The sequence below is a fragment of the Nocardioides sp. Z43_10 genome (assembly GCF_059766615.1).
In genome coordinates this window covers 224,190-276,235 of record NZ_JCBAJY010000008.1, presented here as the reverse complement: position 1 = coordinate 276,235, position 52,046 = coordinate 224,190, and the positions used below count along the sequence as shown (strand labels likewise).

Here is a 52,046-nt window from a genome sequence, read left to right as displayed (position 1 = left end):
GATCACTCCCTCACTGTGTCGGAGGGGGGTCAACATTCATCCGGCACCAGGGGGTCAGTCTTCACGCGGCACTGACACAGGTGACCTGCCACGCCGACCTCGGGCCGCCTCCTCATTACAGCCATCGCTGTCGCCATGCCGCCGAGGCGAGTGGATCGCGCGCCGCTTCGGCGCGCCCGCACAACGCGGCACCCCTTGCGAACACCACGTACGACGACCCCACGCAGCTCGTCCTGGTCGCCGGCGGCGGTCCCACGACCGGGAGGCTGGGTCAGGTCGATAGGGAGAACCTTCCCTCGCGCGGTCGATCGCAGGTTGCCGCAAAGGGCGGAGGTGCTCTTGTCGATGCCGGCAAGTACGACTACCTCTTCGGCCGAGTGGCGTCGGACGGCCACCGAAGTTGATCGGCCGGTGGCAGTGATGCTGGAGGTCGATGCCCTCGCCGGCAGCGTCAGTGGCGAGAAGGATCCGCACGGGCGTCTTGACGGGATCCTCGTTGAATCGGGCACGGATCAGTTCGCGGGTCTCGGCATCAGTGCCGCCCTCGATGATCTCGACGCGTTCGTCCTTATAACCCTGCTGGCGCAGAATGTCGCGGAGCCACCGAAGGGTGTCGACGTACTCGGTGAAGACGACAAGGCGCTCGTTGTTCCAATCGCCGTGCGAACGGAGCGTGCCCTCGATGTACGCGAGAAGTGCTTCCAGCCGCGAGTCGGGTCGGCCCTCGAAGCGGTGGCCCCATTCGCTGAGCCAGTCGAGATCCTCCAGATCCTCATCGGTGAGGGGTGGCAGGGAGCTCTTGGCCTCACGGAGGGCCTCAAGCTCGGGCTGGTCGACCTTGCCTTCCTCAAGCTCGTCGGCACCGGGTCCGAAGATCTCGTCGTAGTCGAGGTCGAAATCGACATCTAGACCACGCGAGCGGGTGCCTCGGTAGACGTCGACCTTCTGGGCGAACGCGACCGGCGACGAGAAGAATCGCTTCGTTCAGCTCAACGGGCAAAGGCGACGCCTCGGGTTGAGTGCCGTGGCGCCTACCAGCGACTCGTTCGACTACCGCTCTTACATCACCGAGCGTTGGGATCAGCGGCTCGCGTTCAATGTTCTTCCTTGGCCAACAGTGACCCACCAGAAGCTCGTCGAGCGGGCGGTGGACCATCTCCCGCCCTTCAACTCCAAGGGGACTGGGTACCGGGACGCCCTGATCTGGTCGGATGTCGTGACGCTGGCTGCCGAGGGATGCGATGTGGCGTTCGTGTCTGCAGATGGCGTCTTCGGTGATACGGCGGGGAACCTCGCTGAACTCCTTCAGGAGGACGTTGAACGGGTCGGCGGCAAGGTCGAGCTGGTCCGTGACTTCGGCGCGTGGCTACTGGAACAGCTTCCATGGCAGGTTGAAAACCTGCCAAAGGCTCTCAAGATCAGTCGAGATGCCGAGTTCTACGGCTTCTACCTGAAGTCCGACTTTCAATCCGAACTGGCCCCCGAGCTCTCCGACCTCGGGCTGGATCAAGCTCCCTATGCCCTGGAAATCGACGAGGTTGAATGGGACGGCCACTTTGAATCCGTGAGCGAAGCTGCTGTCCCGCCGGATCTCACATTGGTTGAATACGACATCGGCCAGACGGTGCGATTCACCGCGGTCTTCGATCGTGAGGTCCAGCCAGAAGGTGACTGGGAGGTGTCGCGCCTCGGAGTCGGCGGAGGGTGGCAGGTCGCTGGATCTGTCGCGATGGTTGTGCAATCGGCAGTCCTCTTCGGCGGTGAGTTTGGCTTCAGTATCGACGAGGTCGCCTGGCGCAGAGCTGACGGCCGCGGACCTGGCGCCACCATCTATCGTCCGGAGTTCGACCCAGCCCAGCTATCGCTCGACATCCGATGACCAAGTCCGGTCGTAAGAACTCACACTGGGCGTGAGAGCCCGGTCCCAGGCCGCCGCGTGTGCACCGCACACAGAGTTCGAAGTGCAGTAGCGAGGGCTACGCCGCCACATTTGATTGCGTCCCATGCCAAGACGAGCACGACGAGGTTGAGCCACCCCGGTGCACCGTTCGCGATGATCCCGGCCAGCATGTGCATCGCCACAAGCAGAGCCGCCGCGAGCGCACTGAGCGCGGCAGCAGTACGCCAATGAGGCTCCTGCGCACGCACGCGGCGAGCCAGCAGGTTCGTGGGCGCGTAGAACTGGAGGTAGCGGTGCATGCCGCGACGGCGACGATGACGGTCAGCGCGAGCAGGATCAGCATGGGTCCTTCCCGGTGGTTGGACTTCCTCGATACGCCGGTGGCTGACGGGACCCGAACTGCACCGGACACCCCTGTGGAAGTCGACGCCGCGCGCCCACCTATGGAGCCGAGATGGCCCGGGGTTCCATCGAGGGTGACGGCGTCGGCCGCTCGCTCAAGTCCGCCGATCCGGCCACGCGCAGGGCGGCGAGTGCACGCTGACGCTCCCAGCGCTGGGCGTCGTTCTTCGCTCCACCACCAACCGGCAGGTCGGAAGTGATCTTGTAGTGATCGCGGTATGCCGCGACCGTCGCCGCTTCGTCGAGCCAGACGTCGCATCCAGTCACGCCGACGGGGCGGGGTCCGAGTCGCCGAGTCCATGGCTCGTGGCTCTCGACTGCGTCCTGCGCCAGTGCCCAGGCGCGCGCCTCGATCAGTTCCTTGCGCTCGTCGATCGCTTGGCGGTCCTCAGCGGGCATCGCACCGAGCGGCTCGGGGATCAGACCGGCGATCAGGCGTGGGCGGAGGTCACAACCGCGCGGCGGAGCCGCGGCCAACTTGTCGACGCGGTAGCGGAGAACGGCGGCGATATCGTCGGCGTCGTCCAGACCGTGACGGCCGACGGCTCGCGGAACCAGTCGCTCCAGATCGTGGTGGTAGGACTCCGCGCGACGAAGCGCCGCAGTAAGCGGGCCGAAGGCCGTCGACTCCACGACCGCGGCGTGCTCCTCTGCGGTCAGCCCCGATCGGCTCAGCAGGTCAGCGAAGCGATCGTGCTGAGCCTCGGCCGCGATCGTCTCGAGTTCAGCGGCGAGGCGGTCGATGCCACCGTGGAGCTCATACTCGGCCTCGATCGTCTGCGTGGCCGAGAGGTCTGCGCCGCTGTGCTGGAGGACGCCGTACAGCACGGTTCTCGCAGTAACGTCGTCCGCCTCGGGCGTGGAATGGCTGTCGTCGGGCTGGTCGAGGGCGACGTACGCGATGTTGGAGTCGCGGCCGCGGGTCATGGACACGTAGAGGTTTTCCCGCGTCGTCGACGCGGTCACGACAACGTGCGCCGTGTCGACGGTGATGCCCTGGGCACGATGCGCGGTTACGGCGTATCCGAGGTCGACGTGGTCCGCTACGTACTCCGCCGGGAGCACGGTGCGCCCACCACGGCCCGGTCCCAAGCGCTTGACCACAACGGCTCCGTCGCGCCGGATGTCGGTGACCCGCCAGCGGTCGCCGTTCTTGACCCACCCACCGCGCAGTGTGCGGATGCGTCGGTCGTTCTGGCGCGTGATGACATTGTCTCCGACCGAGGCTCGGCCGCCGTCGACCAGGTCGATCTCGTGCTGGTCGACGGCGCCGTCCAGGAGCAGCCGTTCGGCCCGTGCGCGCTCGTTCAGAGCGCGAACGTCCCGAGCCGACTCGGTCACGAGGATGCTGGCACGGCCCGCGGCACAGTCCGCTCGCCAGGCGACGTACGCGGCATCGACCATCTCGTCCGTGACGCCCTCGCGGATGCGCTTGTGGCGGGCGTACGCCGAGATGACCTGCACGTCGCCCCGGCTGAGCGCGAGCGAAGCCTGCTTCTCCCAATTATTGGTGAAGCGATGGATCTCGACCAGTTCCGGTGCGTCCGTACGTCGCTCGACAACGAGTGCGAAGGCGCCACCGGCGTCGACCGACTGGAGCTGGTGGGGGTCGCCGACGAGCAGCACCTTGGCACCCGCACCTGCGGCGATCCCGGTAAGCCGGTCGAGTGTCACGGTGTCAGCCAAGGTCGCCTCGTCGATGATCACCAACTGACCGCGCCGGAGTTCGGTCCGGCCGTGGTCATGCTCGTGAAGCCACTTCGCCGTGTTCTCGCACGCGACGCCAAGGTCATCGGCCAACGCCTGGGACGCCGCGGCGGACGGCGCGAGACCGACCACGCCCCCCCGCCCGCGCTCCGCCGTCCAAGCTGCTCGCAGCGCTCGCATCGTGGTGGTCTTGCCTGCCCCGGCCGGCCCTACGAGTACGTCCACCTGGCGGCCCGACTGGCAGATGCTCTCCACCGCACGGCTCTGTTGTGCGCTCAACTGGACCTTTCCGGTCGCAGCCGCCCGCCTCGCAACGCTCGCGGCCGTCGGTGCAGTCACCTTCTCGGCACGACCCAACAGCCGCGCCTCGGCATCGAGTACCGCGGCCGAGGAGTACTTCTCACCGTGCCGCGGTCGGAATCGGCTCGTGCCGTCCTCGTGCTGGAACCGGGCGGGGCTGAGCGCGAGTTCCGGCGGCGTCAACATCACGGAGCGCGACTGCGCCGCATCGACGATGAGACCGACGACGGCCTCGCGGTCCTCGGTCGTCGCGAACCTCAGTGCCATGGTCTGCTTCGACGCCTCGGCCATCAGGTTCCAGTGCGTCCACACGGCCCGTTTCACTGCCACGGCGGCGACCACGTCGGCGCTGATCGCCGCGATCGCAGACAACGACACGTCCTCCGCAGTCACGGCCTTGCCCTGTCCGCCGGTCAGCGCCTGTGCCCACGCCATCGGCTCGGTCCCCATCCGCTCGGCGGCACGCTGCCGCCACTCGGCCGTCAGGTCTGCAAGCGATCGGAGCTCCTTCGGCGGGCGAGTGGCAAGCGTCGCCTGGGCTCGGAGTACGACGATGGTCTTCGCTGAGGGCGTGCGTCCGTGGCGGGCGGCGTACTCAGCGATGAGCTCGTCCTTCTTGAGCTCGATCTCGCGGGTGCGACTGGAGAACTCGGTGATCAGGTCGTCGCTCACGCCAGCGATCTCCCATCGAGCGTTCCGGTCGGGTCCCCGCTGCCGTAACTCCCACTCGATGCCGAGGTCACGCGACAGGCGATCCGCGACCAGGGCGTCGTAGTGCGCCGACAGGCCGGTTCGGGAGGCGAATGCCGGGCGTCCGTCGAGGCTGCGCCAGCGGCCGTCCATGACGGTGAGGACCTTGTTGGCGATGACGACGTGCGTGTGGAGCTGCGGATCGCCGGCCCGCGAATCGAAGTGGTCGTAGGCAACGGCCGCAACGCCTGCCACGTCGACCTGGGCCACGGCGCCGTCTCTGTCGGAGATGCCTGCCCGGGTGGCAGCCACCCCTCGCTCAAACAGGTCGATCACGTCGGCGACCGCCCCGTGGTGGGCGGCGACGATCCGCTCCTGGGTGGCGGCGTCGGCCACACCCCAGAGCACGGAGACCGACTTCGGGACGCTGAAGGTGAGGTCGAATCCGGCGACCGCTCGTCGCATCCCGGCCGCGGTCTCCTCGGCCTCGGTCCGGGTGATCTCGGCCGCGAAGTCACCCTGGGTCATCTCCGGGTCGAGCGCGGCGACGCGCTCCTCGATCCGGTCAGCGAGCCGCTTGTACGACGGATACGCCCGGCCGAGTTGTTCAGCTGTGATGGGGTCGCGGCCCATGCCAACAAGCAGGGCGAGCTGGTCCTCGGTCACCTGCATGCCCGACCGGATCTGGCCGGAACCGAAGGCTCCGACGCCGGACCCGAGCCAGCGGCCCGGCGGCGTACCGATCTCAGAGTAGTAGCGGGTCAGGGGCGTCGACATCGCGCGCAGGCCATCACCGGCCGCGACGCTGCGCAGCAGGTACTGGTATCCGCTACCTGCGGACATCCGGCGCATCGAGACCGTCACGGCCGCCTCCGTTCCACAGGCGTCAGGTGCGCGTGTTCCTCCACAGCCCCCTCGATCTGCACACCGTGTGAGAACAAAAGAGGAGTAGGACCGGGTGGAGGGAGGCGCGTACCTGATGTAGGCGAATCGAGGAACTAGAAGGGTGGCGAACGCGGTGAAGTCTTGCGCAGTCCAAGGACTTGGTGCCGTAATGGAAATCGGACGACGTCTTGGTTCGTCAACGAGGCGACGTTCTGACCCATCGCTTGAGCCGACCAGGCTCAGGACAGAACAGGTCTCGGGCATGACGAACCCACGAGCATTCATCGCGATAGCCGCGGTAGCCACGCTGCTGGCGGCACTGGCCGGCTGTGCTGGGAACACACAGGAATCGGTGGCCAGGCCCTCGCCCTCGAGCGCTTCTCCCCCGAGCCCTCGCTCTTCGGCCTCGCCGTCTGACACCAAGGCGTCGACAGGCTCGCAGCGCGCCGGCGAGGCGGCCCGCAGTTTGGTCAGGGACTACTTCACCGTCGTGGATCGCCTTCGCCAGCAACCCGCTGCCTCGATGAGTGCACTCAACAGGGTCACGACGAGCTCACAGTTTGTCGCTCAGCGAAGGTTGATCAGCAGCGAGCGCGCCAAGGGGCTCCGGCAGGTGGGTTCCACTCGCATCGCCGAACTTCGAGTCGAGTCTGTCAACCTCGACAACTCCGACCCATCCGCCGGCAAGGTCCCCACAGTGGCGATCGATGTTTGCTGGGATGTGCGCGAAGCCGACCTCGTAGACCGGCGCGGCAGGTCAGTCGTGAGCGCCTCGCGCCCGACCAGGGGCTGGACCCGGTACACCGTCGCCAACTACCAGTACTCCAAGAGCCCCACAGAAGGCTGGCGAGTCGCGACTAGTGAAAACCTTGATCAGGCGCCATGTACCGCCACGTGACCTCGTCTATCGCGACAATCCTGGTGGCCGCAGCCGTGACACTGGGAGCTCAAGTTGCGGCCCACGCCGAGCCCGCCTGCCAAGTCACCGATCCGCTAACCGGGCATTGCACGGTCTGGGTCGAGGTGCCGAGCCAATCGGGAACGCCCCGGACGCCGCCTGATGATGGCCCGCGGGACACCGGGTCGGGTGCATCGTGCTACTGGAACCCCGAGGCACCCGGGCTCGGTGGCCCCGCGGGTCCGGTGCCCTGCCAGTCGGAGTACGGCTACTGGTCCAACGCACAGAACTGCTATCTCATGGCGTTGGATCCTCAGCCGCTTGCGGGCGATTCTTCCTGGCAGGGCCACGAGCCGGGTGATGGGGCGGTGTACACCTGCTATCAGCCTCAGACCGACATTGGCGTCTGGGTCTGGTTCCCAGACCCACCACCCGGCTCTGGGACGGGACCAACTCCTCGAGAGGTCGCCCAGATCGCGATCGACTCGATGCGGTTGCGCGCCATCGACATCGGGATCGTGCCCGAGCCCGGGCCGGACCGCGTCGGCCTCGTGGGCATGCCGGTGTGGATGTGGGCGCGGAACCCTGATGAGGAGACGTTCGGCCCGGCGACCGCTACGGCCAGCGCCGGCGGTATCACCATTACCGCGACAGCGCGGACCCACCGTGTCACCTGGGACATGGGGGACGGGACCACGGTGGTCTGCCGTTCGGCCGGGACCCCGTACCAGCCGCGCTTCGGGGAGCAGCAGTCACCTGATTGCGGACACGTCTACGAACGCTCGAGCGCCGGCGAGCCGAACCAGGAGTACACCGTCACAGCGACCTCGGACTGGGTCATCACCTGGTCGGGAGCAGGGCAGAGCGGGACCATCCGGTTGACCGGCCTAACCCGCTCGGTCGCCATCACCGTCGGAGAAGCACAAGTGCTCGTCCAGTAGCAGTGGCGTTGACGAGGGGAGCAGGGCATGACCGAGACAGTCACCCGAGATGGGACGACGACCCGTCGCGGATCGCCGTCAGCCACTTCCCTTGCGCCGCCTCCCAAGCTGCGGCGCAGACCGGCGCTGGTGGCCGGCGCGGTCGCGGCGATATGTGTGGGGGCTCTCCTGGGCGGATGGGCCTGGACCTCGACCACCAACACCCAAGAGGTGCTGGCGGCACGCGACACCATCGCGCGCGGCACGATCATCTCCGCGGAGGACCTTGAGCGAGTACGGATCAGTGCGGACCCGGCCCTGGCACCGCTACCTGGTTCGGTCTACGACGACATCGTCGGTCAGCGTGCGGCACTCGACATCGCCGGGGGCACCCTGCTGACCCAGGACTCGACTGCCTCGCAGGCGCTTCCGGCTGGGGACATGTCCGTGGTCGGTGTCGCGCTCACTCCTGCGCAGGCCCCTGGAGTCGCCCTGCAGAGCGGAGACCTCGTCAGGGTCGTGGTCACGCCAGGTGAAGGGGGCGAGCAACCCTCGGGGTCCCCGGCCGTCAACGAGGCGGAGGTCGTCGGCAGCCACCTCGACGAGGCGACCGGCCAGCTCATCATCGACCTGCTCGTCCCCCATGCCGACGCCGCCACGATCGCGGCGCGCGTGGCCACCGGCAACGTCGCCCTCGTCCTGGACTCCCGGGAGCGGTGATGGCTGTCATCGCCTTGTGTTCGGCATCCGGCTCCCCCGGCGTGACCACAACAGCGGTAGGGCTGGCCATGCTCTGGCCGCGACCGGTTCTCCTCATCGAGGCTGATCCCACCGGGGGTTCCGGCCTACTGGCCGGCTACTTCCGCGGTGCGAGGGCGTATGAGGCCGGGCTGATCGAGCTGGCGCTCTCAGCGGTCGAGGTGTCCCAGGCTCTGCCCCAGGTGGCTCAGCCGGTTGCGGGCTCGAGCGTCTCGTTCGTGGCCGGCACTCGTTCCCATGCGCAGGCGGCCGGGCTGCGTGACCTGTGGGGTCCCCTCGCAGACGTGCTCTGTGATCTGGATGAGCAGGGCCAGGACGTGATCGTCGATGCCGGCCGGCTCGGGCTGGTCGGCTCCCCGGAGACCCTCCTGGCCACCGCTGACGTGACCGCGTTGCTCACTCGCTCGACGCTGCCGGCGTTGGCCGCGACACGATCGCGCGCGGAGGCTGTCTCCCGAGACCACCTGTGGCAGAACCCGGCGGTGATCCTGGTCGGCCAGGGCCAGCCCTACCGCTCCCGTGAGGTCACGAAGGTTCTCGGGCTCCCCGTGCTTGCTGATGTGGATGACGATCCCGAGGCGGCCGCCGTGTTCTCCCGTGGCACGGCGCCGGGCAGGAACTTCCACACTGGGGCGCTGACCCGCAGTCTGCGCGCCACGATCGCCGCCCTGCAGGCGCAGATCACCCGTGGGCGCACCCCCCTGTTGACCGAGGCATCCAGATGATGCCCCAGCGACACAGCGAAGCCCCCGACTTCACCGCGCTTCCGCTGTTTAACGATGCGTCAGGGATCGCAGAGGTTGCCACGCTCCCCCGCTCTGATGTCGCGAACGGGTCGATGCGGGTCGCCTCGACGCCCGACCCGAGCAGCCCTGTGGATCTTGACTGGGGCATGGTGGCGGACCTGCGGGCGCAGGCGTCGGAGCAGCTCAGTCAGGCTGTTGCCGCCGATCGGGGGCGCCTCGACAAGTCGGCGCAGGAGGAGTTGGGACGCTCCATCGTGCTGGACCTGGTCGAGTCCTCGATGGCCGAGAGGGTCAACTCCGGCGCAGGCGCGTGGACGCTCTTGCAGCAGGAGTCGCTCGCCCGGGCGGTGTTCGACTCGCTGTTCCGGCTGGGCCGGCTGCAACCGCTCGTGGATGACGACCGGATCGAGAACATCATCATCGCCGGCTACGACAAGGTTCGCCTCGAACTAATTGACGGGTCGCTGATTGCGGGGCCGCCGGTAGCGGACTCCGATGAGGAACTGATCGACTTCCTCGTCTTTCTGGCCTCGCGCAGTGAGGTCAACGCGCGTGGGTTCTCCGCGGCTCAGCCGCGCCTGCACATGCGCCTCGATGGTGGGGCGCGCCTGGCGGCAGCCGCGTGGGTAACTCCGCGACCGTCGGTGGTGATCCGCCGCCACCGGCTGATGGAGGTCACCCTCGACGACCTCGTCGGGCGCGACATGCTCACCCCGGTCGCCGCTTCGTTCTTGCGGGCCGCGGTCCGTGCACGCAAATCGATTGTGGTCTCCGGTAGCCAGGGAGCAGGCAAGACGACCCTCGTGCGTGCGCTCTGCGCCGAGATCGATCCTGGCGAGGCGATCGGCACCTTCGAGACCGAGTACGAGCTGCACCTGCACCAGCTCGAACGTCATGACATCGTCCACGCCTGGGAGGCACGCCCCGGCTCCGGGGAGCGTGGTCCCGACGGCCGGCAGGCCGGCGAGTTCACCCTCGATGAGGCCTTGGTCGACTCGTTCCGGTTCAACCTCTCCCGTCAGATCGTCGGCGAGGTCCGTGGCCGCGAGATCTGGGCGATGATCAAGGCGATGGAGTCAGGAACCGGCTCCATCTCCACCACCCACGCCTCCGACGCGGTGGCTGCGGTCCGCAAGCTGGTCACCTGCGCCATGGAGGCCGGCCCGCACGTCACCCAGGGGCTGGCCACCAGCAAGCTCGCTGCCACCGTCGACCTCATCGTGCACCTGCACATGAGCACGACGGGCAGCGGCCATACGTCGCAGCGACGTCGCCGGGTCGCGGAGATCATCGCGGTCACCCCGGGTGAGCGGGAGACCGGCTACGCGACGACGCTGGTCTTCGGAGCCGAAGGGAGCGGGGCGGCGCTCCCGACGATCCTGCCGGATGAGTACCGCGCGCTGACGGCCGAGGGGTTCGACCTCTCCGGGTACCTGGCCGCGCAGGGGGTGGCGTCGTGACGCCGCTGATTCCGGCACTGGCCGGTGCACTGGTCGTCGCCGGCGTCCTCGCACTGATCGCCGGCCTCCGCCCAGTCCCGGTGGGTGAGCCTGCACGTCCACCCTCCGGCTCCTTCTCCCGCCTGCGTACGACGTCACGTCGTACGCGTCTGCTGTTGTTGGGCGGGCTCGGCATCGGGGTGGTCGCTTGGTTGGCCACGGGATGGGCGCTGGCGGTGCCCCTTGGCCCGATCGCCGCGGTGGGGTTGCCGATGCTGCTGGGGGCCCCTCCCGCGGCTGCTCAGATCGAGCGGCTGGAGGCGATGGAGGAATGGACCCGTGCGCTGGCGGGTGTGTTGACCGTCGGTGTCGGTCTGGAGCAGGCGCTCGCGGCGACCCTGCGGTCCACCCCGGCGTCGATTGCCCCGGAGGTGGGCCGGCTGGTGGCGCGCCTGCGGGCCCGTTGGGCGACCGAGGACGCGCTGCGGGCCTTCGCCGACGACCTCGACGATGCGACCGGCGACCTGGTCGCGGCGAATCTTCTGCTGGCCGCTCGTCGGCGGGGCGCCGGGTTGGCCAGCGTCCTCGAGGGGTTGGCGGAGTCGGTCTCGGCGGACGTGCGTGCGCGTCGGCAGGTCGAAGCGGACCGGGCAAAGCCGCGGGCGACGGCACGGTGGGTCACGCTCATCAGCGCCTCCGTGCTGATGCTGCTCGCCGTGTCGGGCTCCTACGTGGAGCCGTACCGCTCACCGGTGGGGCAGCTGATCCTGGCCGGGCTGCTGGCGGCCTACATCGCCACGCTGGTGTGGATGCGGCAGATGGCGATCGGTCAATCGCTCCCCCGCTTCCTCCAGCCGCGGGAGGCCACTCGATGACGACCGGCCTGCAGATGATGCTCACCGCGGGAGGGCTGGTGGGCCTCGGCGTGGCGTTGCTCGTCGCCCGGTTCGTCCCTGCGCAGCCCGATCTCGCCGAGGCGCTGACGCGGCTCACCCCGTCGCGCCCGACCTCGGTCGACCGGACGTCAGCGGGAGTGAGCGGCAAAGAGAAGCTCGGGGTCTGGGCGATGCGGATGCTGCCTCCTGGCCTGTGGGTGCGCACCCCGCACCGGGAGCTGGCTCTGCTTGGGATACCGGTGGCGCGCTTCTACGGCGAGAAGCTCACCTTCGCCGCCCTGGGCCTGCTCATCGCTCCGGTGCTGGCCTGGTTCTTCAACCTCCTGGGATTCGCGACGCCGATCGGCGTCCCGGCCGTGGCGTCGCTCGGGCTGGCGGCGGTGATGTTCTTCGTGCCGAACTACAACGCCCTCGACGATGCCCGCAAGGCGCGCCAGGAGTTCGTTCGCGCGCTCGGTGCCTACATCGACCTGGTCGCGCTGGAGCGGAACAACGGCTCCGGGGTCCGGCAGTCCATGGAGGCGGCCGCCCAGGTCGGCGACTCGTGGGTCTTCAAGCGGCTGAGTGAGGAGCTGACCAGGTCCCGCTGGTCGGGCCTGCCGCCGTGGGACGCCCTGCACACCCTCGCCGAGGAGCTCGGGCTCCCCGAGCTCGACGACTTCGCCGACATCATGCGGCTCTCCGGGGAGGAGGGCGCGGGTGTCTACGCCACCCTGCGGGCGAGATCGGCCGGCATGCGCAACGCGATGTTGAACGACGCGATCGCCGAGGCCAACGCGGTCGGTGAACGAATGACGATCCCCGGGTCGCTGCTCGGCGTGATCTTCATGGCGCTGCTGGTGGCGCCCTCGCTGCTCCGGATGCTCACCAACACCTGATCCCGAACGACGGGACCGGGCCTGAAGGGAAGGGAAGGACCCATGGACCGAATGCTCAGCACTCTGCTGGCGGTTCAGCTGACGTGGCACAGTGTTCGACTGCGAAGCGAACGAGGCTCGGTCACCACCGAGCACGTGCTGTGGGCGGTCGCCGTCATCGCGATCGTCGGCATCGTGGTTGCGGCGGTGAGGGCCTATGTCACGACCCAGGCCGGCAACATCAACTAGCCGGGGCAACGAGTCAGGCTCGGCTTCGGTCGAGCTCGTGATCTTGTTGCCGGCGCTCTTCGCGGTGATGTTTCTCGGGATGCAGGCCGCGCTATACCACCACGCCCGCACGGTCGCGATCGCCGCCGCACAGGAGGGCGCCCGGGCCGCAGGCGCGGAATCCGCCCGCGAAGCCGACGGTTCCCGCGCCGCCGAGACGTTCATCGTCCAGGCCGGCGGCGATGACGTCCTTCGCGACGCTGAGACCACCGCGACCCGCACGGCGACCATAGCCACCGTGACGGTGCGAGGCGCCAGCCTGAGCGTCATCCCCGGGTGGAGGCTGACCGTGCGGCAAAGCGCCACGATGCCCGTGGAACGGCTGACCCCACCATGACGGGCCTCGCCCTGCTTGGCCTTGCCATGAGAGGTTCGCGGCCCGAACGGGGCTCGGCCTCGGTCGAGGCCGTGATCGGGGTGCCCGCGTTCATGCTGTTCGTCGGTCTCATCGTCCTGGGCGGGCGGACCGCGACCGCGCACCAGGCTCTGGAGTCCGCCGCGGCCGACGGTGCACGCTCGGCATCCCTGGAACGATCCGCAGGTGAGGCCGCCCGCGCCGCCGAGGCCGCCGCCCGTTCGAGCCTGACCAACCAGCAGATCACCTGCCTCGACATGAGGGTCGCCGTCGACGCCGCCGGGTTCGCCACGGCCGTCGGCCAAGACGCCGGAGTGGCGGTCACGGTCTCCTGCCGCCTCGACCTGGGGGACCTGTCGGTTCCAGGGGTCCCGGGGAGCCGCACCTTGCGAGCGACGATGTCGAGCCCGATCGATACATGGCGGGAGCGACCGTGAGCAGACGTCGTGACGAGGGTGGATCGGTGACGGTGTGGCTGGCCCTGGGCAGCTTCGTGATGATGGCGCTGGTGGGCCTGGCCGTGGATCTGGGAGGTCAGGTCCACGCGCAGCAGCGCGCCCATGACCTAGCGGCCCAAGCAGCGCGGGCCGGCGGGGAGCAGGTACAGACGACTGCCGCCGTGGAGGGCCGCTATGCCCACATCGACGCAGCAGCAGCCCGCACGGCCGCACAGGACTACCTCGCCGCGGCGGGTGTCCGGGGCACCGTGTCGGTCGTGGGCGGGCAGCGGATCGACGTCACCGTCTCCGATGCCTACGACCCCAAGTTCCTGTCCTTGTGGGGCATCAAGCGACTTCCGGTCACTGGAAGCGCTTCGGCACGCCTCGCCCGAACGGTCGGGGGAGCAGAGCAATGACCTCGCTGAAGGACCGCCTGGCCGGTCTGGCCGCTTGCCTGACCCTGATGCTGCTGGTCCTCGGTACACCCGCTGCGCTGATCACGATCGGCGCGCTCCCCGACTGGGGCGACTTCGCGTGGGACCGCTTGAGCAGCCCCGACGACGGCACCCTGGCTCTTGCGGTGATCGGCGTGGTGGCGTGGCTGGCCTGGCTCGTGTTCACCACGTCGGTGGCCGTGGAGCTCGTCGCCCTCATCGGCGGGATCCGTGCCCCGCGACTGCCCGGGCTGCGGCTTCCCCAGGTGAGCGCGAATCGGCTCGTCGCGATCGCCACGCTCCTGTTCGTCGCCGTACCGCCCGTCTCGCAGACGCTCGCCCCACCCCATGGCTTCGCCGCGGCCGCTGGCCCAGTGGCTCAGATGGTGACGCCGGCCAGCTCGCTCACCACCAATCCGCCCTCTACGCCCCCTGCGGCTTCGTCAGTGCCTCGAGCGCGGGAGGACGTCGAGGAGACGGTGCCCTACACGGTGCGGCGCGGCGACAGCCTCTGGAAGATCGCCGAACAGCAGCTCGGCGATGGCCGGCGATTCCACGAGATCGTGTTGCTCAACGAGTCCGTTCTCCATGGCCGGCCCGACTTCATCACCCCGGGCACCGTCCTGCGGATCCCGGCTGTCGCCGCAGCTCCCGAAGGCGAGACCTATGTGGTGCGCCCGGGCGACACCCTGTCCGGAATCGCCCAGGCTCGGCTGGGTGATGCCACGGCCTTCCCGCGGATCATCCAGGCCTCACGACACATCGCGCAGCCCGACGGCGCCCGCCTCACCGACCCCGACGTGATCCGGCCGGGGTGGCGCCTGATGATGCCGACCGGCACCGAGCAGCCGCCCAACCCGGCGGACCGAGCCCCCGCGGACCCACCGCCCAGACCGCCCACCGATGCTCCGCCCGATCCCCCGGCTGATCCCCCGTGGACGGCCCCCGTCGCGCCAATACTCCCCGACTCCGCCGCCGGCAACGACGCCCCCACAGAGCGGTCGAGCAACGCCACCGAGGACGACACCGTCGTGCCCGGCTGGGTCCTGCCCGGGCTCATGGGTGCCGGGGCCCTCCTCGCGGGTTCGCTGCTGCTCGTCCTACGCCGGCAGCGACACACCCAACGACGCTACCGGCGTCCCGGCCGGACGATCGTGCCTCCGCCACTCGAACTACGGGCGGTCGAGAAGTCCGCGCACCTGTCCGGGTCGATCACGGCACCGAGGATCGAGGTCCTCCACCAGGCCCTTCTCCATCTGGCCGCCACGTGCGCGGAGCCTCCCCGTATGGAGAGCATCGAGCTGGCCACGGACCGCATCCGCCTTCACCTGGCCGCTCCCGCCGACCTCGGGGCTCCCTGGCGCGGCGACGCGAGGACCTGGTCGGCCTACCTGGACGACGACTTCGCCAGCGACTCCGGCGACAGTGCGCCGTACCCGCTGCTGGTCAGCCTCGGCCACGGCGAGAACGGCGCCCTCACGCTGGTCAACCTCGAGGAGCTCGGCTCCCTGGCCCTGACCGGGCACGTCGAGGTGGCGATGGCCCTGGGGCGGCACATCGCCACTGAACTGTCGCTGAACCCCTGGTCGGTCCTCGTTGAGATCGACCTCCTCGGCCTCGGCGCCGAACTGGCCACGATGGATCCGATGCGACTGCACCATCACGGCGACACCACCACGGGTTTCTTGGAAGGCATCGCCCGAGAAATCGAAGAGCAGGTCGCGACCACGGAACCCGACCGCTTCCGGGCACTGGTGGCCACGACCGACAGCGACCCGCACACCATCGAGCGGATCGCGAAGATCGTCACCACCTGCGTCGGCCGGCCCGGCGTCGCCGTGGTCACGATCGGCGCTCACCCAGCTGAGGACACCGTCGAGGCCCGCCTGAGCCAGCAGGGCCGACTGAGAATCGATGCCCTGAACCTCCACCTCACCGCAGCCGGGCTCACACCCCAGGAGGCGGCCGCGTGTGCGGCGATCGTCGACCTCACCCGCGACGCCACCGATGAACCCGTACCCGTCGCAACAAGCGATACCGATCCCGAGGAGGCGCTCGTCGACCAGGCGGGAGCCCTACGCCCTGAGGTCACCACAGTGCGCCCGGACGGGCCGGCGGGGTCCTCATCGCTGCTTCCCCTGGAGACAAGGGTCTACGAGGCCACCGCAGCTACCACCGCCGACGACATCGATCGGACCGCCCCGCTGGTCTCGGACCCGGCGAGGAAGGCACTCGATGCGGATCCCGGACTCGACGACGATCTCCGGTTGTGGCGCGCCCCCAGCTCCCCCGTCCCCCGGCTGACCCTGTTGGGCCCGGTCAGCGCGCGGACCAACGGTGAGGCGACAGCGGTCACCCGCCGCAAACCGTTCTACGTCGAGATGCTCAGCTACCTCGTCCTGCATCCCACCGGGGTCACCACTGCCGAGGTCTGTGATGCGTTCGGACTTCGGCCGGACCGGGCCAGGACGGATCTCGGCGTGGTCCGACGCTGGCTCGGCACCGACCCCCGGACCGGCGAAGCTCACCTGCCCAGCGCACGCTCCCGCAACAGCGACCAGGGCCGCGGCACGTCGCTCTACCGTGTCCAGGGCGTCCTGAGCGACCTGGACCTGTTCCGCCGCCTGCGCACCCGCGGACAGAGCCGCGGCGAGGAGGGCATTGCTGACCTCGTGCAGGCGCTCACGCTCGTCACGGGCGAGCCCTTTATCGGGCTACGCCCAGCGGGATGGCACTGGCTCCTGGACGGTGACCGGCTCGACCACATCATGAGCTGTGCCATCGTCGACGTCGCGCACATCGTCACCACGCGCGCCTTGACGACCGAGGACTTCGAGCTCGCCAGGGTGGCAGCCGAGACCGCCTTCCGGGCCGCTCCCGACGACGAGACAGCTCGTCTGGACATGGTCGCTGTCGCCGTCGCCACCGGCCACGCCGATCTCGCCGCTCGACACCTGATCGAGGGGATCTTCGAGCGCAGCGACGACCACCTGGGACCCATCGACCTGCCGGAACGGACAGTAAGGATCGTGCGGCAACGCGGCTGGGATCGCACGCCGCCAGACCCGCATCGTTGACCCACCAACCGCGGTGGACGGGCACCGGAGCACCCGTGGCGAGGCCTCCGGCGACCTTTCGGGAGGAGGCACCTGACCTGCGCAAACGCAACCTACCCCCACCGTTTCGGTGGGCCAGGGGGTAGGAAGTCGGTGATGTGGGCGAGTCACCGTCGAGGGCATGAACAACCCGTCCCCGTCGAGGCCGCGCTGGTCGACCTCCACGATGCTGCAGGTCTCGGCAGACGCCGATCTTCGGACCGCGGCCTTGGGCTATGCCAGCCTCGGCATCCCGGTCTTTCCGTGTGTCGCGGGCGGCAAGCAACCACTGACGCAGAACGGCTTCCGTGACGCCAGCACGTCGGCGCGAGCCGTCGATGCGTGGTGGGCCCGCAACCCGGCCGCGAACATCGGGCTGCCGACCGGTGCGGTCTCCGACGTGCTTGTCGTCGACGTCGACGTCCATCGCGGCGGCAACGGATTCGCGACCTTTGAACGAGCCTGCGCGGCTCACCTCGCCGACGGCTGGGGCTGGCTGGTGCGGACCCCCTCCGGTGGACTGCACGCCTACTACGCGCCCTCGGGAGAGGCGGGACAGCGGTCCTGGCAAGCGCCCAGCGCGCACATCGACTTCCGCGGGGACGGCGGGTACGTCATCGTCCCGCCATCGCGGCTCCAAGCCGCCGGCCGTCCCGTGTCCTACCGCGTGATCGCGGTCGCGCAGCACCAACCGCGACCCATCGACGCCCAGAGCCTTCGTCAGCTCCTCGAGCCGCCGCGCCCGACCCCGCCGCCAAGATCGCTTCCCTGTCTGGGCACTCGACCCGACAAGCTGGCCGATTGGGTCGCCAGCCGCCCCGAAGGGGCCAGAAACCACGGCCTGTTCTGGGCTGCCTGCCGGATGGCCGAGGGCGGACACCGCTACGACACGACGCTGACGCTGCTGGGCGAAGCCGCCCGCTGCGCCGGATTGCACGACCGAGAGACCGAAACGACGATCCGCTCGGCCTATCGGATCGCCTCGCGCCTCTCCCCCGCAAACCACCCGAGCCCGACCACAGTTGAGGCGGTAACCCCGTGAACACCAACGCCTACTACCAGCACCAACCCGCTCCACCCCCCGACCCGCAGCCGGCGACCACCCCTGCGACCGAGGCCGAACTGGCCCCGCTGGCGCGACACGGCGACCCCTCACTGCCCCACCCCGCGGCTGCTGCGAGCCTGCAGCCGGGCGGCGGACGGTCCATCGCCTGGGTGCGACCCAGCGAGCTCGCCACGACGGTGACGAGCCCGCTGCTCAGCCGCGGCGCCGACCTCCAAACCGAAATGGCCCGCCGGGTACGACGGGCCCCGGCCTCGGCAGCACGCGCCGGCGGACGGGTCACGAGATCCGCCATCGCCCGGCCGGCACCGGCGAGTCCCACACCGGAAGGACTCGGGCTGTGAGCGTCGGCTTTCAGACCTCCGAAGGGTTCCGCCGCCTGCTCGTCCGACTGGACGAAGCAGGCTCCGACGCCTGGCGCGACGATGAGGAGGCTGCGGCCCTGATGCGCTTCGCGATGACGAAGTACGGCGCGCTGGCCCGCAAACACGGCCTCGAACCCGACGACGCCGCGGTCGCCGCGTTCGAGGTGATGCGGACCCGGGCGGCACGCACGGCCACCGACCCGTGGGCCGTGGTCACCAGGGCCGTCCAGGTCACGCTGATCGCGGAGGAGCGAGCCAATGGACTGCTCTGCTCGACCGGGCGGGCACGTCGCCTGGCCAACACCGACGACCACGACGCCGAGCGGTTCTGCGACCGCGAGTCCCCGCTGGTGGACTACCACCCTGCGTTCCGGGTCGAGCCCGAGCAGGACCACCTCGACCAGGCCTGCGCCACAGGCGGGCACGGCGAGCAGACGACGGCCTACCAGGCGGTGGATACGGCCGTGGAGCTCTTCGTCGCCCTGGGCTGGCCGCGTGACACCGCGCGGACGGCACTGGACTACGTGTGCGCGCGGCTGATCGAGGCCGGGTCGCGCACCTATGCCCATGAGGTGCTTCGACGAGATCACCACGCTCGGGCCCTGCTCGACCTCGATCGGCGCGCGTGGGCGGCCCTGCTCCGGGTGGTGCTGGGAAGCCCGAACAAGGACCTCACCCATACCGCGGCCGGCCGGGGCCTGCTGCTGAGGCTCCTGATCGACGAGAGACCAGATGAGCTGCTCGCCGATGAGAGGCTCGTCGCGGCCATCCACTCCAGTGCGAGACGCGCGGCGAGGAGGGCCCATGTCTGAGGGCGGCCACATCGAACTGGAGCGCAGCGTCGAATCGATCGCCGTGGGCGTGCGCCACCGCAGCGACCTGGGTGACCTGGCCCCGCTGATCGCGTCGATCGAGAGGCTCGGGCTGCTCCAGCCGATCACCATCGCACCCGACGGCACGCTGCTGTGTGGGCGACGTCGCCTGGAAGCGATCCGGCAACTCAAGTGGCAAACAGTCAAGGTCTGGGTCCGCTCAGGTCTCTCCGACGAGCTCAACAGCCTGCTGGCGCAGCAGGACGAGAACCTGCTCCACAAGCCGTTCTCGGTCATCGAGGCCGCCGCCCTGTACCGCGAACTCAAGACCGTGCTCGCCGAGGACGCGGCCCGCCGGCAGCAGGCAACCCGCTTCGGCGCCGCCCCTGCGGGGGCCTCGGACGGTGGTGCCGAATCGGCACCACCGTCGCGACCTGGGAAGACGCGCAATCGGGCCGCGGAACTCGTCACCGGCTCAGCCGCCTACAACCGCCTGGAGCAGGTCAGCGAGATCGAGGACATCGTGGCCGACGAGGATCAGCCCGAACCCATCCGCGACCTGGCCCAGAACGCGCTGGGCAACATCGCCAGCGGCGCCGCGGTGAACCCCTGGTTCAAGGAGATCTCCACCATCAAGCACAGCGCGGCCTCACAAAGCGGCGAAGTGGACGAGCTCCATCGGCTTGCGAGCGAAGCGCTCGAGCGCGTCAGCCAGCCCGCCAAACACCGGCCGAAGCCGCCGCCGCTGCGTCGCAAGCGCTCGACTCGCTCGTTCGTGCACACCTGGACCGACATGGACGGCTGGTCCTCGCGCTACGACCCGGCGGAGATCGGTGCAGCACTCACCGCGGACGAGTGGGCGCTGTTCGAGCGGGTGCTCGCGGAGACGGCCACCTTCCACCACCAGGCGCGCACCGCCCGTAGCGGCCGTGGTGCTGGCGTCGCGGTCTAAAAAGGTCATCAGGATGTTCCGCTCGCTGGCCCCGCAACCGCCTCGTCGACGTCGCATCCTGATCATTGCGCTCGGGGTGGCCGTCGTGGCTGCGGCGCTGGGGGCTTGGCTCGCCCTCACCCACCCCGACACGACGGCTTCTCCGCCTCCCCCGGCCGCGAGCGAGGCCGATGGACGAACCCATGCTGCGGCCACCACCCCGGAGACCAGGCTCGCGGTGCTCGAGGCAATCCCTGCGACCGCCGACCCAGTGGTCTTCGCCGAGTCCGTGGCCCAGGGGCTGTTCGAGTGGGACACCACCGCTGCGTTCGCACTGAGCGACTACACCGGGCGGATGCTCACCGTCGCCGACCCGACCGGGCAGGAATCGCCCGGTCTGGTCAGCGACATTGCGGGCTACCTCCCCACCGCCCAGGCGTGGGCGTTCCTGACGCCGTACTACACGCGGCAGTGGCTCGAGATCTCCTCGGTCGAGGTGCCGGATCTGTGGGAGCAAGCCCTAGCTGAAGCCGGCCAACTGTTGTCGCCGGGGACAACGGCGTACACGATCCGCGGCGCCCGCCATCGCTCCGGGATCTGGGAGGGCGAGCCCGTCGCCTCCGAGCACGCGGTGGCTTTCACCGTCTTCATCGTCTGCGAGCCGTCGTACCCGACCTGCCATCTGCTGAGGCTCTCACGCCTCGATGAGCCGCTGGATTGAGCGATGCTCAAGTCCGCGGTCGGCCTCGGCCTGGGTATTTTGTTCTTCGGACCGGCGGCATTCCTCGTGGGCGTGGGTGTCCTGCTCAACCCGTCGGCGCAGGCGTCGTGCCTCCCCAAGGCAGGCGTCGCCGTCGCTCAGCTGCCCCATCGCCTCGTCGCCACCACAGCTGACGGCACGGCCGTCACCCTCAGTCGCTCGCAGCTCGTGCACGCAGCGACGGTGATTACCATCGGTGGCCGTACCCCCGGCGTCGACCGGACGGGGATCAAGGTGGCGCTGATGGCGGCGCTCACCGAGTCGTCCCTGAAGATGCTGGGCAACTCCACCGCCTATCCGGAGTCGGCGTCCCTCCCCCACGACGGCGATGGCTCGGACCACGACTCGCTCGGCATGTTCCAGATGCGGCCGAGCACCGGCTGGGGCACCGTGCAGCAGCTGATGGACCCCGACTATCAGGCACGAGCCTTCTTCGGCGGACCCCACGGTCCCAACCACGGCTCACCCCGCGGCCTCCTCGACATACCCGGCTGGCAGCAGCTGGCGCCGGGCGTGGCGGCCCAGTCAGTTGAGGCCTCGGCCTTCCCGGACCGCTACGCAAATTTCGAGCCCGTCGCCGAGTCGATCCTGCGCACCCTTTCCAGCCCCGACCACAGCGGCGCTGACGGTGGTCCGGTGCCGGTCGCGGAGTCGACCCGGATGGTGTTCCCGCTGCCCGCCGGGACGTGGATTCGCACTGACACCTTCGGGCCTCGCACCGACCCCGTCACCGGAGAGCCCAGCGTGCACACTGGTGTCGACTACGCGGCCGCGGCAGGGACTCCGATCCTGGCCGTCGCCGACGGCCGCGTCGTCTTCGCCGGGCCCGTGTCCTCCGGGTATGCCCACCTGATCCTCATCCAGCACACCATCGATGCACGAACCGTGGTCTCGGGCTACGCCCACATGTACCGCGACGCCATCCACGTGCAGGAGAACCAGACCGTCGCGGCGGGGCAGCACATCGCCGACGTAGGCGCAGACGGCAAGGCAACCGGACCACACCTGCACTTCGAGATCAGGCTCGGAGGGCCCTTCTCGGCAGCGATCGACCCCGAACGGTGGCTCACCAGCCGTGGAGCCGCGAACCTCCCGCCCGGCTCCACGGCCAGCAAGGCAGCCTGCGGCTCCGACTCGCCGACGCAAGCTGCGCCCTACGCTGGCACCGACCCCAACCGATTCGTCGACGACCCGACGTCCCCCGGCCGAATCACCGCGAGGACGGCCTACGTGCTCGCCCAGATGCAAGCGCACTTCCCCAGCAGCTCGTGGGCCTGCTGGCGCGAGGGCGGCTCCTCTTCGGAACACCCTGTTGGTCGCGCCTGCGACGGAACCTTCGACAACACGATCGGCGAGCCCGCGCGAGGGCACGCGCTCACCCTGGGGTGGCGGGTCACGAACTGGCTCAAGGCCAACGCCCACACACTCGGGATCGAGTACCTGATCTGGCAAGGACGAATCTGGTCGGTAGCCCGCGGTGCGGAAGGCTGGCGGCCCTACGACGGCGGCGGTATGCACGATGCCGCCTCCGTGACCGGCGGGCACTTCGACCACCTGCACTGGACAGCGGCGAACGCCGCTACCGCAACGGCAGAGCGAAGCCCCGCCCCGTAAGTCTGAGGTCGGGCATTCGCGGTGGAATGCAGTCTTGGAGCCCGTGTTTGCGGGCGTCGTTAGCTCGCCCCCCCCCCCCCCCCCGGGCGATAGGCCACCCACAGCACGTGCGGACGCACGCCCGCCGTGTCCCCGACGTCACCCCCTGTCCGCCGTAGTGCCTTCTTACGGCGGCACAAACCCGCGCACCTTGTCAGCGAAGACCGACGTCCGCCACGTCGCCGTACCCAGCGTCACCTCGACCCGCACTGACCCAAAGCCGACCAGCCACCGGCCGCCATCCGGATTTCCTCTGTCCGACGCAACCCAGGATTCTGAGGCAAAATGGCGGCATGTCGGCTCGAGGAGATCTCCCGTGAGCGGGGACGGGCTTTTCCACATCGGGTCTGACGGGCAGTTGGTCGCGATGTCTGTGACGCCTTACGAGGCTGAAGAGGTCCTGCAGGCCCTTCTGGAGACCCACCCTGACCTTCTCGCAGGTGGCCAGATGTCTCCGGAGGCTCCGCGTCGTTGGGCGTTGGTTAAGCGGGAGCAGGGTGTTCCCGACCGGGACGACTCGGGCTCGCGGTGGAGCGTCGACCACCTGTTCGTCGACCAGGACGCCGTTCCGACTCTCGTGGAGGTCAAGCGATCGACCGACACCAGAATCCGGCGGGAAGTCGTTGGGCAGATGCTTGACTACGCCGCCAATGGCGTCCGGTACTGGCCAGTTGACAGTCTGCGTGTTGCGTTCGAGATGACGCAGAAGGACCTCGGCCAGGAGCCGGACGACGTACTGGCGTCACTTTGTGAAAGCCACGATGTGGCCATCCCCGAGTTCTTCGCGCAGGTCGGCGACAACCTGCGGGCGGGCCGCATCAGGATGGTCTTCGTCGCGGATGTGATCCCAGATGAGCTCATGCGGATCACGGAGTTCCTCAACGAGCAGATGAGCCCAGCCGAAGTCTTTGCCGTCGAGGTCAAGCAATACCGTGCGGAGGGATATGAGGGGACCGTCATCGTTCCTGCCGTCTACGGCCGCACAGCAGCTGCCAGCACGAAGAGCAGTCCGCGCCGTCCTCCTGATCGCGCCGCTGCGCTCGCGGCTTCGAAGCCCGCGACACTGCGCGCCATGCAACTGCTTGACGAACTGGCGGAGGAGCTGGACTTGGTCGTGCACCAGACACCGGGTGCCGCACTCCTGAAGACACCTGGCCGCGGGTCGGTCGCCAACGTCTACTTGGCCGCTTGGGACACCCTCGACATCGCTCTTCAGCCGATGCGGGATCGAGGCTGGGACCGGGAGGCGGACACCGTCTATGCGGCGCTGAGCGGCATGACTTCAAAGAAGCTCACGCTCAAGAATCCGACGATGCCCACGGATGATGCGGTGGCCAACTGGGACCGTCTGCGGCCCATCCTCGTGGACATCGCAGAGTTGTACTTGTCGACCGAGTAGGGCGCTACGTATCGACGCACTGCCGGACGCACGCACGCCGCACGCCGCACGGGCAGATGCGATAGCAGATTGTCGCGTGCCGAGCCATCATCTCAATGTGCCAGATCAAATCACATCTCGACGGGTCAAGCGTCACCGCTTAGCCGCATGGATCCATCTCGCGAACGCCCGCTTGACGGCCCTTGAAAAAGCTGACCAACGGATGACGGCAGCAGGATTGGCCACGAGGTATCGGGTCAACCTCCACCGGGAGGGGAGACACGACGAGTGGCAGGAGGCCGCCCTCACGCGGCCCGGGATCCTCACTCATGGACATCTGTGGGATGTGCAGAGTGCCACATACCTACTGGTCGTAGTCTTGGCTCAGATCGAGAAGGTTCGCTCTCTACTGCCCACCGATGGCATACCTGGGTACCCAGATAGCCGAGATCTCCGACTGTGGCGCAAGGTGCTCGAGCACTGGGAAGACGATGCGGGACCTTCGTTGGGAAGGTTGCTTAGCTCGCAGCCGGGCTTCGACAGTTCGACCATTCACTACGGTGGTTCTCAGACCTCCATCGGACATCTCTCGACAAATCAGGTCAGGGTGTGGTTAGGCGAAGTTCTGACCGCTATCGAGGAAGCATCGGTGAGAGACGAACAGGAAATTCCGCGACCTGACACCCCAGTCTACGCCGACGAACCTGGGCGAGATCCAGACTGAGTCTGTCGCTCACCGGATCGTGGCGAAGTGACGCCAACTCGCGAGGAAGGTGTCGGGGCGCTTCTCAGGTAGCGTCACACCGCTCATTCATCACCGACGTCGGACGCGAGTAGCGCGCAGCCTCGCGCACACTCCTTGCGAACTCCTGCTCTTCGCCTCGTGTTCGCTAGTACGTTCTCGTGGACCCGGATGGGGCCTTGACACTTGGGACAGCTCTCGTCGTCGAGTAGGCGCGATTCGGTGATACTCACCAACGTAGGCGCGTCAAGCCCGTATTGTCGCGTCGAGCGCTGCTGAGGGGACAGGCGGATCGACACGCCCGCTACCGGCCGCGAGCAACTGGATCGCATTCCCCGCCCGCAGGACGTATCTCCGGCGTCCATCATGCATACTCAGCGAGCCTACGACCTCGCGAAGAGAGAGCAAACATGGATTTGGGGGAGTTCCTGACCGACTACGGGCCTTGGATCGGCGCCATCGGCACTGTCGTCACCATACTCGCTCTGGGATTCGCGTTCTGGGCGTGGGCGCGACCAAAGAAAGGCCGCCTTCTGTGCGCTGTTGACGATGTTCCGCTAGGTCTCCCTGAGGACCACGAACTTGAAGTGCGGTTTCGAGGCGACATGGTCGAACGTCCCCGTATCGTGACGGTCACTCTTGTGACTGGAAGAGGAACAGATCTGACGCCTGCAAACTTTGACGGGGGCCACCTGACCATCGTGGGTCACGGGATTGATGTGATCGGGCCTATTGGCAGGTTAAAGTCGGGTTCGCAGATCTCCCATGCGGAGAATGGCGACACCAACGACATTTCGACGATCTGTCTAAACCCCTGCATTGTCCAGTCAGGACGCCCGATCGAATTCTCGTTCTTAGCAAGCTGGAAGGTGGATTGGGCACCCAAGGCACCACCTCCACCGAGGGTCACCACCCGCCTTCGGGCTGGGATGGGAATGCTGTCTGCAGAGATCGAATCGACGGTAGAACCCGGACCGACCCCGTTCTTCGAAATCGACGCCAAACTGGGGAACTTCAAGATCGTGACACCGGATCAGGTTGCGCAGCAGCGCGGCCGACTCACAGACATCCTTATCGGAGCTGCCGCTGTCGGACGGCTTTGAAGCTCATCTTGTGTCAGCAGACCCGACCACGCACGCTCGGGTCACTAATCACCTAGTTCCGGACAGCACCCTGACAACTTGGAACAACGGTCTCCCAGACTGACCACCTGCGACAGAATCTGCCGATGTACAGTACGGACCCGCCGGCAGGAGGACAGCATGGAGCGCATCGCAGCGGATCCCCCCCGAGCCGTGACCGATGCGCTGGAGGCTCTCCTGCAGACGTCCACCGAGAGCAAGCCACCCGCCGCGCAGGCGTTGGGCAGATCGACCGCCGCGCGGTACCTGTGGCCGGGTCTCGCCCCGTCCGCGGCCGTGCAAACCGCCATCGGTTCGATGGCACGTCGCCTCGTCGTCGACCACCAGCTCTCCATCGGCGACGACGAGGCGTTCGAGCTGTACTGCCGCGCCCTCGTCCACGTCATGCTCGACGCCGCCGACGAGACGGATCCCGACGGCCCGAGACGCTGGGCACAGGCTGCACTCGTCCTGCTCGGTTGCGCGCCAGAGAACTACTACAGCGCACTTCGCGAACCTGAGGGTGCCGAGGTGTGGCACCCGCTGGGCCTGACCCGAGCCCAGATCCGTGCCAACCTCGTCGATGCGAGAGCCGCGCGCGCGGCTGAGGCAGGAAGATCCGGACGGCCCTCCGAAGGTCTTCGGACCACGGGAGACCCAGTGCGCTGGTTCGATGCTCGATTCGACCACAACCTCATCAACACTCGGCGGGTCCTAGTCACCTTCCTGCTCGCAAGGAAGACAAACGGCCAGCTCACGTACAACAGCTACGGAACAGGCCTCCGACCGCGGATCACCGAGCTTGCTCTGGAGCTGCACGAAGCCGTCAGCACCAGCCTCCGGGACCCGGATCACGTACGGCGTGTCCTGGCGTCCACGAACCAGCCTGCGCCCGGGTTCGAGCCCGCGTCCGCGTCCGCGTCCGGCGCCAGTCCCCAGCCTCCTCGGCCTTCGACAGCGGACGGTGAGGTCGGCGCAGTCGCGGCAAGCGAAACCGAGCCTCCATCGGTTTCTCGACGGGCCCGCCTCCCATCGCGACTCCGCGACGGAAAGGTCCTCATGGCTGGAGTCGCGAGCGTCGCCGCCGTCACGACGTTCGTCGTCGCGCCGGACACATGGACCCGCTCGGGTCTCTCGATGCCGTCCGGAGAGAATCACAGTGCGCGCGACAACATGGTCGGCCCTCCGCCGCCCGAGCCGACGACGCCACTCGTGGGAGATCTTTCGATCAGACCTTTGCCACGAAAGCCCACCCCGTCATGGTCGGCCGGGACCCGTACAGACGCACCCGTAATTGCGCAGCCATTCGTCAGCTGGGCAAGCGACATGGTCCTGAGCGACCGCTTCGAGCTGCGCCTCGAGCTGCGCAATCCCACCGATGAGGCGATCACGGGAGTAGCCGTCCAGATCCAGTCGGAGGTCAGTGCGAACCAGCCGGAGGATCTCAGCTCCCCGGCCGCGAGGCTCGAGGCGCGATTGATGACCAGCGATACCGACGGGGCCTTCGTTATCCCCCTCGACCGGGCGCCCGCGGAGGTGAACGAGGACGGGGCGATCACCTACGAGCCCGCCTCGGTCATCATCTCCACTCCGGACAACTCATGGGATTCGTGCTCCCACGGTGGCGACGTCCTCATCGACGGGGACGCCCGAATTCGGACCACGTGGAAGGATGATGAGAGTAGCGGCAGCGTCGTGGCCGAGGTCGCCTCACTCCAGGTGCCGGAAACGAGCAACGAGGACGACCGCATCCTCGGCCGGTACGTCGTGGGAGAGGTTGGCGCACACGAGACAGTGGTCGTTCTCGCCAAGGCGACGTTCTGGCTTGAGAACATGGGGGATCACTCGCTCAACAGGGGTGCCAATCTCGACGTGGGTGTCGGTGACCACGACTGGACGCCGCTGGACTCAGCGACTGTTGGCGACAAGGTCACGACCCTCGTCCAGCTGCACGACAGCAGCTGCAACACAAGCGAGGGCATGCACACGGTCCAGCTGCGCAGCCGAGTGACGCGCGACGGGGTGATGGAGATCAGCGCCGTCGCCGACGAGGGCTTCGAGACCGACGAGGACCGTGACGGCGAGGACGGCGTTGACCTCGGCACCGCACGCATCAACCTCGTCGGGGTCGGATCCGCACGTCTGGTGCCCGTGCCAGGCTCCTCCCGTCTGTACGGCCAGCGCATCATCGACCCGGGCACCGATCGAGCGCGTTGCACGCCTCGACCCGTGGAGCTCGAGGAGCTGTCCGACGGTATTGCGCAGGCCGGGGTGCGCGTGCCGGTGGCAGGCTACGTCCCTTTCGAACCGTGCCACTCGCACACCAGGTGGGTGATGACCGATTTTCGCGTGGTCCGTGACTAGTACTCCCACCAGGCTGCTCCTCGCGACATTCGGAGGAGTGGTCTGCGGACTGCTGGTGCACGCCGTGCTCGGTCCCGCGCCGCCGGGCAGCTCCGGTGGCAACGGATCCTCGATCAGCATTAACGAGGGACAGCAAGACCAGGCCAAGGCGGTGTGCCGCCAGAGCCTCGGAGTGTCGTCGCGCGACGTCGACCAGATGTGGGGCATGACCACCCCAGAGAAGGACCTCACCGTCCACGTCGCGACGGCTGGTAGCACCCGGGTCGTGTGTGTCCGTGCGGTCGTGGAGGGGACGCTGGTGGAGTCCGTGTACCCAGATCCCGGCGTCTACGTGCCAGATGCCGAGGACCCGGCCCACGTGCTCGTCCGCTCGGACCGCACGTATTTGGTCGTCGGTGGTGTTTCCGGCGAGGACTCGACCACCCCCTACGTCAGTTTGAGGGCGAGGGACGCGGACGGCGACGAGCTCGGGTCGGTCGCGTGGGCGGACGACCATCTCTTCGTCGGATACGCCACGGATGTGGTCGTAACGGGTGCGGCGGGAGACATCCGGCTCGAGATCGGCTCCGGCGCTGAGCCGGTCGTCCGCGAGCTCGGGGACGCCGACTGGAGCTTCGTCGGCGACAGCGAGTAGGACGAGTCTCCCCGGCCGACAGGACGACTTGCATTCGCCTGCATCGAGTCCGAGGCAAGTCGAGCCTGCATGTGCACGCCTGCATCTCGGGACGAGGGGCAGCAGATAGATGCATGCGTTGCCGGCACGTTTCGGCCGTGCGCAGACTCGGGGCACGGGAGTGCGGCTCCCACGTCTTTCGATGAGGTCCGAGCGCGCACGCAGCGACCCGGAAATCTGACCTCCGGGTCGCACGGCCAGCCGTCCCAGCCCAGTGCAGTCACAGGAAGGTATCGAGATGACCAATCCCACACTAGCGGTGCCCGCCCCGGGGGACCCGAACGGCGGAAGGCGACAAAGCCGCCGCAGCGCGCTCCCGTCGAACTTCGTCATCGTGAACCCGGCGCACGTCGACCAGATGAGCTCGGCACAGCTGCGCGAGATCGTCGCTGACCTCGCCGGCGGCGCGGTCGTGTGGTTCCCGTCGGACTGCTCGTACGCCTTGGGCGTCGATCCGCGCAGCGACCTCGGTGTCGCCGCGCTCGACGAGCTCCTCGACCACCGCGGTCAGCCAATCCCGGTGTCGGTCGCCTACGACTCTATGGCTGCGAGGATCATCAGGTTCACCTCGACGGTCATCACGCTGTCGGGGTTCTGGCCCGGCGGGCTCGGCATCCACACCAAGCCCGCGAGCGCCTTCGGCCGGGAGCTCGGTCGGCGGCTACACGCTCCCCACGGGGTCGTGGTCCGGGTGAGCCAGTCGGTCATCGAGCGACAGCTCAGCGCGACGTCCGGCCTCCCCATCACCTCGGCAGCCCTGCGTGACCACGAGGGCCGGATCGTCTCTGACGTGACGGCGGCACTAGAGATTGCGCTTCGGTTGCACGAGGAGCGCACGCCGCGGACGAGGACATACTTCATCCGGCAGGTGCGGCGCGGCCCGGCGAGACTGCTCCAGCACTCGACGATGCTCTCCGTTGGCAAGGTCGAGGGCACCGTGGAGGTGATCCGGCGTGGTTCGCTCGAGGTCGAAGACCTCCAGCGTGCCGTCCGGTCCCAGGCCGGTGTCGACTGGAGCGACGCGACGTGAGGCGGCGAGTAGGTCCCCCGCCGGGACTCGTTGCCTGCGGCCTCGGTTCTCGCCGCGCCAGGGCGCTCACCCTCGCCCGGTCCCGCCTCGCCCAAGTCGGCTGGGGTGCCTTGGCATTGGGCATCATGACGGGCGCGGGGCGGGCGATCGGCGAGCACGCCGCGACCTGGTGGAGTGGCTGAGCGCCGTCCCGGGCAACAAGACGGACGCGTGCGTCGAGCCTGGTCCTCGGTCAGGTCGAGGTTCGACGAGCCTCAGGTGACGTCGGCGAGGTGCCGCGTACCTCCTCCGGCGTTCCGGTGCCGTGCACGCGGAGAAGCTCGGCCAGCGCGGGGTGGTCGGCGGCCAGCACGTCGGAGGCGCGCATCAGATGCCGGCCGGAGGCGCGGCCCGCAACAGCTCGGCGCGCTTCATCCTGGTGTTGGGGCGGCCCCGGCTTCGCCGGATGCTCTGGATCGGCGTGAGCACCTGCAGGGCATGACACGACTCGCGCTCATGGTCGCTGCGGTCGGTCCCGACTTCGGGGCTGTCGGTGGTTCTAACGATCTTGGTCGGATGGTGGGCGCTCTCTTGACCTATGGGCTGTTGGTTGCGGTTCTGATGCTCATCGTCTGCGCGGCGGGCTGGGCGATCGGCTCGGCGAACGGAAGCTGGCAGACCACGAGCAAGGCGAAGGCGGGTCTGCTCGTCTCGGTACTCGGCGCGGTTCTGACCGGCGGGGCCCTCGCATGGGCGCACTGGCTGCTCGACGTGGGCGCCTCGCTGTAGCGGCGAGCTCTGCACACCTGTCTACGGGCAGTTCCTCCGCACCGACCTCGAGGAGAGAAGCATGTTCAACTTGGGTACTTCCGCGCTCCTGCCGCTCGACATCAACATCGCCCCGAACTCGGACGGGCTGCCGGGCATCGGACAGCTGCGCTCGATCGTCGGGGCATCGATGACGGTCGGGCTGATCCTGGCCGTGCTGGCGCTGATCATCTCCGCCATCGTGTGGGCGCTGGGCGCGAACTCGTCCAACCCGCACCTCGCCGGCCGCGGCAAACTCGGCGTCTTGGTCGGTCTTGGGGCTGCGGTGATCTGCGGCGCATCGGTCGCGCTTGTGAACTTCTTCTGGAACGTCGGCCAGGCCGTCTGATCCCCGACGAGGAAGGAGCCCGGCATGGGTGTCTGCGACGTACCGGTCATCTCGGGGGTGTGTGACTCCGCGGGTGAAGCGGCGGCGAGCCTCGTCACGGCTCCGTTCGACTGGTTGGCAGAGGCGATGGGCAACGCGGCCGGGTGGATGTTCGAGAGCGTCTGGCAGGTCTTCGACAGCACCACGTTCATCGACGTGACCAGCAGCCAGTTCACCAGGGTCTACAACATCTTGTTCGGGGTCGCGGTCTTCGTGATGCTCGGCTTCTTCATGCTCCAGGTCATCGGTGGGATGGTGCGCCGCGAGCCCGCAGCTCTCACGCGCGCCGCGCTCGGCCTCGCCAAGTCGGTGCTCGGGTCGTTCGTCGCGCTCACATTGCTGGCTGCGGCCCTGGAGGTCACTGATCAGCTCTGCATCGGCATCGTGCATGCGGCCGGCACCAACATGGAGGAGATGGGTGAGCGAATCGCACTGCTGAGCGCCGGACTGGGCGGTCTCAGCATTGCCGCACCCGGCGCGGGCGCGATCGTGACGATCCTGATCGCAGGGCTGGCGATCGGGGCTGCGGTGCTCGTCTGGGTCAGCCTGCTGGTCCGCAAGGCCCTCCTGCTCATCGCCATCGTCTTCGCCCCGATCGCGCTGGCCGGTGCCAGTTGGGATCACACCCGCGCGTGGGTGGGCAGGTGGGCGTCCTTCGTCTTGGCGCTCATCTTGTCCAAGGTCGTGATCGTGGTGATCTTCCTGCTCGCAACCTCCCAGGTCTCGGCGCCCATCGATGCCGACTTGAAGTCGGCCAGCCAGCCGATCGCCGGGGTGGCGCTGATGCTCATCGCCGGCTTCGCGCCCTACCTGTCCTACAAGGCCATCAGCTTCATGGGCTTCGACATGTACCACGCAATGTCGGCCGAGCAGGAGGCCAAGGGCGCTCTCAACCGGCCACTCCCCCTCCCGGTGGGCGGGCGTGGTGGCTCCGCGCCGCGCACTGTTCTGGATGGGGGCGGCGCGGGCGGCAGTTCATCGGGCGCCGAGGGTTCACCCGGACGGGGCCCTGCCCCGGCGGTGGCACCGGCCAGGTCCGGCGCAGGCGGAGCATCTGGTGCTGGTGGATCGGCCGGCTCCGCGGGTGGCGCGGGGATGGCAGGCGCTGCGGCGGCTGGGGGTGCCTTGGTTGCGGGCGCGATGGCGGTCAAGGGGGCGGCTGCCGCAGGGCCAGCGCTCGGAAGGTATGTCGGGGCCGCAGCGGCGCAGCACGCCGAGGGCGCGAGCCAGTCTCAGCCCGAGCCGGCGCTGCCGCTGCCACAGGTGGCGGATGCGGCTCTGGGCTCGAGCGGCGCACGGACGGGGAGGTGAGCAGCCATGGCGCAGACCACACCCGCCCGGGCTGAGCACGAGCTCACGCCGGTCAAGTTCTCCCGTCTGGCCCGCCGCGGCGTGATCCTGGGTCTGTCGGCGCCCCAGTTGGTGGTGGTCGGGATCGGCGCGGCGGCGCTGGTCGCAGGCCTGTACGCCGGAGGCGGTTCCGCACTGGTCGTGGTGGCGCCGGTCCTTCTCGTGTGTGTCGGCCTGGCAGGGGGCGGGGTGGGCGGGCGGAAGCTGATCGAGTGGCTGCCGGTCACCGCTCGCTGGCTGTGGCGCTCCACGGGTGGCCAGCTGATCTACCGGCGCCGGATCGTCCAGCCCCGTCCCGCCGGCTCTCTTGCGCTGCCCGGCGATGCTGCGCGGCTGCGGCAGTGGCTGGATCCCGCGACAGGTGCCGTGATGGTCCACGACCCGCACCTCGCGACGCTGACCGCGATCGTCGGCGTGTCCCACCCCGCGTTCATCCTCCTCGACCCGAGCGAACAGGAGCGCCGCGTCGTCGGCTGGGGTCGTGTCCTCGCCACGGCCTGCCGTTCCGGGCGGCTCGCTTCGCTGCAGGTGTTGGAGCGGACCCTGCCGGACTCCGGGAAAGGGCTCGCGGATTGGTGGGCGCGCCACGGACGCGGCGACGGCGGCTGGACCTCCAGCACGTACGCCGAGCTCATCGACCGGGCCGGCCCCGCCGGTGAGCGGCACGCGAGCACCATCTCGGTGTCCCTGGACCTGAAGGCCGCCGGGCGAGCGATCCGCGCAGCCGGAGGGGGCAACCGCGGCGCCGCCGCGGTCCTGCGCCAGGAGATGGGCACGCTCGTGGCAGCACTGCGTTCCGCCGACCTCGCACCCTCTGACTGGCTGTCACCGGGCGATCTCGCCCTCATCCTGCGCTCGGCCTACGACCCCGCCGTCGCGAGTGCGCTGCAACGCCATGGCGACCTGGGCCGCGACCTTGCCACCGCGGGTCCGGTCGCGGCCACGGAGACCTGGGGCAGCCTGCGCAGCGACTCGGCCCACCACTGCGTCCTGTGGGTCAGCGAATGGCCCCGCTCCCTGGTCTTCCCGGGCTTCCTGGCACCGGTCCTGCTCACCTCCGGTCTGCGGCGATCTTTCTCGCTTCTCTACACCCCCATCCGCGCCGACCAGGCCGCGCGTGACATCCGCAAGAAGAAGACCGAGTACATCTCCGATGTCGCCCAGCGGCAGCGGATCGGGCAGATCGAGGACGCCCAACAGTCCGCGGAGTACCAGGACGTGCTCCAGCAGGAAGCCGACCTGACGGCCGGGCACGGCGTGCTGCGCGTGAGCGGACTGATCGCCCTCAGCGCCAGCGACCCCGACGAACTCGAGTGTGCCGTCTCCGCACTCGAGCAGGCCGCTATCCAGGCCTCGTGTGAGACACGTCGCCTGTGGGGCCAGCAAGCCCAAGCCTTCACCGCGGCCGCCCTCCCCCTGTGCCGACCCGTCTGAAGACTCCGCAGCTCCAGCAGAAGACTCGCGCGCGACCGGTGCCCAACGATCCGGATGCCCCCATGGGGTCGACGCGGGCACCTGAAAGTCGACCCGCCCACCTCGTCAGGAGGACTCGATGCCAACCTTCACTCGCCCCTCATCGGATGCCGATGAGGCGCAGCAGGCGTTGCGCGGCCTCGCGCACGCCACGCGCTCCATCGAGGACCCGAGCGAGATCTACGCGGTGCTCGGCTCGCTCACCCAGGGCCTCGCCTCACTGGCCCAGGCACTGCACCAATTGGGACAGTTCCGCGACACACCGGCAGCCCAGCTGACCGCCACCACCGCCGGTCCACGTGCAGGCCGCGCCGCCTGCGCCCAAGTGTCCTGGGAGCTGCATCGTGCAGCCGAGATCGTCCCCCAGGTCCGCGCAGGACTCAACCGAGCCCACGAGAGCGAGGCGACGATCACCTACCACCCGCCGCCCGCCCCGACCCCCCGCACTCCCCCGTCGCCCCCGCAGCGCAACCGCGTGGTTCCCGAGACGGGACTGTCCCTGTGAGGAGAGCCCAAGACGAGCGGCTCCACTCGAGCGTCCTGGTCTCCCCGGGCAGAGAGCGACGCCGCGACAGGAGATCACGCAGGGCCGCGGCCCGGGCCCTGATCAGCGATGACAGAGACGACCGTCGCGCCAACGCGAGGGCGGAAGCCGACGAGCTGGCAGCCGAGCGCCGAGCGACCGTCGTACTGCCCGCATCCGGTGAATCCGGGCCTGCGGCGCTGCGCACCCCGGGCCGGCTGCGACTGCCGCGCCATCAGGACACCTCGGCCACGCTGGCCGGCGCGTATCCGTTCCTAGCCGAAGGTGGCCTGGGCAGTGACGGGGTCTTTGTTGGCCAGGACCTCTACAGCGGCAGTTCGTTCGTCTACGACCCCTGGGTGCTCTATGCCCGTGGGCTGATCACTGCCCCGAACATGGTGCTCGCGGGCATCGTCGGCTCCGGCAAGTCCTCCTTGGCCAAGAGCCTCTACACCCGCTCGATCCCCTTCGGACGGCGGGTGTACGTGCCCGGCGACCCCAAGGGCGAGCACACGGCCGTTGCCGAGGCCGTGGGTGGCAGGGCGATCGCGTTGGGCCATGGGATGGCGAACCGGTTGAACCCCCTGGACGCCGGTCACCGCCCCTCCGGGCTCGACGACGCGCAGTGGGACGCTCAGGTGACCTCGCGCCGCCGGGACCTCATCGGCTCACTGACCGAGACCGTCCTCGAGCGCCGCCTCACCCCGCTGGAGCACACGGCCGTTGACGTGGCCCTGTCCGGGGCCGTGCGCTCCTCCCCGGTGCCCGTGCTGCCGATGGTCGTCGAGCGGCTCCTGGCCCCCGACCGGGCCGATGACCCGGACGGGACCCTGCGTGAAGACGGGCGGCTGGTCGCCCACGCGCTGCGTCGACTCGTGGCCGGCGACTTGGCCGGGCTCTTCGACGGCCCCAGCACCGTCCGGTTCGACCCCAGCCTGCCGATGATCTCCCTCGACCTCTCCAGAGTGACCGAGAACGCCACGCTGATCTCGGTCCTGATGACCTGCGCCTCAGCGTGGATGGAGTCGGCGCTGCTCGACCCGTCCGGTGGTCAACGCTGGGTCGTCTACGACGAGGCGTGGCGTCTCATGTCGCATCCGGCGCTGCTGCGGCGGATGGACGCGCACTGGCGGCTGGCCCGGCACTACGGCATCGCGAACATGCTGATCTTCCACAAGCTCTCCGACCTCGACAACGTCGGCGACCAGGGTTCCGCGATGCGCGCACTCGCCTCGTCCTTGCTTGCCAATGCCGAGACACGGGTGGTCTACCGCCAAGAGTCCGACCAACTCGGCTCCACCGCCGCCGCGCTCGGCCTGACCGGGACCGAGCAGCAGCTCCTGCCCACCCTCGGCACCGGCCAAGGGCTGTGGCGGATCAAGCACCGCTCGTTCGTAGTCCAGCACCAGCTGCACCCCGCCGAACTCGAGCTCTTCGATACCGCCGCCCGGATGACCGGGACGTGAGACGCACCTCGCTGTGGTGACAGCGGGTGGTGACAGGAGGACCCCACATGCACGTCGATCCCTCGCAGCGGGCAGCCAAGCTCGACGCGGTGCACGACAAGCTCATCGGCGCTGTCGACGCGCTGGTGACCGGCGACGACTGGCGCCGGGCGCTCGAGTTCGCCACTCGGTTCCGGTCGCGCTCCTTCAACAACACGCTGCTGATCTCCACCCAGCACTTCGCTGCCTTCAACGAGGGCCGCGTGTCCGAGCCGGCGCCCTCATACGTCGCTGGCTTCAAGCAGTGGCTCAGTCTCGGTCGCCAGGTCGAGAAGGGCCAGTCCGGCTACCAGATCCTCGCCCCCGTCACCGCCAGATTCGCCTCCTCCACCCCCGCCGTGGATGCGTCGTGGCACCGCCTCGCCCGGGGGGAACGACCCAGCGGGTCTGAGACGGTCCGCACCAGGATGATCGGGCTGCGACCGGCCTACGTCTGGGACGTCTCCCAGACCACCGGTGACGCGATCCCGGAACGTCCCCGCCCGCAACTGCTCCACGGCCAAGCACCGCCCGGCCTATGGGACGCCCTTGCCACCCAGGTCGAGTCCCGCGGCTTCGCCCTTCGCCAGGTGCCGCATGCTACGGCGATCGGTGGCGCGAACGGACTCACCGACTACACAGCGCACGAGGTGTCGGTGCGCAGCGACATGGACCCGGCCGCCCAGGTCAAGACGCTCACGCACGAGCTCGCGCACGTGCTGCTGCACGGTCCCGCAAACCGCGACGCAGCACGACACCGTGGGATCGCCGAGGTGGATGCAGAGAGCGTCGCGCTGATGATCGGCGCAGCCCACGGCGTCGACACCAGCGACTACACCGTCCCCTACGTGTCTTCTTGGGCCGAGAGCGTGCCGGGCAAGACGCCGACCGAGGTCATCCAGGCCACAGCTGAGCGTGTCCGGGCCACTGCAGTGCAGGTCCTCGACGACCTCGCCACCACTCAGCTCGGCGACGGCGCCCCGCCGGGTCTGGACCGCGACCACCCGCACGGAGCACGGCGATCGCGGGCTACGACGGCGCGCCCCGCGGAGCGCGGCCACCCCGCGGAGGCGATGGGACTATGAGTACCTCCGCGGACCCGCGGGTCCCCGTCGTCATACCACTGATCGATGTCCAGATGGACGAGAGCGGCATCGCGTCGGTGCTCGTCGACGGCGTCCCCTGGCCCCGGGCGGCGCCCATCGGCCGGGAGTCTGTCGAGGCAGTGGTGGACGAGATCGCCGCCAACCTCGGCCCGGTCCGTGTACGGGTGACTGAGAGCGACAAGTCGGTGTTCACCGACGTCGTCGTTCCCAAGCCCACCACCGCCACGCAGCCGGCACCGGCTGCGGCGCTGGCCGGTGTCGAGCCCGGGATCTCCGGGGAGGGCTTCCACCCAGAGGAACGCGTCGAGGTCGCCCTGGTCGTCGCGCACTGCACCGCGGACGCTCGCGGGCGAGCCCTCCTCCGGCTGCCCCCGGCTGTGCTCACCGGCCACGGCGCCGTGGTGGTCCTGCTCGGGTGTACGTCGCGTGCCGTCGCGGTCTGCGAGTCGCCATGACCCCGCAAGCCCGGCCCGTCGACGACACGCTCGTCAACCTCGCCCTGTTCCTGGTCGGCTGTCTCGGTGGCCTCACGGTGGTCCTTCGCCTCGCCGGGACGCTGGCGGCCTGGGCGTCGGGGACGCGGCACCCCACGGGCGGGCTGGCGCAGGGGTTCGGTGTTCTCACCCAACCCAAGGATCCCGGCGCAGCCCTGGGAGCCATCGGTCTGCCTCCACTCGTGTACTGGACGACGGTCACCGTGATGCTGACTCTGGTCCTGGGCGGGGTCTGGTCGGGGTGGCGGGTGCTCACCGGGATCCGGCACGGGGCGGCTCGTGATCCGCGGCGCCTCGCGGGAGTCGCGACCACCCGCGATGTCGCCCAGTCTGCCTCCACGAAAGCGCTGCTGGCGCGGGGCACGACCCTGCGTCCCTCACTCAGCCGGCCGCAACCCGGCGACATCGGGTATCTGCTCGGTCGGTGCCGGGGGCGGGAGGTCTGGAGCTCCGTGGAGGACTCCACGCTGATCCTGGGTCCGCCGCGCTCGGGCAAGGGACTCCACGTCGTGATCAACGCGATCCTGGACGCTCCGGGAGCGGTGATCACGACCGCAACCCGGCCGGACAACATCGCAGCCACCCTCCGCGCACGCCAACGGATCGGACCCGTCGCGGTGTTCGACCCCCAACACCTGGCCGAAGGGCTCCCCTCCGGGCTGCGATGGTCCCCGGTCCGCGGATGCGAGGACCCCCTCACCGCGATGATCCGGGCCACCGGACTGGCCTCGGCAACCGGGCTATCCAGCGGCGGCGTCGAATCGGGCGGGTTCTGGGAGGGCAAGACCCGCACCGCCCTCCAAGCACTCCTCCACGCCGCAGCACTCGACCGACGCACCCCGCGCGAGCTGTTCAATTGGACGCTGTCGCCCTCCGCAGCAGGCGACGCCGTCGCGATCCTGGCCAGTCACCAAGGCGCTGCCCTCGGGTGGGGCGACTCACTGGAGTCGATGATCCACAGCGACCCCCGCACCCGGGATTCGATCTGGATGGGAGTCTCCCTCGCGCTGTCGTGCCTCGCCGACCCACGCGTCCTGGACTCGGTCAGTCCCGAACCCGGTGAGGACTTCGACCCACAGGAGTTCCTTCGCAGTAACGGAACCCTCTACCTGCTCGCCACCGGCGCCGGCGCCGGCGCGTCCTGGTCCCTGGTCGCCGCCTTCATCGAAGACCTCGTCGAGACCGCCCGCCACCTCGCCGCCCACTCCCCCGGCGCACGGCTCGACCCCCCGCTGCTGCTGGCCCTCGACGAGATCGGCAACCTCTCCCCGCTGCCCTCCCTTCCCGTCCTCATGGCCGAAGGCGGAGGGACCGGCATCACCACCATGCCGATCCTGCAATCGCTGTCCCAAGCGCGCGAGAAATGGGGCGACCACGCCGCCAGCGCCATCTGGGACGCCTCCATCGTCAAGATCATCCTCGGCGGAACCGCATCAGCTCGAGACCTCCAAGACCTCACCGCGCTCATCGGCGACCGCGACGAACTCACCGACACCACCTCCATCGGCGACCACGGCTCACGCTCCCTCCAGCGCTCCACCCGACGCGTCCCCGTGCTCCCACCCGAGACCATCCGGACCCTCCCCTTCGGCACCGGACTCGTCCTACTACGCAGCGCTCCCCCACTGGTCACAGACCTCAGACCATGGATCACCAGACACGAGGCCAGCGACATAGCGACGGACCGTGAACACATCGAACGGGCACTCCGCCGACAGTAGGACGGCTTGCCAGCCTCCATTGGCGGCACAGCCTGCTGAACAGCCACATCCGGCGACAGCCAATCATCCAACGCGCAGCATCTCGCCGCCACTGAGGCACGTCGTGGCGCCCTCACATCGACACCACCCGCCCCAGCGACCCAGCGCGGCACCCGACGTGGCACCCGGGTGAGGCCTGGCGACCCCGAGCGGCTGTGCCCGTTTGAAGGCTCTTCACAGACGAGGGTGTCGTCGGGGTCTGAAGCCTCCCGTCTCGAGCAGGCTTCTGGCGATGTAGTTGGTGATGTTGCGGAACCCGAGGGCGGAGCCGCGGAGATGTTCGAGTCGTCCGTTGATGGCCTCGGTGGGGCCGTTGCTCGTGCCTGGCCGGTCGAAGTAGGCAAGGACGTCGTCGGCTCGCTTCTTCAACGCCGTCCCAGCGTGACGACCTCGCTCAGCGCGGCTGGGACACCGCTGCTGACCGACTCGATCAGCTTGCTCATCAGCTCGCGCGCCTTGGTGCGGTCGGGTTCGCGGTAGGCGGCGATCATCCGCTGATAGATCCCCCAGGTGGCCTCGACCTCGACGTGCTCCTCGGCCGCGAACAACGCAGCGAGTCGGTCCTTCTGTTTGTCGGTGAGCAGCCCGGAGCCGGTGTGCGACGTGCGGAGTAGAGCGGGTCGCCCTTGTGGCCACGGTGACCATGGACAGCCTGCTGGACCCGACGCCGGCAGCGGTCGAGGGCGTCGCCGGCCAGGCGGACCACGTGGAAGGGATCCATCACCGCGACCGCGTCGGGGAGCTCCTCGGCGGTGGCACTCTTGAACCCGGTGAACCCGTCCATCGCGACGACCTCCACGCCCTGGCGCCAGGCTTCGGGGCGCTCGGCGAGCCAGGTCTTGAAGACCTGCTTGGAGCGGCCCTCGACCATGTCGAGCAGCCGGGCGGGGCCGGTGCCCTCACGGATCCCGGTCAGGTCGATGATCACGGTGACGTACTTGTCGCCGCGTCTGGTGTGGCGCCACACGTGCTCGTCCACGCCGAGGACCTTGACGCCGTCGAACCTGGTGGTGTCGTCGATCAGGACCCGCTTACCCTCGGCCAGGACGGCGTCGTTGGCGGTGTTCCACGCGACCCCGAGTCCTTCGGCGACCCGAGCGACGGTGAGATGAGCGAGCACGGTCCCTTCGAGTGCCCAGCGCAGCCCACGACGTGAGAGCTTCGAGCGGGGCTCGGCCGCAGAGGAGGTGTCTTGGCGCCACACATGACCGCAGCCGCCGCACCGGTAGCGGCGGATCGTGACCAGCAGTGTCGTGGGTCGCCACCCGAGGGGTTCATGGGCCAACTGCCGGGTGACCGTGTCGCGCGGTGCCCCTTCGCAGCCGCAGCGACGACACCACTGGTCGGGTTCGAGGACCCGGCAGGCCAGGACCGCCCTGTCGGGCTCGAGGCGCTGGCCGGTGACGACGAGACCCAGCTCATCGAGACGACAGAAAGTGGACAGATCGGGGTGGGCGAACGCATCAGAGCGCTCGCCGACGGTAGCGTCGGGCACGTCGAGGTCTTCCAGATGGTGAGCGTGAGAACTTCCATCTTCGGGAGACCTCGACGCCTATCCCGGGACCGACGCGCCAACGCCCACCTACATCGTCAACTGTGAAGAGCCAGGAACGTGGTTCGGCTGCGAAGGCTGGTTAGTGACTGGGGGATTTGCTGCCCCAAACAGTTGGCGACCCTACCTCAAAAGTTCGACACCCCGTTCGGGGCTGCTCCCGCTACTTGGGCGGCACCGCCCGGAGGACGTCGTTCAACTCTTCGTACGCGTGGAAGAGCCGGGGCAGGATCATTGTGATGAGCAGGAGGAGGTAGACCGAGGGCCAAGTGGGAACGGCGGCGAACAACCCGTCCAGCTTGCGATTGAGGTTCATCTCGATGACCAAGACGAGCGCGGTCATCGCTGACACGTATGCGGCCGTCAAGATGTGGGCGACCGTTTCATCCAGATACTGGCGGATCTGGGCCTCCCCGTCGGGAAAGGTGCTTTCGCGTTCGGCCAGCTTCATGCGGAGGCCAGCCACGTAGCTGAACGAGCCGATCAGCCCACCGGTCAGCAGCGCGACGCCCGTAAACCACCCAGCGGGCATGGTGATGGTTCCGACACATCCCATAACGATTGCGGCCGCTGTCGGAAGCACGAGTAGCACCGTTAGCGCGGTCCAATCCCAGGTACGACCAGGACGGTGATCACGGAGCGACGACAGGTGCTTACCCAGCAGCCCCCACGGGCTGAACCGATCCGTCACGTCATCCTCCCTCCGTTACCAGTCGAGCTGCAGCTTCTGCTCTTCCGCCAACGCCTGTACCTTGGCCCCAACCTCGGACTTCCAGGCAGCCGCCTTCGGCCGTTTGCCGTGAAGTCCCGGGAACGGATAAACGAAGATCTCGTCCATCTTCCCGGGACTGAGTCGCTTTTCGCGCCCGCTCTCGTCCTCGATCACGACCTCGCCATCAGTGAACCCCATACCACCGACAGTTCCCGGAGTCATGAGTCCGGCGACGTCGCTCGCGCCGTCGGCGTCGGGATGGGTGGTCCACTCCTTGACCTTGGCCGTCGCCTTCTTCAGCAGGGTCTGCGTGTGGACGTGCTCCACGAGCATGAGCTGCTTGCTGCGACCCTTTCCGCTCGCGGTCGGCACGTACTTGGTCACCTGCAGGCGAACCTTGGATCCGTTCGAGATGAGTTCCTCGAGTTGGGCAGGGTCGGGGTACGGCTCCAGCTTGATCCGCCACCAGGGGGGCAGCACACCGCACTTAGCCTTCCCCCGCGAGGACCGACGCGACAGTAGACCCGCCCATCGCGAAAACATCTCGGTGGGGTGGGTTCGCCCAACGGTCTCAACTGCCAGCACACCCAAGTCGCCGGCAGGCGGGAGAAAGAGCTCGACGCGGTATGGCCGCGTGGTCGCCTTGTCCTCGAGCTTCGCTTCCTCAGCCGTATTGAGGGCCAGGTCGTAGTCGCCCTGCCTGCCGTATCGGAGCGAGAAGGAGACGTGATTTCCTGATCGCTTTGCGCGCTCCCATCGACAGCTGAGCTCGCCGCCGGGGGTCATCTTCAGATCGTGACCGTCGTCGGTATCGACCAGGATGGGTCGACCGTCGAGCACCACGTTGAGGTGGGGCTTGATGAGATCTCGCAGAACCTCGGCGTAGTGCGCGTCCCGCTTGTCGCCCGACTTGGCGAAGTCGACCGATGCGGGCTTGAACCCCTCGTGCAGCCTCAGAAGAAACAGTCGGAATCCGTACTGGGCCATGGATCGAGTTCCCTCCGAGCAGGTCGCAGCGTCGGCGTGGTCGTGCCCGCATCGCCACGGACGTATGGTCCGACCGTAGTCCGCTGTCGGCGCCCATAGTTGGGGAATTGGTGAAATGGCGTTCGTCTGCGGTGCCACACGTCAGGTTGCTCTCCGATCCTGCTCGGTGTGACTGCTCCAACCAAGTCGCCCGGTGCGCCATGTTGACTCGACCTAGTGGGAGACGTGATCACCAGCGGGCTACGTAGTCCTGCGCGGTCGAAGTCGGCCTATCGACGGCGCCAAGCCCCTGCCACGCAGTCGAGTACGCCGGGAGATAGGTCGCTTGGGGGTAGGGCATTGCCATGCCAGTTGTGCTTCCGGGATTGGGGCCTTGGCGACACCTCTCTGCCACCGGCCGCCGCCAATCGCGGCGCCGCTCGCCACTAGGGAGTCCGAGATGTCGATACCCACACAGATGAGCCTGGCCGGCTTCATCGCCACCGTCCCCGACCTCCACTTCTCCAGCTCCGGCGCTCCTCGGTTCCACGCAAGAGTGGGCTGTGAGCACTACCGCAAGGAGGTCGACGGCAGCTTCACCAGGCTCGATCCGACCTTCCACGACCTCGTCCTCTTCAACGACGCCGCCCTCACGGCCTATGAACGGTTCAAGAAGGGCGACTCGTTCCTGGCCAGTGGCTACGTCCACGAGTACGAGATCGAGGCAAACGGAACCAGCGTCATCCGGGACGAGTTCATCGCACGACGCATCGGTCACGACACCCAGCGCACCAAGTACGAGGTCCAGCGCCGACAAGCTGCTCCCACGCAGCCGAGCATCACCACGGCGCCGCCCGCCATCGGCCTGTGAGGCCGCGTCGTGTCCACCCCCGGCGTAGCCGCGGCCTCCGATTTCGACCCCTCGGACACGGAGATCCCTGAGAGCCCGATCAACTGGCTGACGTTGGGTCCCGACGAGGCCTCTTCCGCGTTCGTCGATCTGAACCGGTGGGTCGACTTCCTCCGCGTGGCCTACGGGCTGCCTCCGGCGATCATCCCGCCGTTCTGGCACCGTCACGATGAGCTCATCTGGGAGCTCTCCGCCCTACACCTGCACTGGCTGAACAGCTACCACCGCGATGCGCCGCTTTCGGCACCCCTGCACTGGCACCACGACTTCTCGATCGCACGCACCCGGCTGCGGGAATGGGTCTCCACCAACGGAGCCCGCCTGGATCGTGACCGCCCCACGCGCGTCACGACCTGGCCCGGTGAACCCCCACGTCCGACAGCGCCCGAGTCCGTGATCCCCGACCGCAGCGAGGACTTCCAGGCCTTCCTGCGCGAGGACTACCGCCAGCGGCAGCGCTCCCGGGGCTGACCTCCAGAGCGGGTGTCTGCGGCACACCTATCCACCGTTCAGACGGCGTGCCGGCGGCGTCGCCTCGATGCGTCCGACGCTGAGACATCCACAGATCGAAAGGGGCCCCCATGTTGCTTGCAGATGCCGTCGCGCTTGCTGAGGCACGTACCTACCTCGCGGCCTTGGCCAACCACGCGGTCACCGTCGATGCATCACTTGCCTACGAGCGGACCCTGCTCTACCTCGACGCCCTCCACGGCGACCACGTGCCCGGCCTGGACCCCACGCGGCTGCTCGATGACCACGCAACGTTGGCGGTCGTGGCGGAGTCGGCGATCGAAGAGCTCGTCGAGCACGGAGTGGACGCCCTGCAGGTCGAGCTCGTCCTCGACATGCTCGACGAGGCCCGCGCGCTCGACGCACCGGCGTGAGTCCACACCCATGTACGGGGAGAACTCCGACGCCTTGCGGGCCGAGCTGTCGAGCCTGTTGCGTCAACACCGGATCCAGCACCGCATCGGCGGTGCCGGCATCCACACGGTGCCCGTCACCACCACCGACGCGGAGCGGGCCAAGATCGGCCGACTGATCCAGCAGTACCGGTACGGCGTCCTGACCTGGTGCCGACAGGTCCTGACCGCGGCCAGCCCCAGCACGTACTTGGATCGCGCCGCACGCAGCGGGAGCGCCGACGCCGTTCTGTTGCGCAGCCTGACCCACACCATGGACGACTCGACCGCGACGTTACCGAGCCTGGATGACCTGACCACGCCGCACGAGTTCGCCCTGGTCGAGGGGTGGCGGGGCGCGGCCCGCGCCGCCGCGCTCGGGGAGCACGACTTCCCCGGTGAGGTAGCCCGAGGGCGACTCGACCTGGCCCAAGGCCTGACCGTGACCAATGACGTCGCCGAGGTGCTCCGTGCCCTGATCGTCCTCGACCGTCGCTACAAGAACATCCCCGATTGGGAGCCGCTGAGCCGACGCGTGACGCTGATGAACGCTGCGCAGGCGTGCGCGTTCCTCGATGTCGCCGACTACAGCGTCGACCGACGCGGCGCACGCCCACCTGCACGCCCTCCCGACGCCCGGCCCCGCCCCGGCATCGCCGGAGTCGTCCAGTGCGAGCACAACCTGCTCACCCACCTGGACAGGGTCCCGACCGCGCTGAACTTCCGCCGTCTCCTCGACTCCCAGCGCGAGCTGTCCCACCTACTGACAACACGCACCCCGGGCACCGCCCCGGACCTCGCCCAGCGATGGGCAACCCGCGAGCAGAACTACGCCTCAGTACAGCACGCAACCCGTGACATCGACGGCCGGCTCGGCGCCGGCGGCGCAGCCGTGGCCGAGGCCGCCAACGCGATCAGCCGCCTACGCAGGATCCCGACCGATACCCCGCTGCCGCAGCGGGAGCTGCGAGACCTCGGCTCGCTCTTCGATCGGGTGGACCAGCGGTTGGCGGACGTCTTCGAGCGTGGCGCGCACGAACGCCTGTACTTCACCCGCCGCACGGTCCCCCTCAAGGTCGACAACGACCGGAAGCTGCTCGCACCGGTCGGGGAGCAGTTCGTACCGATCACCCCAGCGCTTCAGACAAACGTGACACACCTGCTTCGCAGCGCGCTGCCACCACCCCGACAGACCCCTGGCTCCCCTTCGGACAGTCGCGCGAGTCGGAGGGCCCTGGACGAGGCGATCGCACACCGCCCCGCGTCACGTCAGCAGCTCCCCACCCAACAACTCGAGCTGTGAGCTCCCCTTCCGGCACCGCCCTGGCAGGGTTGCGGTCGTAGCTGTGATGTCCAGGCAGGTCGTGCACACCCCATGCAGCGCACCCCCCGAGGCGCGGCTGACCACTACCCGGTCCTTACGTCAGAAGCGGCAACCCACGAGCGATCCCCACCTGTCACGGGACGCGTGTCGCCGACGAGGCGCGGAGGTAGCTCGGCTTCGAGGTGGTGGCCGACGTGAAGCCCGCTCCCAGCCGCGGAGCCCTCGCCGCCTCGCTGATGGTCGACCGCGAGCCCGTCGCGGCACTCCTTTTCCGCCGCCCGTGGCGCCGCGGCAGCCAGCACCACCCAACGCCGAGGCGGGCATTCACACTTGACCAGCTCGGCACCCTCCACTCCGACGGCACCCGCCTCAGGGCCCGGAGACGGCGTGGCTCCTCGTGGCGGTGGAGTCCACACTGATCCGTGACCGGATCTGGCACAACATGAATGCCCGAGAACGCCACCTCTCGCGTGGCGCTGTGGAACGACTTGACCTGCCGCGCACCGGAGTCCGTGCGGGCAGCCCCGGCGACGATGCTCGGTTCGCCAACTGGCTCAACGGCAACGGCGCCTCGCCTGGTGCGCTCTGGACCAGGCTCCCCAGGGCCAGCCCTATCCAGCAGCAGACCTCGACCGCCGTCGTGCATCCCAGCACATCGGAAGCCTTCAAGACCGCCGTCACCACCGACTGTCACAACGGCCTGGACGGGCTGGCCCCTTAGGAGAAGACACAGCCCGGTCCGCGCCCGCCGGCGATCTGAGACACGTCATGCACACCACGTACCGGCGCCACCACCTCTGCCGCTGATCCAGATCGAGCGGCTGCTCTTACGACTCGCCGTCCGGCAGCGCGGTCACCTCGCGGCTCCGTGGCAGGTCGACGTCGTTGCGGACTTTCAGGTCTCGATCGATCCCGGCGACAACTGACCCGACGGGCTGAACGCGGGATGGGAGTCGCACCTACCCAGCACGGGACACGAAGCGCCAGGCCCGGCTCGTCCGCCCGAAACACCCACCACAACGCCAGGAGCAACGTCATGAGCCAGAACAGGAACCTCCCGACCTACCTGAGCATCGACGAGGCGGCCACCGTCATGTCGGTCTCGACCAAGACGATCCGACGCCGGATCAGCGACGGCACCATCCCCGCCTACCACTGCGGCCACCGCCCGATCCGCATCAAGCTCGAGGACCTCGAGGCGGCCCTCCAACGCATCCCGGCGGTCAATTGGTGACTCGAGGACCACGAACCGCCAAGGTTTCTGAGGACTACGTAGGGACTACGACGGCGGAAATGCAAACCGCCCCTGATGCCTGTTTTTGCAGGTCAGAGGCGGTTTTGGGTGCGGTGGGCGATACTGGGTTCGAACCAGTGACCTCTTCGGTGTGAACGAAGCGCGCTACCACTGCGCCAATCGCCCGTGTGGTTGCGGCGGAAACACTAGCGCATCCCGAGCGTGGACTCACACTCGGGCCGCGATCACATGCCGGGAAGCTCCGGGACGACCCCGCTGAGGTCCTGCACCCAGTCCCACCCGTCGACCGCGATCCGCGGCCAGTCGTAGGCGACGAGGTAGGCGATGAGCGCTCCCCCGACCACCAGAACGGCGAGCGTGGTGAGCAGGATCCGACGTCGCCGTACGGCGGGATCCACGGCGCGGGCCCGCTCGGCAGCCTCGTGAGCCTTGGCCCGCGCGGCGTGCATCCAGCGCTCGGCCCAGTCCCACTCGGTGGCCAGGATGCCGAGACCGACGACGATGGCGACGATCCCAGGCCCCGGGGTGACCATCATCACGAATCCTGCCGCGATGACCGTGGCGCCGAGAAACGTGACAACGACCTTGGTCGCCAGCGAGGTGACCGGGTTGCTGTGCATGCGGGCGTGCAGCCTCTTGAAGAAGTGCGGCTCCTCGACCGATCGATCCTCACGACCGCCGGCGATGGACCGATCCGCGTCGGCCTGGCCGGGGGCCGCCTCCTCGGTCGGACGCATCGGCTCGGCAGTCATCGCGCCGTCCTCGTCGGTCACCCTGCCTCCAACTCTGCTCCGGGCGCCCACGCGGCGCTGTTCTGTCGAGCCTAGCCGCCCCCTGATCTGCGTGACGGGTCGATGCGACGGGTGTGGGGGCGCTTTCAGCGACGTCTCAGCCCGGTCGCCTAGGGGTCGCGACGGGCCCGCGGACCCGACGACGCTCACCCCTAGCCCCAGACCTCCCGACGTCGCAGCGGACTCCCCCATCCGACGCCCGGGCGACACGCTCACCGGGGACCCGATTTGGCAGCACCTGTCCCCTGTGGTTAATGTTCTCTCCGTCGCCCTGACCGGCCGAAAGCCGGGAAGAGCAGCAAGCGGACGTAGCTCAGTTGGTAGAGCGCAACCTTGCCAAGGTTGAGGTCGCGAGTTCGAGCCTCGTCGTCCGCTCGGAGAGAAAAGTTTGAGCCTCCACGGTGGAGTGGCCGAGAGGCGAGGCAACGGACTGCAAATCCGTCTACACGGGTTCAAATCCCGTCTCCACCTCGACAACCTCGGCCCCTTCACCGGGATCGTGGCTCGTACGGGCGATTGGCGCAGTGGTAGCGCGCTTCCTTGACACGGAAGAGGTCACTGGTTCAAACCCAGTATCGCCCACCAGAGCATCACCGCAGGTCAGACCCCGTTTCCCGGTCCTCGGGAGGCGGGGTTTTTGCATGCCCGGACACCTCATGAGGTTCTGCTGATGGCTCAGTCGAACCACTCAGTCGAACCACTCGGTCTTGGTGGCCAACTCGACCAGTTCGGCAGCGTCGAGCACCGGGTCGGTGCGGGTCGGCTCGCCCCCGCGGTTGGCCTGCAGGGCGTTGTAGGCGATGAGGTTGACGATGTTGCCGTCGCGAAGGATGTACACCGCCCCCACACCCGCCAGCTCTGGATGCTTGCCCGAGACGTCGGGCAACGACGGACCCGTGAAGACCCAGCCGGCGCCGTTCTCGACACAGTCGTCGGGGGCCGGCGAGGCCGTGACCCGGTCACACCTGGCGTCTTGTCCACGAACGCTTCCGGGAACGTCGGAACTGATGACCGCCACGATCTCGCCGAGACCGCGCCCGTCAGGGTCGTAGTCGACCGTGGTCATATACCCGGGGTCCGGCATCTGCTCCGGGAAAGCGTCGAGCAGAAGCTTCTGTGCCCGCTGGAGGTGGGGCGCGAGCGCGTCCGGCTGTGATGCCGGCTCTCGTGTCCGCCCAGCCGCGGTGCTGGGGGCCTCATCGGCTGGGCTGCTCGCCGCCGAGGATCGGCGATCGTCCTGGTCACCGAGCAGGGACGGCGCCGCGATCGTCGCCACCGTCGCCAGCGCCGCGACCGCGCCGATCCCCACCGCCTGAGCCGAGCGCCGGCGACGGGTGGCGCGCCGCCCTCGGCTGAGGCCACCGGCGACGAGCTCCTCGCTCGCGGTCACCGAGTGCATGGCGTGCTGCATCAGCCGGGTCATCTGGTCATCGCGCAGGGGCTTGTCGTGTGTCATGTCGTCGCCTTTCAACGGCTGTTCTCGTGGAGATCGATGAAGTCGGCTCCGAGGTGCTCCCGGATCCGGGCGAGAGAGCGTGAGGCCCTGGTACGAACTGCGTTCTCGGTGAGCGAGAGGTCGCGGGCCACGGTGGCTACATCGGCGTCGAGCAGGTAGCGGTGCACCACCACCGCACGATCCAGCGGCGTCAGCTCGCGCAACGCCGCCACCAGCACCTGCCGTAGGTCACTGTCGGGCATGGCCACCTGGCCAGGCGGTGGCTCGGCCACCGGGACCTCGGTCGAACTGCGGCGCCGTACCGAGTCGAGATAGATCCGGGTCAGAATCGTGCGAGCGTATGCGGCCGGGTTGTCGGCCGCACTGACCCGCGACCACCGTGAGAACACCCGGGCCAGCGTCTCCTGGGCCAGATCCTCGCCACGGTGTCGATCGCCGGTGAGCAGCCACCCGGCTCGTAACAGCTCATGGGAGCGGGCCCGAGCGAACTGCTCGAAGTCGCCCCGATCGGTGTGTCGCACATGGCCTCCTGCGCCGGTGAGGACCACGTCCCTGGGCGTCTGTGCCCCTCACCCCTACGACGAGACCAGCGGCGAATATGTGTCACCCGGCTCGAGGATCCGCCAGGATGCTCGAGCCATGAGGGTCTTGGCCTCCTCCAGCGCGATGCCGTGGTGTGCGACCCCATAGTTGTCGGGGCCCTGGCATCTGTCGAGGCGCGTGGGACGTCCGGGCGGTGCCGCCGTGGCGCTCCCCCGCCCGAGAGGTGCCCGCGTGGGGTCGAGCACCCAGGCCCCCCGTGCCGCACCATGGTGCCCGTGACCTACCTCCACATCCTGTTCCCCGGTCGCCACCATGCCGTGACCGCGTTCCAGGTCGACTACCTGACCCGGCTGCTTGCCGGCAAGGAGTGCGACACCACCGGTGAGCCGATCGCCTTCGCCGACCACGCCGACGTGGTCTGGGCGATCACCTCCGCGAGCCACGCGAACACGCGCCGCAACCCCGTCCCCGGGCACCGGCGTGTCGGTCTCGTCGAGCGCGTCTCGGCCGCCGCAGGCATCCCCAGCCTGGTGGTCGAGGTGCCGGACGTGACCGCGCACCCGCGGTTCGCGCAGCTGGTCGCGACGACCGCGACGACCGATCTGCCCCATCTGAGCGAGGTGACCCCACAGACCACGATCGTGGCGTGCTCCACGCCGACCGTGGCCGCCGAGTACGAGGCGCTGGGGTACCGGATCGCGCCCGTCGAGGCCGGCGCCGATCCCGTCCCGCTGGGGCCGTGGCAGGTCGTGGAGCTGTGCGCCGCCGGCGACCCCCAGTGGGTGCAGGCCGCGCACCCCGAGACCGTCTCCTACTGGCGCAGGTACGGACTCGACGCCCGCATCCGCGACCTGTTCTCCGACCCGGTGATCTCCGACGAGGGCGACCTCACCGCCACCCGCGACTACCGCACCTACGCCGCGTCGTTCGAGCAGGCGTCCAGCCGCAAGTGGGACATCGTCGCCGAGCACCTGCGCCCCGGCCGGGTCCTCGACATCGGCTGCGCGACCGGTGGCCTGCTCGAGCACGCCGCCGCCGACAAGCGGTTCGCCGAGTCCGACCTGTTCGGGGTCGACATCGCTCGGCCGCTGCTCGCCGAGGCCGAGCACAAGAAGGCAGCCGGCGTGTTCGAGAACCCCAACATCTGGTTCATCCGCTCCAACGCCCTCACCGGCCCCGTGATGGCCGAGCGCAGCGTCGACTCGACGGTCACCGTCGCCCTCACCCACGAGATCTCCTCCTACGGCGAGGGCGTGAGCTCGCTGCGCACGTTCGCCGACCGCATCTACGCCCACACCCGGCCCGGTGGCGTGTGGGTGAACTCCGACGTCCTCGGCCCCGCCGACCCGGACAGGGTCGTGGTGCTGCTGCTGAACACCGACGACGGCACCGGGATCGAGACCCCCCACACCGGGCTCGACGCGCTGCCCAGTGACGAGGTCGCCGTACTCGTCGCGGCGCTGAGCACAGATGCGCGGATGACGCAGTTCGCCTACGACTTCGCGCGGCTCTCCGGCGCCCGCTTCGCACCGAAGCGGCTCGCCCACGGCTCCTGGGAGCTCACGCTTCGCGAGGCGATGGAGTTCATGACCCGCAAGGACTACGTCGACAACTGGCTCTCCGAGTGCCACGAGCGGTTCTGCGACCTCTCCTACCGCGACTGGGAGACGCTCCTCACCGACGCCGGCTTCGCCCTCGCGACCGCGTCCACCGAGGTGCGCAACGACTGGCTCGTCGAGCACCGCTTCGAGCCGAGCGCGACCCTGCGTGATTCGCAGACCGGCGACCCCCTCGAGTGGCCGGCCACCCACGTGCTCACCGTCGCGGTGCGCGGCACCGCGGAGTAACCCCTGGACGCGTGCCTTCGGCGCGGCTGAATTGCCGATTGCCTCCCACCTGACGCTCGAGCGTGAGAGCTTGTCCCGGTGACGGAACAGCCGCTCGCTCCTGGCCTGCACGAACAGCTCATCACCCAGCAGATGCAGGTGGCGCTCGGCTCGGAAGTGGCATTGCGAGCGGAGATCGCCAAGGTCGACCAGGCTGACCAACCACATGTGCTGGCCCGACATATCTATGAGCTCACTCGTCAGGCATTGGAGAACCGCAGCGACCCGGATGCCCGCCTTGAGCTCCTCAACAACCTCGTGGTGTCGCTCGAGGCCCCCGCAGCGCGAGTTGATGCCCCGGCGCGCCAATTGCGTCGGCTGAGCTCGCCAGCTGGTCCTGGCGTGCTCGGACTGGAACCAGTCCGACCCAAGACGCCCCTGTCCGACGCAGCGCTGCTGACGAACAGCTCCGGCGAGCCCAACCTGGCAGCCGAGTTGCGCGCCGAGATCGACACCTCCGACGAGGTCGACCTGCTGTGCGC

At 68.5% G+C, this 52,046-nt stretch carries 49 protein-coding genes and 4 tRNA genes (1 of these 53 only partly in view); 42 read left to right on the top strand and 11 right to left on the bottom strand.

Annotated features, from left to right (window positions below; all coding sequences use genetic code 11):
* Nucleotides 1–54 precede the first annotated feature (54 nt).
* Nucleotides 55–591, bottom strand: a complete 537-nt coding sequence (locus tag AC6EI4_RS16185; protein WP_498452100.1) for a helicase-related protein — start codon at nucleotides 589–591, stop codon at nucleotides 55–57.
* A gap of 433 nt (nucleotides 592–1,024) precedes the next feature.
* Between AC6EI4_RS16185 and AC6EI4_RS16180 the strand changes: the two genes are divergently transcribed.
* Entirely contained in the window at nucleotides 1,025–1,879 is an 855-nt protein-coding gene (locus tag AC6EI4_RS16180; protein WP_498452097.1) for a PIN domain-containing protein, read from the top strand.
* A gap of 462 nt (nucleotides 1,880–2,341) precedes the next feature.
* On the opposite strand, the gene mobF is transcribed toward AC6EI4_RS16180, so the two are convergent.
* Nucleotides 2,342–5,863 (bottom strand): MobF family relaxase, encoded by a 3,522-nt coding sequence (mobF, locus tag AC6EI4_RS16175; protein ID WP_498425274.1) that lies wholly within the window; start codon nucleotides 5,861–5,863, stop codon nucleotides 2,342–2,344.
* Between the two features lie 1,413 nt (nucleotides 5,864–7,276).
* Between mobF and AC6EI4_RS16170 the strand changes: the two genes are divergently transcribed.
* From AC6EI4_RS16170 to AC6EI4_RS16070, 21 genes are all read left to right on the top strand, one after another.
* Nucleotides 7,277–7,723: a hypothetical protein gene (locus AC6EI4_RS16170; protein WP_498452096.1), complete on the top strand. Its 447-nt coding sequence runs from the start codon at nucleotides 7,277–7,279 to the stop codon at nucleotides 7,721–7,723.
* Between the two features lie 129 nt (nucleotides 7,724–7,852).
* Nucleotides 7,853–8,422: an SAF domain-containing protein gene (locus AC6EI4_RS16165; RefSeq protein WP_498452095.1), complete on the top strand. Its 570-nt coding sequence runs from the start codon at nucleotides 7,853–7,855 to the stop codon at nucleotides 8,420–8,422.
* Nucleotides 8,422–9,186, top strand: a complete 765-nt coding sequence (locus tag AC6EI4_RS16160) for a CpaE/TadZ family protein (RefSeq protein ID WP_498452094.1) — start codon at nucleotides 8,422–8,424, stop codon at nucleotides 9,184–9,186. The genes AC6EI4_RS16165 and AC6EI4_RS16160 overlap by 1 nt, the downstream gene beginning before the upstream one ends.
* Nucleotides 9,183–10,667: a TadA family conjugal transfer-associated ATPase gene (locus AC6EI4_RS16155; protein WP_498452093.1), complete on the top strand. Its 1,485-nt coding sequence runs from the start codon at nucleotides 9,183–9,185 to the stop codon at nucleotides 10,665–10,667. The genes AC6EI4_RS16160 and AC6EI4_RS16155 overlap by 4 nt, the downstream gene beginning before the upstream one ends.
* Nucleotides 10,664–11,521, top strand: a complete 858-nt coding sequence (locus AC6EI4_RS16150; protein WP_498452092.1) for a type II secretion system F family protein — start codon at nucleotides 10,664–10,666, stop codon at nucleotides 11,519–11,521. The genes AC6EI4_RS16155 and AC6EI4_RS16150 overlap by 4 nt, the downstream gene beginning before the upstream one ends.
* Entirely contained in the window at nucleotides 11,518–12,420 is a 903-nt protein-coding gene (locus AC6EI4_RS16145) for a type II secretion system F family protein (RefSeq protein ID WP_498452091.1), read from the top strand. Before AC6EI4_RS16150 ends, AC6EI4_RS16145 begins: the two co-directional genes overlap by 4 nt.
* Before the next feature lie 42 nt (nucleotides 12,421–12,462).
* Entirely contained in the window at nucleotides 12,463–12,648 is a 186-nt protein-coding gene (locus tag AC6EI4_RS16140; RefSeq protein WP_498425267.1) for a hypothetical protein, read from the top strand.
* Nucleotides 12,617–13,024, top strand: a complete 408-nt coding sequence (locus AC6EI4_RS16135) for a TadE family protein (protein ID WP_498452090.1) — start codon at nucleotides 12,617–12,619, stop codon at nucleotides 13,022–13,024. Before AC6EI4_RS16140 ends, AC6EI4_RS16135 begins: the two co-directional genes overlap by 32 nt.
* On the top strand, nucleotides 13,021–13,479 hold the full coding sequence (locus AC6EI4_RS16130) for a TadE/TadG family type IV pilus assembly protein (RefSeq protein WP_498452089.1): 459 nt from the start codon (nucleotides 13,021–13,023) through the stop codon (nucleotides 13,477–13,479). Before AC6EI4_RS16135 ends, AC6EI4_RS16130 begins: the two co-directional genes overlap by 4 nt.
* On the top strand, nucleotides 13,476–13,898 hold the full coding sequence (locus AC6EI4_RS16125; RefSeq protein ID WP_498452088.1) for a TadE/TadG family type IV pilus assembly protein: 423 nt from the start codon (nucleotides 13,476–13,478) through the stop codon (nucleotides 13,896–13,898). Before AC6EI4_RS16130 ends, AC6EI4_RS16125 begins: the two co-directional genes overlap by 4 nt.
* A complete protein-coding gene (locus AC6EI4_RS16120) occupies nucleotides 13,895–16,993 on the top strand; it encodes a LysM peptidoglycan-binding domain-containing protein (RefSeq protein WP_498452087.1) in 3,099 nt (1,032 codons plus the stop codon). Before AC6EI4_RS16125 ends, AC6EI4_RS16120 begins: the two co-directional genes overlap by 4 nt.
* A 160-nt stretch (nucleotides 16,994–17,153) precedes the next feature.
* Nucleotides 17,154–18,053, top strand: coding sequence for a bifunctional DNA primase/polymerase (locus AC6EI4_RS16115; protein ID WP_498452086.1), 900 nt, complete (start codon nucleotides 17,154–17,156; stop codon nucleotides 18,051–18,053).
* A 361-nt stretch (nucleotides 18,054–18,414) separates the two neighbouring features.
* Entirely contained in the window at nucleotides 18,415–19,251 is an 837-nt protein-coding gene (locus AC6EI4_RS16110) for a serine/arginine repetitive matrix protein 2 (protein WP_498452085.1), read from the top strand.
* Nucleotides 19,244–20,203 carry a ParB N-terminal domain-containing protein gene (locus AC6EI4_RS16105; RefSeq protein ID WP_498452084.1) on the top strand — a complete coding sequence of 320 codons (960 nt, stop codon included), beginning with the start codon at nucleotides 19,244–19,246 and terminating at the stop codon, nucleotides 20,201–20,203. Before AC6EI4_RS16110 ends, AC6EI4_RS16105 begins: the two co-directional genes overlap by 8 nt.
* Nucleotides 20,204–20,216: 13 nt before the next feature.
* Complete coding sequence (locus AC6EI4_RS16100) at nucleotides 20,217–20,903, top strand: hypothetical protein (RefSeq protein WP_498452083.1); 687 nt, start codon at nucleotides 20,217–20,219, stop codon at nucleotides 20,901–20,903.
* Nucleotides 20,904–20,906: 3 nt separating this feature from the next.
* A complete protein-coding gene (locus AC6EI4_RS16095; RefSeq protein ID WP_498452082.1) occupies nucleotides 20,907–22,556 on the top strand; it encodes a M23 family metallopeptidase in 1,650 nt (549 codons plus the stop codon).
* 355 nt (nucleotides 22,557–22,911) lie between these two features.
* Nucleotides 22,912–23,994: a hypothetical protein gene (locus AC6EI4_RS16090; RefSeq protein ID WP_498452081.1), complete on the top strand. Its 1,083-nt coding sequence runs from the start codon at nucleotides 22,912–22,914 to the stop codon at nucleotides 23,992–23,994.
* 1,131 nt (nucleotides 23,995–25,125) lie between these two features.
* A complete protein-coding gene (locus AC6EI4_RS16085; protein ID WP_498452080.1) occupies nucleotides 25,126–25,818 on the top strand; it encodes a hypothetical protein in 693 nt (230 codons plus the stop codon).
* Between the two features lie 159 nt (nucleotides 25,819–25,977).
* Nucleotides 25,978–28,200, top strand: a complete 2,223-nt coding sequence (locus AC6EI4_RS16080; RefSeq protein ID WP_498452079.1) for a hypothetical protein — start codon at nucleotides 25,978–25,980, stop codon at nucleotides 28,198–28,200.
* Between the two features lie 205 nt (nucleotides 28,201–28,405).
* Entirely contained in the window at nucleotides 28,406–28,834 is a 429-nt protein-coding gene (locus AC6EI4_RS16075; protein WP_498452078.1) for a hypothetical protein, read from the top strand.
* A gap of 253 nt (nucleotides 28,835–29,087) precedes the next feature.
* The gene (locus AC6EI4_RS16070) at nucleotides 29,088–29,903 is read left to right on the top strand and encodes a Sua5/YciO/YrdC/YwlC family protein (protein WP_498452077.1); all 816 of its coding nucleotides are present in this window, start codon (nucleotides 29,088–29,090) and stop codon (nucleotides 29,901–29,903) included.
* A 232-nt stretch (nucleotides 29,904–30,135) separates the two neighbouring features.
* Here the strand turns inward: AC6EI4_RS16070 and AC6EI4_RS16065 are convergent, their stop codons facing one another.
* Nucleotides 30,136–30,387: a hypothetical protein gene (locus AC6EI4_RS16065; RefSeq protein WP_498452076.1), complete on the bottom strand. Its 252-nt coding sequence runs from the start codon at nucleotides 30,385–30,387 to the stop codon at nucleotides 30,136–30,138.
* 11 nt (nucleotides 30,388–30,398) lie between these two features.
* Here AC6EI4_RS16065 and AC6EI4_RS16060 point away from each other — a divergent pair, with 11 nt between their 5' ends.
* The 9 genes from AC6EI4_RS16060 (at nucleotide 30,399) to AC6EI4_RS16020 (ending at nucleotide 39,228) form a co-directional block, all read left to right on the top strand.
* A complete protein-coding gene (locus AC6EI4_RS16060) occupies nucleotides 30,399–30,671 on the top strand; it encodes a DUF6112 family protein (RefSeq protein ID WP_498452075.1) in 273 nt (90 codons plus the stop codon).
* A gap of 61 nt (nucleotides 30,672–30,732) precedes the next feature.
* Nucleotides 30,733–31,038, top strand: coding sequence for a DUF6112 family protein (locus AC6EI4_RS16055; protein WP_498452074.1), 306 nt, complete (start codon nucleotides 30,733–30,735; stop codon nucleotides 31,036–31,038).
* Nucleotides 31,039–31,062: 24 nt separating this feature from the next.
* Complete coding sequence (locus tag AC6EI4_RS16050) at nucleotides 31,063–32,388, top strand: TrbL/VirB6 family protein (protein ID WP_498452073.1); 1,326 nt, start codon at nucleotides 31,063–31,065, stop codon at nucleotides 32,386–32,388.
* Nucleotides 32,389–32,394: 6 nt separating this feature from the next.
* Nucleotides 32,395–33,861: an SCO6880 family protein gene (locus tag AC6EI4_RS16045; protein ID WP_498452072.1), complete on the top strand. Its 1,467-nt coding sequence runs from the start codon at nucleotides 32,395–32,397 to the stop codon at nucleotides 33,859–33,861.
* Between the two features lie 118 nt (nucleotides 33,862–33,979).
* On the top strand, nucleotides 33,980–34,405 hold the full coding sequence (locus AC6EI4_RS16040; protein ID WP_498452071.1) for a hypothetical protein: 426 nt from the start codon (nucleotides 33,980–33,982) through the stop codon (nucleotides 34,403–34,405).
* Nucleotides 34,402–35,889, top strand: a complete 1,488-nt coding sequence (locus AC6EI4_RS16035) for a putative type IV secretion/conjugal transfer ATPase (protein ID WP_498452070.1) — start codon at nucleotides 34,402–34,404, stop codon at nucleotides 35,887–35,889. The genes AC6EI4_RS16040 and AC6EI4_RS16035 overlap by 4 nt, the downstream gene beginning before the upstream one ends.
* 47 nt (nucleotides 35,890–35,936) lie before the next feature.
* Nucleotides 35,937–36,992: an ArdC family protein gene (locus AC6EI4_RS16030; RefSeq protein ID WP_498452069.1), complete on the top strand. Its 1,056-nt coding sequence runs from the start codon at nucleotides 35,937–35,939 to the stop codon at nucleotides 36,990–36,992.
* On the top strand, nucleotides 36,989–37,468 hold the full coding sequence (locus AC6EI4_RS16025; RefSeq protein ID WP_498452068.1) for a hypothetical protein: 480 nt from the start codon (nucleotides 36,989–36,991) through the stop codon (nucleotides 37,466–37,468). Before AC6EI4_RS16030 ends, AC6EI4_RS16025 begins: the two co-directional genes overlap by 4 nt.
* Nucleotides 37,429–39,228: a type IV secretory system conjugative DNA transfer family protein gene (locus AC6EI4_RS16020; RefSeq protein WP_498452067.1), complete on the top strand. Its 1,800-nt coding sequence runs from the start codon at nucleotides 37,429–37,431 to the stop codon at nucleotides 39,226–39,228. Before AC6EI4_RS16025 ends, AC6EI4_RS16020 begins: the two co-directional genes overlap by 40 nt.
* Nucleotides 39,229–39,441: 213 nt before the next feature.
* On the opposite strand, the gene AC6EI4_RS16015 is transcribed toward AC6EI4_RS16020, so the two are convergent.
* The 4 genes from AC6EI4_RS16015 to AC6EI4_RS16000 all read right to left on the bottom strand — a co-directional run bounded on the left by AC6EI4_RS16015 (nucleotide 39,442) and on the right by AC6EI4_RS16000 (nucleotide 42,518).
* Entirely contained in the window at nucleotides 39,442–39,777 is a 336-nt protein-coding gene (locus AC6EI4_RS16015) for a transposase (protein WP_498452099.1), read from the bottom strand.
* Nucleotides 39,755–40,762, bottom strand: a complete 1,008-nt coding sequence (locus AC6EI4_RS16010; protein ID WP_498452066.1) for an ISL3 family transposase — start codon at nucleotides 40,760–40,762, stop codon at nucleotides 39,755–39,757. The genes AC6EI4_RS16015 and AC6EI4_RS16010 overlap by 23 nt, the downstream gene beginning before the upstream one ends.
* 220 nt (nucleotides 40,763–40,982) lie before the next feature.
* Nucleotides 40,983–41,402: a hypothetical protein gene (locus tag AC6EI4_RS16005; RefSeq protein ID WP_498452065.1), complete on the bottom strand. Its 420-nt coding sequence runs from the start codon at nucleotides 41,400–41,402 to the stop codon at nucleotides 40,983–40,985.
* A 123-nt stretch (nucleotides 41,403–41,525) separates the two neighbouring features.
* A complete protein-coding gene (locus AC6EI4_RS16000; RefSeq protein ID WP_498452064.1) occupies nucleotides 41,526–42,518 on the bottom strand; it encodes a hypothetical protein in 993 nt (330 codons plus the stop codon).
* Nucleotides 42,519–42,957: 439 nt separating this feature from the next.
* Between AC6EI4_RS16000 and AC6EI4_RS15995 the strand changes: the two genes are divergently transcribed.
* From AC6EI4_RS15995 to AC6EI4_RS15970, 6 genes are all read left to right on the top strand, one after another.
* Nucleotides 42,958–43,368 carry a single-stranded DNA-binding protein gene (locus AC6EI4_RS15995; protein WP_498452063.1) on the top strand — a complete coding sequence of 137 codons (411 nt, stop codon included), beginning with the start codon at nucleotides 42,958–42,960 and terminating at the stop codon, nucleotides 43,366–43,368.
* 9 nt (nucleotides 43,369–43,377) lie between these two features.
* Complete coding sequence (locus AC6EI4_RS15990; protein WP_498452062.1) at nucleotides 43,378–43,878, top strand: hypothetical protein; 501 nt, start codon at nucleotides 43,378–43,380, stop codon at nucleotides 43,876–43,878.
* Between the two features lie 110 nt (nucleotides 43,879–43,988).
* A complete protein-coding gene (locus AC6EI4_RS15985; RefSeq protein ID WP_498452061.1) occupies nucleotides 43,989–44,291 on the top strand; it encodes a hypothetical protein in 303 nt (100 codons plus the stop codon).
* Nucleotides 44,292–44,301: 10 nt separating this feature from the next.
* Nucleotides 44,302–45,612: a hypothetical protein gene (locus AC6EI4_RS15980; protein WP_498452060.1), complete on the top strand. Its 1,311-nt coding sequence runs from the start codon at nucleotides 44,302–44,304 to the stop codon at nucleotides 45,610–45,612.
* A gap of 424 nt (nucleotides 45,613–46,036) precedes the next feature.
* Nucleotides 46,037–46,354, top strand: a complete 318-nt coding sequence (locus tag AC6EI4_RS15975; RefSeq protein ID WP_498452059.1) for a hypothetical protein — start codon at nucleotides 46,037–46,039, stop codon at nucleotides 46,352–46,354.
* A gap of 315 nt (nucleotides 46,355–46,669) precedes the next feature.
* The gene (locus tag AC6EI4_RS15970; protein WP_498425432.1) at nucleotides 46,670–46,867 is read left to right on the top strand and encodes a helix-turn-helix domain-containing protein; all 198 of its coding nucleotides are present in this window, start codon (nucleotides 46,670–46,672) and stop codon (nucleotides 46,865–46,867) included.
* A gap of 114 nt (nucleotides 46,868–46,981) precedes the next feature.
* On the opposite strand, the gene AC6EI4_RS15965 is transcribed toward AC6EI4_RS15970, so the two are convergent.
* Both AC6EI4_RS15965 and AC6EI4_RS15960 read right to left on the bottom strand, forming a co-directional pair.
* Nucleotides 46,982–47,053, bottom strand: a tRNA-Val gene (locus AC6EI4_RS15965).
* Nucleotides 47,054–47,112: 59 nt separating this feature from the next.
* A complete protein-coding gene (locus tag AC6EI4_RS15960) occupies nucleotides 47,113–47,661 on the bottom strand; it encodes a PGPGW domain-containing protein (protein ID WP_498423956.1) in 549 nt (182 codons plus the stop codon).
* A gap of 320 nt (nucleotides 47,662–47,981) precedes the next feature.
* Here AC6EI4_RS15960 and AC6EI4_RS15955 point away from each other — a divergent pair.
* From AC6EI4_RS15955 to AC6EI4_RS15945, 3 genes are all read left to right on the top strand, one after another.
* Nucleotides 47,982–48,054, top strand: a tRNA-Gly gene (locus tag AC6EI4_RS15955).
* 25 nt (nucleotides 48,055–48,079) lie between these two features.
* A tRNA-Cys gene (locus AC6EI4_RS15950) sits at nucleotides 48,080–48,150 on the top strand.
* A 39-nt stretch (nucleotides 48,151–48,189) separates the two neighbouring features.
* A tRNA-Val gene (locus AC6EI4_RS15945) sits at nucleotides 48,190–48,264 on the top strand.
* Between the two features lie 103 nt (nucleotides 48,265–48,367).
* On the opposite strand, the gene AC6EI4_RS15940 is transcribed toward AC6EI4_RS15945, so the two are convergent.
* Together AC6EI4_RS15940 and AC6EI4_RS15935 are read right to left on the bottom strand one after the other, a co-directional pair.
* Nucleotides 48,368–49,150 carry a hypothetical protein gene (locus tag AC6EI4_RS15940; protein ID WP_498452058.1) on the bottom strand — a complete coding sequence of 261 codons (783 nt, stop codon included), beginning with the start codon at nucleotides 49,148–49,150 and terminating at the stop codon, nucleotides 48,368–48,370.
* Nucleotides 49,147–49,683 (bottom strand): SigE family RNA polymerase sigma factor, encoded by a 537-nt coding sequence (locus tag AC6EI4_RS15935; RefSeq protein WP_498452057.1) that lies wholly within the window; start codon nucleotides 49,681–49,683, stop codon nucleotides 49,147–49,149. Before AC6EI4_RS15935 ends, AC6EI4_RS15940 begins: the two co-directional genes overlap by 4 nt.
* Before the next feature lie 270 nt (nucleotides 49,684–49,953).
* Between AC6EI4_RS15935 and AC6EI4_RS15930 the strand changes: the two genes are divergently transcribed.
* Both AC6EI4_RS15930 and AC6EI4_RS15925 read left to right on the top strand, forming a co-directional pair.
* Nucleotides 49,954–51,525: an SAM-dependent methyltransferase gene (locus AC6EI4_RS15930; protein WP_498452056.1), complete on the top strand. Its 1,572-nt coding sequence runs from the start codon at nucleotides 49,954–49,956 to the stop codon at nucleotides 51,523–51,525.
* A 132-nt stretch (nucleotides 51,526–51,657) separates the two neighbouring features.
* Nucleotides 51,658–52,046: the beginning of a DEAD/DEAH box helicase gene (locus AC6EI4_RS15925; protein WP_498452098.1), read on the top strand. The gene runs 2,656 nt beyond the window's last position; the window shows 389 of its 3,045 coding nt (coding positions 1–389); its start codon is at nucleotides 51,658–51,660; the stop codon falls past the right edge of the window.

Excerpts from the sequence above, each read along its gene's own strand:
- AC6EI4_RS16160 (WP_498452094.1), top strand. The coding sequence starts at position 8,422 with ATGGCTGTCATCGCCTTGTGTTCGGCATCCGGCTCCCCCGGCGTGACC.
- AC6EI4_RS16155 (WP_498452093.1), top strand. The coding sequence starts at position 9,183 with ATGATGCCCCAGCGACACAGCGAAGCCCCCGACTTCACCGCGCTTCCG.
- AC6EI4_RS16145 (WP_498452091.1), top strand. The coding sequence starts at position 11,518 with ATGACGACCGGCCTGCAGATGATGCTCACCGCGGGAGGGCTGGTGGGC.
- AC6EI4_RS16140 (WP_498425267.1), top strand. The coding sequence starts at position 12,463 with ATGGACCGAATGCTCAGCACTCTGCTGGCGGTTCAGCTGACGTGGCAC.
- AC6EI4_RS16135 (WP_498452090.1), top strand. The coding sequence starts at position 12,617 with ATGTCACGACCCAGGCCGGCAACATCAACTAGCCGGGGCAACGAGTCA.
- AC6EI4_RS16130 (WP_498452089.1), top strand. The coding sequence starts at position 13,021 with ATGACGGGCCTCGCCCTGCTTGGCCTTGCCATGAGAGGTTCGCGGCCC.
- AC6EI4_RS16120 (WP_498452087.1), top strand. The coding sequence starts at position 13,895 with ATGACCTCGCTGAAGGACCGCCTGGCCGGTCTGGCCGCTTGCCTGACC.
- AC6EI4_RS16115 (WP_498452086.1), top strand. The coding sequence starts at position 17,154 with ATGAACAACCCGTCCCCGTCGAGGCCGCGCTGGTCGACCTCCACGATG.
- AC6EI4_RS16105 (WP_498452084.1), top strand. The coding sequence starts at position 19,244 with ATGTCTGAGGGCGGCCACATCGAACTGGAGCGCAGCGTCGAATCGATC.
- AC6EI4_RS16100 (WP_498452083.1), top strand. The coding sequence starts at position 20,217 with ATGTTCCGCTCGCTGGCCCCGCAACCGCCTCGTCGACGTCGCATCCTG.
- AC6EI4_RS16095 (WP_498452082.1), top strand. The coding sequence starts at position 20,907 with ATGCTCAAGTCCGCGGTCGGCCTCGGCCTGGGTATTTTGTTCTTCGGA.
- AC6EI4_RS16085 (WP_498452080.1), top strand. The coding sequence starts at position 25,126 with ATGGATTTGGGGGAGTTCCTGACCGACTACGGGCCTTGGATCGGCGCC.
- AC6EI4_RS16080 (WP_498452079.1), top strand. The coding sequence starts at position 25,978 with ATGGAGCGCATCGCAGCGGATCCCCCCCGAGCCGTGACCGATGCGCTG.
- AC6EI4_RS16075 (WP_498452078.1), top strand. The coding sequence starts at position 28,406 with ATGACCACCCCAGAGAAGGACCTCACCGTCCACGTCGCGACGGCTGGT.
- AC6EI4_RS16060 (WP_498452075.1), top strand. The coding sequence starts at position 30,399 with ATGGTCGCTGCGGTCGGTCCCGACTTCGGGGCTGTCGGTGGTTCTAAC.
- AC6EI4_RS16055 (WP_498452074.1), top strand. The coding sequence starts at position 30,733 with ATGTTCAACTTGGGTACTTCCGCGCTCCTGCCGCTCGACATCAACATC.
- AC6EI4_RS16050 (WP_498452073.1), top strand. The coding sequence starts at position 31,063 with ATGGGTGTCTGCGACGTACCGGTCATCTCGGGGGTGTGTGACTCCGCG.
- AC6EI4_RS16045 (WP_498452072.1), top strand. The coding sequence starts at position 32,395 with ATGGCGCAGACCACACCCGCCCGGGCTGAGCACGAGCTCACGCCGGTC.
- AC6EI4_RS16040 (WP_498452071.1), top strand. The coding sequence starts at position 33,980 with ATGCCAACCTTCACTCGCCCCTCATCGGATGCCGATGAGGCGCAGCAG.
- AC6EI4_RS16030 (WP_498452069.1), top strand. The coding sequence starts at position 35,937 with ATGCACGTCGATCCCTCGCAGCGGGCAGCCAAGCTCGACGCGGTGCAC.
- AC6EI4_RS16025 (WP_498452068.1), top strand. The coding sequence starts at position 36,989 with ATGAGTACCTCCGCGGACCCGCGGGTCCCCGTCGTCATACCACTGATC.
- AC6EI4_RS16000 (WP_498452064.1), bottom strand. The coding sequence starts at position 42,518 with ATGGCCCAGTACGGATTCCGACTGTTTCTTCTGAGGCTGCACGAGGGG.
- AC6EI4_RS15995 (WP_498452063.1), top strand. The coding sequence starts at position 42,958 with ATGTCGATACCCACACAGATGAGCCTGGCCGGCTTCATCGCCACCGTC.
- AC6EI4_RS15985 (WP_498452061.1), top strand. The coding sequence starts at position 43,989 with ATGTTGCTTGCAGATGCCGTCGCGCTTGCTGAGGCACGTACCTACCTC.
- AC6EI4_RS15980 (WP_498452060.1), top strand. The coding sequence starts at position 44,302 with ATGTACGGGGAGAACTCCGACGCCTTGCGGGCCGAGCTGTCGAGCCTG.
- AC6EI4_RS15970 (WP_498425432.1), top strand. The coding sequence starts at position 46,670 with ATGAGCCAGAACAGGAACCTCCCGACCTACCTGAGCATCGACGAGGCG.